Raw genomic sequence first — 57,671 nt, 5'->3', positions numbered from 1 at the left:
CCGCAGCGCGTCCCGCCCCGCCGTGCCGACGGCGAGCTCCAGCGCCCGGTCGAGCCGGTGGAAGCGGTCGGTCGCCGCGTACGTCACGGGCGTGCGGCCCAGGACCCGGGCCTCGCGCCAGCCACCGGCGGGGATGCGCACGTAGGCGCCGGTGCCGGTCTCCTCCCGCACGGTGACGGGCAGCGGCGCCACCCCGAGCCCGTCCGTGCGCACCAGGGCCAGGTCCAGCGCGGGCAGCGGCGTGACGGCGCCGGCGTCGACGACCCGGCGGCGGTCCCCTTCCCCGTGCAGGACGAGGCGGGGCAGGCCGTCGACGGCCTCGTGGCTGGTGATCAGGGTGCCGTGGTGGTCGGCCAGGAAGCCGGTGCCGCGGGGGCGGCCGGCCAGGTCGTGGATGCGGACCAGGGCGTCCCCGGGGAACGCCCTGTCGTCGTGCCCGGCCGCGCCGGGGCGCTCCCGCGCGACCCGTGAGCCTTCCTCCGCCCCCCGGGACCGGTTTCGCGACGCCATCGTCCGAGCCTCCCCGCCGTACACCCGTGCCCTCGTGTTCGACAGTAGGGGGGCGAAGATCGGCGGGACAGATCACTGTGCGAAAGCGCCCCCTTCCGCTCCCCCGGTTCACTCCGAGCGCTGGCACGGACGGGTGAACGGAGGGGGGCGGGTGGATACACCCTAGGGGTGGGGGAACCGAGGGGGGACCGTGGAGCGGCGGAGGTGGAGGTACCCCGTGGCCGCCGCTCCACGGGCGGGTGCCCCTCGGCGGGCCGTCAGCCGAAGACGGCCAGGCTCCTGGCCTTGCCGCGCTGTTCCTCGACGAGGGCGAGGAAGCGGCCCTCGGGGTCGAAGACGCCGACCGGACCGGAGCCCGCGTACTCGTCGGGCATCTCCAGCCGCACGCCGTTGGTGAGCAGCCTGGCGCGCCGGGCGTCGACGTCCCAGCGCGGGAAGGCGGCCGCGGCGGCCTCCGCCACCGGCACCACGGTCAGCTCCTGCTGGAGCTGGTCGAGCGTGCGCGCGGCGTCCAGCTTGTAGGGGCCGACGCGGGTGCGGCGCAGGGCGGTGAGGTGCCCCCCGACGCCGAGACCGGCGCCCAGGTCGCGGGCCAGGGCCCGGATGTAGGTGCCGGAGGAGCAGACGACCGAGACCACCAGGTCGAGCACGGGCGTGCCGTCCTCGGCGACGGCGTCGCGGACGTCGTACACGCCGAAGGAGGAGACCCGGACGGGCCGGGCGGGGATCTCGAACTCCTCGCCCTCCCGGGCGCGCTTGTACGACCGCACGCCGTTGATCTTGATGGCGCTGACTTTGGACGGCACCTGCATGATGTCGCCGGTCAGCTCGGCGATGCCGGCGTCGACGGCCTCGCGGGTGACCCCGGAGGCGTCGGTGGAGGAGGTGATCTCCCCCTCGGCGTCGTCGGTGAGGGTGTTCTGCCCGAGCCGGATGGTGCCCAGGTACTCCTTCTCGGTCAGCGCGAGGTGGCCGAGGAGTTTGGTGGCCTTCTCGACGCCGAGGACGAGGACGCCCGTCGCCATCGGGTCCAGGGTGCCGGCGTGCCCGACGCGGCGCGTCCGGGCGATGCCGCGCATTTTGGCGACCACGTCGTGCGAAGTGAAGCCCGACGGCTTGTCGACGATGACGAGGCCGTCGGGCGTGGTGTGCTTCTGGGTCATTCGGCGGTGTCGTCCGTCTCGTCGTCCTCGTCCGGCTTGCGGTACGGGTCGGCGTCACCGGCGTACTTCGCCCCGGCGGAGGCCTCGCGCACCTTCTCGTCGGACTGGCGCGCCTTGTCGAGGAGGTCCTCGATGTTCCGGGCGGTGTCCGGGAGGGCGTCCATGACGAAGGTCAGGGTCGGCGTGAACTTCACGCCGGCGGCCCGGCCGACCTCCGAGCGCAGGACTCCCTTGGCGCTCTCCAGGCCGGCGGCGGCCGCCGCGCGCTCCTCGTCGTCGCCGTACACCGTGTAGAAGACGGTCGCCTCCCGGAGGTCACCCGTGACGCGGGTGTCCGTGATGGTGACGTGCGAGCCGAGCCGCGGGTCCTTGATCCCGCGCTGCAGCTTCTGGGCCACCACCTCTCGGATGAGGTCCGCCAGCCTTTTAGCCCGCGCGTTGTCGGCCACTGGTCCGTCTCCCGTTCTTTCCTGTCCGGTTTCGTTCTCGGTTCGTCAGTCGTCTTCGCCGTGGAAGCGCCGCCTGACGGACAGCAACTCCACCTCGGGGTGCCCGGCCACGAGCCGTTCGCACCGGTCGAGCACGTCGCTGAGGTGCCCCGCGTCGCCGGACACCAGCGCGAGGCCGATGACGGCCCTGCGGTGGAGGTCCATGTGGTCCACCTCGGCCGCGCTCACGGCGTACTTGCGCTGGAGCTCGGCGACGATGGGGCGGACGACGGAGCGCTTCTCCTTCAGCGACCGTACGTCGCCGAGAAGCAGGTCGAAGGACAGAGTCCCCACGTACATGTGTGTCCGGATGACCCGCCGGTACGGGATCGATGGCCCTGCGCTGTCGGGACGGCAGGAACACCAGGAACGTTACCGCGAACGGGCCGGGGGCTCGATCGGGTTTTCCGGTGCGCACGCCGCCCCAACGGCCAGCCGGCCGACGCGGCGGTGCCGCGTCGGCCGGTCAGGACACCGTGGGCGTTACGCCCGCGGCTTCTCGCGCATCTCGTACGTCGCGATGACGTCGTCGACCTTGATGTCGTTGAAGTTGCCGAGGTTGATACCGCCCTCGAACCCTTCGCGGATCTCGGTGACGTCGTCCTTGAAGCGACGCAGGCCCTCGATGTTGAGGTTCTCCGCGACCACCTTGCCGTCGCGGATGAGGCGGGCCTTGGTGTTCCGCTTGACCTCGCCGGAGCGGATGAGGACACCCGCGATGTTGCCCAGCTTGGACGACTTGAAGACCTCGCGGATCTCCGCCGTACCGAGCTCGACCTCTTCGTACTCCGGCTTGAGCATGCCCTTGAGGGCCGCCTCGATCTCCTCGATCGCCTGGTAGATGACCGAGTAGTACCGGACGTCCACGCCCTCGCGCTCCGCCATCTGCTGGGCACGTCCGGCGGCGCGGACGTTGAAGCCGATGACGATGGCGTCCGAGCCCATGGCCAGGTCGATGTCGGACTCCGTGACCGCACCGACGCCGCGGTGCAGGACGCGGATGTCGACCTCTTCGCCGACGTCCAGCTGCAGCAGGGAGGACTCCAGGGCCTCGACGGACCCGGAAGCGTCACCCTTGATGATGAGGTTGAGCTGCTGGACCTCGCCGGCCTTGAGCACCTTGTCCAGGTCCTCGAGCGAGACGCGGCGCGTGCGCTTGGCGAAGGCCGCGTTGCGCTCGCGGGCGGCGCGCTTCTCCGCGATCTGACGGGCCGTACGGTCCTCGTCCACCACGATGAAGTTGTCGCCGGCACCCGGGACGTTGGTCAGACCCAGGACCTGCACCGGCGTCGAGGGACCTGCCTCGGCGACGCTGTTGCCGTTGTCGTCGTGCATCGCCCGGACGCGGCCGTACGCGTCGCCGACCACCATGGTGTCGCCGACCCGCAGGGTGCCTCGCTGGACGAGGACCGTCGACACGGCGCCACGACCGCGGTCGAGGCGGGACTCGATCGAGATGCCCTGCGCGTCCTGGTTCGGGTTGGCCCGCAGGTCGAGCGAGGCGTCCGCCGTGAGGATCACGGCCTCCAGCAGGGAGTCGATGTGCAGACCCTGCTTGGCGGAGATGTCGACGAACATGGTGTCGCCGCCGTACTCCTCGGCCACCAGCCCGTACTCGGTGAGCTGGCCGCGCACCTTGGTCGGGTCGGCACCCTCGACGTCGATCTTGTTGACCGCGACGACGATCGGGACGTCGGCCGCCTTGGCGTGGTTGAGCGCCTCGACCGTCTGCGGCATGACGCCGTCGTTGGCCGCGACGACCAGGATCGCGATGTCGGTCGACCGCGCACCACGGGCACGCATGGCGGTGAACGCCTCGTGGCCCGGGGTGTCGATGAAGGTGATCTTGCGCTCTTCGTCGTTGACCTCGGTCGCGACCTGGTAGGCACCGATGTGCTGGGTGATGCCGCCGGCCTCGCCCGCGATGACGTTCGTCTTGCGGATGGCGTCCAGCAGTCGGGTCTTACCGTGGTCGACGTGACCCATGACGGTCACCACCGGCGGACGGACCACGAGGTCTTCCTCGGTGCCCTCGTCCTCGCCGAACTCCAGGTCGAAGGACTCGAGCAGCTCGCGGTCCTCCTCCTCGGGGCTGACGATCTGAACCGTGTAGTTCATCTCGTCGGCGAGGAGCTGCAGCGTCTCGTCGGAGACGGACTGCGTCGCCGTGACCATCTCGCCGAGGTTCATCATGACCGCGACGAGCGACGCCGGGTTGGCGTTGATCTTCTCCGCGAAGTCGGTGAGCGAGGCACCGCGCGACAGGCGAATGGTCTCGCCGTTGCCGCGAGGCAGCATCACACCGCCGACCGACGGGGCCTGCATGGCCTCGTACTCCTGGCGCCTCTGCCGCTTCGACTTGCGGCCACGACGCGCCGGACCACCGGGACGGCCGAACGCACCCTGCGTGCCACCACGGCCACCGGGACCGCCGGGACGACCACCGAAGCCGGGACGGCCACCGCCGCCGGGACCGGCCGGACGGCCGGCGAAACCGCCACCGCCGCCGCCACCACCGGGACGGCCGGCGAAACCGCCGCCGCCACCGCCGGGACGACCGGCGAAGCCGCCGCCACCCGGACGACCGCCGCCGCCACCGGGACGACCGCCGCCACCGGGACCGCGGCCGCCGGGGCCACCGCCACCGGGACGCGGGCCGGCAGCCGGACGCTGCGGCATCATGCCGGGGTTGGGACGCGGGCCGCCGGGACCGCCGCCGGGACGGGGACCGCCCTGCGGACGGGGCATGCCGCCCGGGGTCGGACGCGCGCCGCCCGGGGCCTGCGGGCGGGGACCGCCCGCCGCACCCTGGGGACGGGGACCGCCCTGGCCCTGGCCCTGCGGGCGCGGAGCGCCGCCGGGGGCACCGGGGCCGCCCGGACGCGGGGCGCCGCCGGGACGGGGCGCCTGCGGGCGCGCCATGCCGGTGGAGCCGCCGGAGGTGAAGGGGTTGTTGCCCGGACGGGGACCCGCCGGACGGGCGCCGGGACGCGGGGCGCCGCCACCCGGACGCGGAGCGCCGGGACGGTCACCGCGGCCCTGGCCGCCCTGGCCGGAACCGGCCGGACGGGGAGCACCCGGACGCGGCGTCTGGCCGGCCGGACGCGGGGCGCCCGGCCGCGGGCCGGAGCCCTGGGACGGCGCGGCGGGGGCCGACGGCGGCGCGGTGAACTCGGGCGCGGCCGGAGCCGGGGACGCCGGGGCGGGCCGCGGCGCGGGCTTCGGGCCCGGGGTGGGACGGGGGCCGGGAGTGGCCGGCGCGGCGGGAGCCGCGGGCTTCTCGGCGGCGGCCGGCTTGGGGGCCGGCGGGCGCGGGGCGGCCGGACGGGCTGCCTGCGCCGGAGAGGGGGCTGCCGGCTTCGCCGGGGCAGCCTTGCGGGCGGAGGCGGCCTTGCCGCCACCGTTGCCCTGCTGGAGGGCGTCCGTCAGCTTGCGTACAACGGGCGCTTCGATGGTCGAAGACGCCGAACGGACGAATTCACCGAGTTCCTGGAGCTTGGCCATGACGACCTTGCTCTCGACACCGAACTCCTTGGCGAGTTCGTAGACCCGGACCTTAGCCACTTCGCTCCTTTGAGGTCCGGGTTGCGTCCGGACCGTCGCTAGTTCATGGGCGTACTCATCGCGTACTCATCGAGTGCTCATCGCAATCTCGACCTGCTTTCGACTCGCGAGGTACCTAGCCGCACGGGGTTCCGTACGGCACGTCTTACGGTGTTGCCTGCTCGGCAACTGTCGTCTGCTCGACGTAGTGGCGCAACGCCTTTGTGTCGAGCGCTCCCGGGGCGCGCAGTGCCCTCGTGAACGCCCGGCGGCGTACCGCCTGGTCGAGACAGACCAGTGCGGGGTGTACGTACGCACCCCGGCCGGGCAGCGTACCGCGATGATCGGGGACGCATTCACCCTCGATCGCCACGATCCGCAGCAGTTCGGCCTTGGCCGCTCGCTCCCGACACCCCACACAGGTGCGTTCAGGGCATGCGCGGGCGCGCGTCCGGCCAGACACTGCTAAGTCTACCTCCCCGTACGCTCCTCACCCCTTTGGGGCAGGATCCGAACAGTTGCCGCGCACAAACCTGTCGTGATCTGAACGGCGCGCGGTCTGGATCTATTCCCCGGAGCCCTCGCCGGCCGGCTCGGTGTCCGGACGGATGTCGATCCGCCAGCCGGTCAGCCGGGCCGCGAGGCGGGCGTTCTGGCCCTCCTTGCCGATGGCCAGGGAGAGCTGGTAGTCCGGCACGGTCACCCGGGCCGACCGGGTGGCCATGTCGACGATCTCGACCTTGGAGACCCGGGCCGGGGAAAGCGCGTTCGCCACCATCTCGGCCGGGTCCTCCGACCAGTCGACGATGTCGATCTTCTCACCGTTCAGCTCGCCCATCACGTTGCGCACCCGGCCGCCCATCGGGCCGATGCAGGCGCCCTTGGCGTTCAGTCCGGACCGGGTGGACCGGACGGCGATCTTGGTGCGGTGACCGGCCTCACGGGCGATCGCGGCGATCTCCACCGACCCGTCGGCGATCTCCGGCACCTCCAGGGCGAAGAGCTTCTTCACCAGGGCGGGGTGGGTGCGCGAGAGCGTCACGGACGGGCCGCGCACGCCCTTGGCCACCCGGACGACGTACGAGCGCAGCCGCATGCCGTGCGGGTAGGTCTCGCCCGGCACCTGCTCCTGCACCGGCAGGATGGCCTCGAGCTTGCCGATGTCGACGAGCACGTTCTTCGGGTCGCGGCCCTGCTGGACCACTCCGGTGACGATGTCGCCCTCGCGGCCGGCGTACTCGCCGAGCGTCGCGTCGTCCTCGGCGTCGCGCAGGCGCTGCAGGATGACCTGCTTGGCCGTGGTGGCGGCGATACGGCCGAAGCCGGACGGGGTGTCGTCGAACTCGCGGGGCTCCTGCCCCTCCTCGAGGTCGTCCGGGTCCTCCTTCGCCCACACGGTCACGTGGCCGGTCTCCCGGTCGAGCTGCACGCGCGCGTGGCGGCGGCTTCCCTCGGTGCGGTGGTAGGCGATGAGGAGGGCCGACTCGATCGCCTCGACCAGCAGGTCGAAGGAGATCTCCTTCTCCCGAACCAAGCCCCGCAGGGCACTCATGTCGATGTCCACGGCTACGCCTCCTCTTCCTTCTTGTCCTTGCGGCTGAACTCGACCTGCACGCGGGCCCTGACGATCTCGCCGAAGGCGAGCCTGCGCGCGGTGGGCTTGCGGCCCTTGACCCCGGGCACCTCGGTGTCGACGCCCTCGTCGTCGACCTTCAGGATCCTGGCGACCAGCTCGCCGCCCTCGGCGAGCTGGAACTTCACCAGCCGCCCGGTGGCGCGGACGTAGTGCCGGTGTTCCGAGAGGAGGCGCTCGGCGCCCGGGGTGCCGACCTCGAGGGTGTACTCGCCCTCGCCCATCGCGTCGTCCTCGTCGAGCTTCGCCGAGAGCGCGCGGCTCACATCGGCGATGCGGTCCAGGTCCGCACCCGTGTCGGAGTCGACGACGACGCGCAGCACACGCTTGCGGCCGACCGAGTCCACTTCGATCTCTTCGAGATCCAGGCCCTGGGAGGCGACGAGCGGTTCCAGTAGCTCTCGCAGCCTCTCGCTCTGGGTGGTGCTCATCCGGGTGACTCCTCGGCCGCGTGTGCTGTTGTGGGATGGGTCGCGTGTCTGGTCAAAGGGTATCCGGTCGCAGGGAGTGTTGCCGTCCACCCGGTCACGAACGGTGCCGCTGAGTGGTCGGGGGACGGGGCCCGGGTACCGTGATCACGGGCGTGCAGCCCTGGTAGCCGCTTCTGTCCCGCCACGAGCCCCCCGAGGACGTCTGACGTGCCGTTCCCCTCATCGCCGCGCGCCCGATCGGGGCCGCGCAGAAGGAGCCTGCTCGCCGCCGGTCCGGCGGCCTTCGTCCTGGCGGGGTGCACCGCCGGGGACCGGACCGGTCCCGGCGACGGCACGACGGCCGCCGAGCGCACCGCACGCGCGCGTGCGGCCCGCGACAGCGAGGAGCTGGCCGCGCACTACGACGCGGTGATCAGCGCCCGCCCGGCTCTGGCGGAGCGGTTGCGGCCGCTGCGCGAGGAGACCGTCCGGCACGCGCGGGCCTTCGGCGGGGGCCGCGGGACGGCCCCCTCCGTCTCGCCCGCCTCCCCGTCGGCCTCGCCCGCCTCCCCGTCCGCGTCACCCGCCGGCGCGAGCCCCTCCCCGGGCCGCGAGGTGCCGGGCAACGACAAGGACGCCCTGGCCTCGCTCGCGACGGCGGAGCGCGAGCTGGCGGACCGGCGGGCCGAGGCGCTGCTCGGCGTGCCGGGCGAGACGGCACGGCTGCTGGCGTCGGTGGCCGCGTCGGGCGCGGCGCACGTGTACCTGCTGACGGAGGGCAAGGCGTGAGCGAGGCGGAGGACCGGGAGCTGCGGGCGCTGCAGGCGGCGCTGGCGGCCGAGCACGCGGCGGTGTACGGCTACGGCGTGGTCGGCGCGCGGATCGGCGAGGACCTGCGCACCGAGGCACGGACCGCGTACGACGGGCACCGGGCCCGCCGGGACGCGCTGGTGCGCGAGGTGAAGGACCTGGGGGGCAAGCCGGTGGCCGCTGCGGCCGGCTACGCGCTGCCGTTCCAGGTGCCGGACGCGGCGGCGGCCGCGCGGCTCGCCGCCGAGCTGGAGGACCGGGTGGCCGCGGTCTACGCCGATCTGGTGCGCGCGGGCGACGGCGGGCGGCGGGCCCTGGCCGCCGGGGCCCTGCGTGAGGCGGCGGTGCGGGCGGTGCGCTGGCGCGGCGAGAGCGTAGCCTTCCCTGGGCTCGCCGAGCGGGCCGGACAGGCCCCGCCCTCGGCGGCGCCCACGGCGTGAGCCGCGGGGGCACGCACCGCGGACAGCAGGAAGGGAACGACTCGCGCATGGCTTTCGAACCGCCGCAGCGCCTGGTCAGAGCGCTCGGCGAGACGGCCCCCGACGGCGACGACTGGCTGGAGAAGCTGCCCGAGGCGGCTCGCCGGGCCGTCGCGCTGCGCGAGTTGACCGTGGAACGGGTACAGCTGCCGGGCGGTCGCAGCAGCCTGGTCGTGCTGGTGCGCACGGCCGACGGCACACCCGCCGTGCTCAAGCTGGCGCCCGGGCGGGCCCGGCCGGAGGCGGAGCGGGCGGCGCTGGCGCACTGGGGCGGACGGGGCGCGGTCCAGCTGCTCGAGACTCCGTCGTCGGCCGAGGGGGTGCTGCTGCTGGAGCGGCTGCACCCGGACGTGTCGGTGCGGTCGCTGCCGGAGGCGAAGGCGCTGCTGGAGGCCGCGGGGACGCTGCGGCGGCTGTGGGTGGAGGCGCCGGCGGGCTTCCCGTTCGAGACGGTGGCCGAGCGCACCGGCCGGCAGGCGGAGGCGATGCTGGCGCGGGCCCGGGTCGATCCCGACGTGGCCCCGCTGGTCGACACCGCGCTCGCGGCGCGCGAGGAGCTGCTGGCCGCGCCGCCCGAGCACCTGCTGCTGCACGGGACGTTCCGGCAGAGCAAGGTGCTGGCCGGGGAGCGGATGCCGTGGCTGGCCGTGGGCCCCGACCCGGTGGTCGGCGAAGGGGCCTTCGACCTGGCGCGGCTGGTCCGGGACCGGGTCGAGGACCTGATCGCCCAGCCGTCCGGCGCGGCCACGACCCGGCGGCGGGTGAAGCGGCTGGCGGAGTCGCTGGAGGTGGACCAGGACCGGCTGCGCGGCTGGACGCTGTTCCGGGCCGTGGAGTCGGGTGTGCGGGCGGGCCGCGTGGGCCGGCCCCGTGACGCGGAGCTGCTGCTGGAGTTCGCGGGCTGGCTGTGAGCGCCCCGGCCGCCCGGGACGCTCACGGCCTTCACGGGCCTACGCGGTGAGGCGGGCGACGGCCTCCTCGACCGTGAGTTCCTCGCGCTCGCCGGTGCGGCGGTCCTTCAGCTCGACCACGCCGTCGGCCGCGCGGCGCCCCGCCACCAGGATCTGCGGCACGCCGATCAGCTCGGAGTCGGTGAACTTCACGCCCGGGGAGACGCCCGGGCGGTCGTCGACGAGGACGCGGACACCGGCCGCGGCCAGCTTCCCGGAGATCTCCAGGGCCAGCTCGGTCTGCAGGGCCTTGCCGGCGGCGACCACGTGGACGTCGGCCGGGGCCACCTCGGCGGGCCAGCACAGGCCCTTGTCGTCGGCGGTCTGCTCGGCCAGGGCGGCCACCGCGCGGGAGACGCCGACGCCGTAGGAGCCCATGGTGACGCGGACCGGCTTGCCGTTCTGGCCGAGGACGTCGAGCTTGAGGGCGTCGGTGTACTTGCGGCCCAGCTGGAAGATGTGGCCGATCTCGATGGCGCGGTCCAGCACGAGGCCGGTGCCGCACTTGGGGCAGGGGTCGCCCTCCTGGACGACCACGACGTCGACGTACTGGTCGACCTCGAAGTCCCGTCCCGCGACGACGTTCCTGGCGTGCGTGCCGGCCTTGTTGGCGCCCGTGATCCAGGACGTGCCGGGGGCGACGCGCGGGTCGGCGATGTAGGTGACCTTGTCCAGGCCCTGGGGGCCGACGTAGCCGCGGACCAGGTCGGGGCGGGCCGCGAAGTCGGTCTCGGTGACCAGCTCGACGACGGCCGGGGCGAAGTGGGCCTCCACCTTGTCCATGTCGACCTCGCGGTCCCCGGGGACGCCGACGGCGACGATCTCGCCGTCGACCTTCACGAGGAGGTTCTTCAGCGTGGCGGAGGCCGGGACGCCGAGGTGGGCGGCGAGGGTCTCGATGGTGGGGGTGTCGGGGGTGGGGATGTCCTCGGCGGCCGGCACACCCACCGCGTCGACGGGCTTCAGCTCGTAGGTGATCGCCTCGGTGTTGGCGGCGAAGTCGCAGTTCGGGCAGTCGGCGAAGGTGTCCTCACCGGCCTCGGCGGGGGCGAGGAACTCCTCGGACTTGGAGCCGCCCATGGCTCCGGCGGTGGCGGCGCAGATGCGGTAGTCGAGGCCGAGGCGCGCGAAGATCCGCTGGTAGGCCTCGCGGTGCAGGGCGTACGACTTGGCCAGGCCCTCGTCCTCGGTGTCGAAGGAGTAGGAGTCCTTCATGAGGAACTCGCGGCCGCGCAGGATGCCGGCGCGGGGGCGGGCCTCGTCGCGGAACTTGGTCTGGATCTGGTAGAGGATCACCGGCAGGTCCTTGTAGGAGGACGCCTGGTCCTTCACCAGCAGCGTGAAGATCTCCTCGTGGGTGGGGCCGAGGAGGTAGTCGCCGCCCTTGCGGTCCTGCAGGCGGAACAGCTCGGGGCCGTACTCCTCCCAGCGGCCGGTCGCCTCGTAGGGCTCGCGGGGCAGGATGGCGGGGAGCAGGACCTCCTGGGCGCCGATGGCGTCCATCTCCTCGCGCACGATGCGCTCGACGTTGGCCAGGACGCGCTTGCCGAGCGGCAGCCAGCTCCACACGCCGGCGGCGGTGCGGCGCACGTACCCGGCGCGGACGAGCAGCTTGTGGCTGAGGACCTCGGCGTCCGCCGGGTCGTCGCGCAACGTCTTCGCCATCAACTGGGACATGCGCTGGACCGGTGCGTTCGCCATGGTTCTTCTGCTCCTGCTGACGTGGGTCCCCCCGCCCGGGCGGGCCCGTGAGCGGGAGAGGGTGATGGCAGGAGGTTAGCCGGGCGGTGCGGGGCGGTGGAAATCGGTTAGCGGCGGCGCAGCGGCAGCGGGGCGCCCATCACGGCGTACGGCTTGGGTGCGCTGGGGAACAGCACCTGGCGGGCCAGGTCCCGGTAGCCGAGGGAGCGGTACAGGGCGCGGGCGGGACTCTCGGTGTCGATCGCGGAGAGGATCGAGCGGGGTTCGGCGGCGCTGTCGGTGATCGTGGTGATCAGGGAGCGGCCCAGTCCGCGGTTCTGGTGGCGGGGGTGGACGTGCAGCTCGGTGATGACGAAGGAGTCGTCGAGCCACTCGTCGTGGCCGTTCGCCCGGAGGTAGGGCTGCACCACGGTGGACCACCAGTGGGTGCGGTCGTTGGGCATGCCGTAGACGAATCCGACGAGGGCGCCGTCGGCCGTGGCGCCCAGGGCGCGGGCGCCGGGGTAGGTCATGTGGCGCAGGACGATCTGGCGGCGGACGGCGACTTCGTCGGGGCCGAGGCCGAAGGCCACGGCTTGGACAGCCAGGGCCTCGTCCACGTGGGCGGACAGGTCGAGGGGGCCGATCACCAGGTCCATGGCGGGGAGCCTACAGGGGGGCGCCGGTCGCCGTCCGGGTGCTTGCGGCACCGGCCGGGGCGATCGGCGGGCGGGTCAGAACAGCACGCTCATGAAGGCGCCGACCTCTTCGAAGCCCACCCGCCGGTAGGTCCGGCGGGCGGCGGTGTTGAAGTCGTTGACGTAGAGGCTGACGACCGGGGCGACGTCGGCCAGGGCGTAGCGCAGGACGGCCGCCATGCCGGGGGCCGCGCGGCCGGTCCCGCGGTACTCGGGGGCCACCCACACGCCCTGGATCTGGCACGCGCGGTTCGTGGCGGCGCCGATCTCGGCCTTGAAGACGACCTTGCCGTCGGAGTCGAAGCGGGCGAAGGCCCGTCCGGAGCCGACGAGTTCGGCGACGCGGGCCTGGTAGAGGAGACCGCCGTCGCCGGCCAGCGGGGAGACGCCGACCTCCTCGGTGAACATCGCCACGCACGCCGGCATGATCGTCTCCATCTCGTCCTTGCGGACGCGGCGGACGTACGGGTCCGGGGTGACGTCGGCCGGGAGGTGGTCGGCGACCATGAGGGGCTGGTGGCGGCGGACCTCCCGGGCCGGTCCCCAGTGGGGTTCCAGCAGCCGCCAGAGGCCGGCGGTGGCGTCGGCCGGTCCGACGATGGACGAGCAGCGCCGGCCGGCCCGGCGGGCGCGGTCGGCGAAGGCGCGGACGGCCCGCGGGGTGGCGCAGATCGGCACGAGGTTGGCGCCGGCGTAGCACAGGGAGGTGAGGACGCCGTCCTCGTACCAGCCCCACATCTCGCCGCCGAGCCGCCACGGGTCGAGGCCGGCGATCTGCACCCGGGACGTCACGAAGGCGTTCGTGACCGGCTCGCGGTCGAGTACGGCGAGCGCGGCGTCCAGGTCGCTCGGTTCGAGGACCCGTGAGGTGGTCTGGGTCAACACGTGCGGGGCCTCACACACTGGGGTCGGCTGTCCCCGCACTATAGCTGCGCTGCTGGGGCGGGGCGCCTCGGAGCCGGGGGCTTGTGGTTGCCGGGCGGGCGCGGTACGTCTGTGACGTGTCGCGCCCACGCGGCGCAGCCGCATGTCGACACGGCGCCGCGCCCCTTGCGGAGCGCGGAAGGCTCCGCTCTCAGCCCGCGACCGCCACCGACGGCTCGCCCGAGGCGACGCCGTCCTTCTCCATCTGCTCGGCCAGCTTCATGGCCTCCTCGATGAGGGTCTCCACGATCTTGGACTCGGGGACGGTCTTGATGACCTCGCCCTTGACGAAGATCTGGCCCTTGCCGTTGCCGGAGGCGACGCCGAGGTCGGCCTCACGGGCCTCGCCGGGGCCGTTGACGACGCAGCCCATGACGGCGACGCGCAGCGGGACCTCCATGCCGGTCAGGCCGGCGGTGACCTCCTCGGCCAGCTTGTACACGTCCACCTGGGCGCGGCCGCAGGAGGGGCAGGAGACGATCTCCAGGCCGCGCTGGCGCAGGTTCAGCGACTCCAGGATCTGGATGCCGACCTTGACCTCCTCGGCGGGGGGCGCGCTCAGGGACACCCGGATCGTGTCGCCGATGCCCTGGGAGAGCAGGGCGCCGAAGGCGACCGCCGACTTGATGGTGCCCTGGAATGCGGGGCCGGCCTCCGTCACACCGAGGTGCAGCGGGTAGTCGCACTGCTCGGCGAGCTGCTTGTAGGCCTCGATCATGACGACCGGGTCGTTGTGCTTCACCGAGATCTTGATGTCGCGGAAGTCGTGCTCCTCGAAGAGGGACGCCTCCCACAGGGCCGACTCGACCAGGGCCTCGGGGGTGGCCTTGCCGTACTTCTGCAGCAGGCGCCGGTCGAGGGAGCCGGCGTTGACGCCGATGCGGATCGGGGTGCCGTGGTCGCGGGCCGCCTTGGCGATCTCCGCGACCTTGTCGTCGAACTGCTTGATGTTGCCGGGGTTGACGCGGACCGCCGCGCAGCCGGCCTCGATCGCGGCGAAGACGTACTTCGGCTGGAAGTGGATGTCGGCGATGACGGGGATCTGCGACTTGCGGGCGATGGTGGCCAGGGCGTCGGCGTCGTCCTGGGTGGGACAGGCGACGCGGACGATCTGGCAGCCGGAGGCGGTCAGTTCGGCGATCTGCTGGAGGGTGGCGCCGATGTCGGAGGTGCGGGTCGTGGTCATCGACTGCACGGAGACGGGGGCGTCCCCGCCGACCGCCACGGACCCGACCTGGATCTGCCGGCTCTTGCGGCGCTCGGCGAGCTTGGTCGGAACGGACGGCATGCCGAGAGAAATCGCAGTCATCTGCTGTGCAACCCCAAGTCGTGGATCAAGGTCCGGTCCCGTGAGCAGCGGGCTCCGAGCTTCGAGATTACGGCACGGGCGCGGGCGCGGGCACATTCCACCCGCGGCACCACCCGATGGGGGACGGCCCGGCCGGATTCGTACCGGGCCGCCCGCGGCGCGGTACGGCTAGGAGATCTTCACCGGGTTCACCACGTCCGCGATCAGGACGAGGATCGTGAAGCAGATGAAGATCCCGGCGACGACGTACGCGACCGGCATGAGCTTGGCCACGTCGAAGGGGCCCGGGTCGGGGCGGCGCAGCAGCCGGGCGAGGTTGCGGCGCAGCGACTCCCACAGGGCGCCGGCGATGTGGCCGCCGTCGAGCGGCAGCAACGGGAGCATGTTGAACAGGAACAGGGAGAGGTTGAAGCCGGCGACCAGCATCAGGGCCATGGCCAGCTGCTGGGTGGGCGGGATGTCGAGGGTGAAGATCTCACCGCCCACGCGGGCGGCGCCGACCACGCCCATCGGGGAGTCGGCCTCGCGTTCGGCGCCGTCGAAGGCCGCGTTCCACAGGGCCGGGATCTTGCCGGGGAGGGCGGCGAGGGAGTCGACGGCCTCGCCGATCCGGTCGCCCATCCAGGTCACGGAGTCGCCGAAGTCCTGTTTGACGACGCCCGTGGCGGCACTGAAGCCGAGGAAGCCGGCCTGGACGTACTGGCCCTCGACGATCTGGCCGCCGGAGTCCTTCTTGGCGACCTGGTTGGTGGCGATCTTCGCGTGGAGGGTGACCTCCCGGCCGTCCCGCTCGACGACGATCGGCACCTCCTTGCCGGGGTTGGCGCGGATCAGGTCGGACAGCTCGTTCCACTCGTCGGTGCGGGTGCCGGCGAAGGACACGATCTTGTCGCCCGCCTCGAGGCCCGCGGCGGCGGCGGGGGCGGCCGGGTCGCCCTTCTCGCACTTGTCGCGGTTCTCGCTCTGGGCGATGACGCACTGCGAGACGGAGCTGACGGTGGTGGTCTGCTGGGTGATGCCGAAGCCCATCAGGACGATGAGGAACAGCACCACCGCCAGGATCAGGTTCATGAAGGGCCCGGCGAACATCACGATCACGCGCTTCCACGGGGCGCGCGTGTAGAACATCCGCTTCTCGTCGCCCGGCTGCAGCTCCTCGTAGGCGGCGGAGCGGGCGTCCTCGATCATGCCGCGCCAGGGGGAGGTGGAGCGGGACTCCAGGCGGCCGTCGGGGCCGGGCGGGAACATGCCGATCATGCGGATGTAGCCGCCGAAGGGGATGGCCTTGATGCCGTACTCGGTCTCGCCCCTCCTGCGGGAGAAGAGCGTCGGGCCGAAACCGACCATGTACTGCGGCACGCGGATGCCGAAGAGCTTGGCGGTGGACAGGTGCCCCAGCTCGTGCCACGCGATCGAGAACAGCAGGCCGACCGCGAAGAGGACTATGCCGAGGATGAACATCAGGGTCGTCATGCACGGGCCTCCGCCGTCTGTGCCGCCAGTTCCCGGGCCCGGGCCCGCGCCCAGGTCTCCGCTTCGAGGACGTCCGACACGGTGAGCGAGGTTCCCGCCCGCGGGGTGCCGTGCTCCTCGACGACCCGGGTGACGGTGTCCATGATCCCGTTGAAGGGCAGTGCGCCCCGGCGGAACGCCTCCACGCACTCCTCGTTGGCCGCATTGAACACCGCCGGGGCCGTGCCCGCGAGCCCGCCGACGTGCCGGGCGAGGTTCACCGAGGGGAAGGCCTCGTCATCGAGCGGGAAGAACTCCCACGTGGAGGCCTTGCTCCAGTCGAAGGCGGGGGCGGCGTCGGGGACGCGCTCGGGCCAGCCGAGGCCGATGGCGATGGGCCCGCGCATGTCGGGCGGGGTCGCCTGGGCCAGTGTCGATCCATCCGTGAACTCGACCATCGAGTGCACATACGACTGGGGGTGCACGACGACCTCGATGCGGTCGAAGGGAATGTCGTAGAGCAGGTGCGCCTCGATGACCTCCAGGCCCTTGTTGACGAGGGTCGCGGAGTTGATCGTGATGACCGGTCCCATGGCCCAGGTGGGGTGGGCGAGGGCGTCCTCGACGGTGACGTCCGCCAGCTCGGTCTTCGTACGGCCGCGGAAGGGGCCGCCCGAGGCGGTGACGACGAGTTTGCGGACGTCGGCGCGGGTGCCGGCGGCCAGGGCCTGGAAGAGGGCGGCGTGCTCGGAGTCCACCGGGATGATCTGGCCGGGCTTGGCGAGGGCCTTGACCAGGGGGCCGCCGACGATGAGCGACTCCTTGTTGGCGAGCGCGAGGGTGCGGCCCGCCTCCAGGGCGGCGAGGGTGGGGGCCAGCCCGATGGAACCGGTGATGCCGTTCAGGACCGTGTGGCAGTCGGAGGCGGCGACCTCGGTGGCCGCGTCGGGTCCGGCGAGGATCTCCGGGAGCGGCTCGCCCGGGCCGTACTGCGCGGTGAGCGCCTCGCGCAGGGCCGGTACGACGTCCTCGCGGGCCACGGCGACGGTGCGCGCCCGCAGCCGGTGGGCCTGCTCGGCGAGGAGGGCGACCCGGCCGCCGTTGGCCGAGAGGGCGGTGACCCGGAAGCGGCCGGGGTTGCGCAGCACGAGGTCGATGGCCTGGGTGCCGATGGACCCGGTGGAGCCGAGGATCACCACGTCCTTGGGGCCGTCGCCCGCGACGGGGTCGTAGACGAGGTGCGGGTCGGCGAGAGGGGCTGGACTGTCGCTCATCCCTCCATTGTTGCCGTAAGCGCCGCGTGTGAGGACGGCGCATCCCCTCCATGGGGGCGCTCGCCGTGTCGGCGCGCGCCCCCAGGGGGGCCGGGTCGTGGTCAGCGGATCGGCCGGTGGACGTTCTCCCGCTGCGAGGGCCCCGGTGTCGCGTCCGCGATCCAGGGCCCGTCGGTGGACGGGTCGACGATGCCCTGTTCGAGCCACTCGTAGGTGCCGGACAGGACGCCCTTGACGACCTTGCGGTCGAGGTCGTCGGTGTTGGTCCACAGGCGGGTGAACAGTTCCTCGATCCGGATGCGGGCCTGGCGGCAGAAGACGTCGGCGAGCTGGTAGGCCTCGCGGCCGTGCTCGCCCCGGGCGCGCAGGTGCTCGGCGCGGACGCAGGCGGCGCTCATGGCGAACAACTCGGCGCCGATGTCGACGATCCGGCCGAGGAAGCCCTGCTTGGACTCCATGCGGCCCTGCCAGCGGGACATCGCGTAGAAGGTGGAGCGGGCCAGTTTGCGGGAGGTGCGCTCGACGTAGCGCAGGTGCCCGGAGAGGTCCACGCCGTGCTTGAACTCGGCGAAGGAGGTGGGGAGCTGGCCCGGGCCCGCGACCAGTCTCGGGAGCCACTTGGCGTAGAAGGCGCCCGCGTTCGCGCCGGCCTTCGCCTTGTCGCCCAGGGACTTCTCCGGGTCGATGAGGTCACCGGCCACGGACAGGTGGGCGTCGACGGCCTCGCGCGCGATCAGCAGGTGCATGATCTCGGTCGAGCCCTCGAAGATGCGGTTGATGCGCAGGTCGCGCAGCAGCTGCTCGGCCGGGACGCCGCGCTCGCCGCGGGCCCGGAGGGATTCGGCCGTCTCGAAGCCGCGGCCGCCGCGGATCTGGACGAGTTCGTCGGCCATCGTCCAGGCCATCTCGGAGGCGTACAGCTTGGCGAGGGCGCCTTCGATGCGGATGTCGTTGCGGTCCTCGTCGGCCATCTGCGAGGCCAGGTCCGTCACGGCCTCCAGGGCGAAGGTGGTGGCCGCGATGAAGGAGATCTTGGAGCCGACCGCCTCGTGGTGCGCGACGGGTTTGCCCCACTGCTCGCGGGCCGCCGACCACTCACGGGCGATCTTCAGGCACCACTTGCCGGCCGCGACGCAGGACGCGGGCAGCGACAGCCGCCCGGTGTTGAGGGTGGTCAGGGCGATCTTCAGGCCCTGGCCCTCCTCGCCGACGCGGTTGGCGGCGGGGACGCGCACCCGGTGGAAGCGGGTGACGCCGTTCTCGATGCCGCGCAGGCCCATGAAGGCGTTGCGGTTCTCGACCGTGACGCCCGGCGAGTTGGTCTCCACGACGAAGGCGGTGATGCCGCCGCGGTGGCCCTCGGACTTCGGCACCCGGGCCATGACGACCAGCAGGTCGGCGACGACGCCGTTGGTGGTCCACAGCTTCACGCCGTCGAGGACGTAACCGTCGCCGTCGGGCACGGCCGTGGTGGCCAGGCGGGCCGGGTCGGAGCCGACGTCGGGCTCGGTCAGCAGGAAGGCGCTGATGTCGGTGCGGGCACAGCGCGGCAGGAAGCGCTCGCGCTGCTCCTCGGTGCCGAACAGTTTCAGCGGCTGGGGCACGCCGATCGACTGGTGCGCGGAGAGCAGCACGCCGATCGCGGGGCTGGCGGAGCCCACGAGGGCGAGGGCCTTGTTGTAGTAGACCTGCCCGAGGCCGAGCCCGCCGTACCTGGTGCCGATCTTCATGCCGAAGGCGCCGAGCTCCTTGAGGCCGTCGATCACCTCGTCGGGGATGCGGGCCTCGCGCTCGATGAGTGCGCCGTCGACCTTGGTCTCGACGAAGTCGCGGAGCTTGGCGAGGAACTGCTCGCCGCGCTGGACCGCCTCCTCCTTGGGAACGGGGTGGGGGTGGATGAGGTCGAGACGGAAGCGGCCGAGGAACAGCTCCTTGGCGAAGCTGGGCTTGCGCCAGTGCTGTTCCCGGGCGGCCTCCGCCACCGCGCGGGCCTCCCGCTCGGTGACGGCGGGACGGGAGGAGGGGGTGGTGGAAGCGGACATGAGGGGCACCTCGCCGCATCTAGGTGGAGGAAGGACCGTTTCGTTACCGACCAGTGCTACGGGATCGTTCGTACCCGAAAGCGGACGCTCCCACCAGTCCTCGCGCGTCCGTTCGGCCGAAGGGGACCGGGCGGGCGCGGCCCTTGCCGGACGTGCGCCCCCGGTGTTGCATCGGCGGGGACGGACGGGGCCCGGGAACCGCCCCCCGGAGACCCGGTATCGAAGCGCTTCGACAGACTATGGACACCCGCCGTGGCTGGGGCTACTGTCGAACCACCCCCACCCTCCCGTATCGGCACCGCGCATTGTCGAAGCGCTTCACAACCCTGGAGAGCCGGATGGTCACCCTCGCCGAGGTCGCCCAGCACGCCGGAGTCTCGGCCAGCACGGTGAGCTATGTCCTCAGCGGCAAGCGGTCCATCTCCGCGACCACCCGGCAGCGGGTCGAGCGGAGCATCCGCGAGCTCGGGTACCACCCCAACGCCGGCGCCCGCGCCCTGGCCAGCAGCAGGTCGAACATCATCGCGTTGATGATCCCGCTGCGCACCGATCTGTACGTGCCCGTGATGATGGAGATCGCCATCGCCGTGGCGACCTGCGCCCGCACCCACGGCTACGACGTGCTGCTGCTGACCGGCGAGGAGGGTCCGGACGCGGTGCGCCGGGTCGCCGGGAGCGGGCTCGCCGACGGGATGATCCTCATGGACGTCGAACTCGACGACGAGCGGCTGCCGCTGCTGCGGGCGACGGACCAGCCGTCCGTGCTGATCGGGCTGCCCGCCGAGACGGCCGGGCTGACCTGTGTCGATCTGGACTTCCGGGCGACGGGCGCGCTGTGCGTGGAGCACCTGGCCGGGCAGGGGCACCGCGACATCGCTGTCATCGGGGAGGCCCCTGCCGTCTACGAACGGCACACGGGCTTCGCCGAGCGCACGCGGGAGGGTCTGCGCTCGCGCGCCAGGGAACTGGACGTCCGGCTGCTGCACCGGCCCTGCCAGGGCGGGTACGACGCGGTGGCCGTGACGCTCTCCCGGATCCTCGACGAACGCCCGGGCACCTCGGGGCTCGTCGTGCAGAACGAGTCCGCGGTCGAACCGCTGCTCGCCCTGCTGCGGCAGCAGGGCCGGGCCGTGCCCGAGGACATGTCGGTCGTCGCGATCTGCCCCGACGAGGTGGCCACGCGGTCCTCGGTTCGGCTGACGTCGGTCGCCGTCCCCGCGCAGGAGATGGGGCGGCGCGCGGTCGAGCACCTGGTCGCCAAGCTGGAGGGGCGCGGCACCGACGAGGTCGTGCTGCTCGCGCCCGAACTGACGGTCCGCGCGAGCACGGGACCGGCGCCGGTCCGCCCGTAGCCCGCCGGTCCCCCGCCCCCTTCTTCGTCCCTCGCCTCTCCCGGGGCACCTCCCTGTCCGCACTCCTCCAGGAGCACAGGAGCACGCGTGAACCAGCCTGCTGAAACCCAGCCCCAGGTGAGCCTGGCGCAGTCCTCCCCCACCGTCGGCGTCTTCCGTGAGCGGGACGGCGCGCTGGAGTGGAGCGGCCGTCAGGAGACCGTGCGGATCGAACCGTGGGGCCCGGACGCCGTACGGGTGCGGGCCCGGCTGGGCGGCCCGGTCCTCGACGGGCTGCCGGGCGCGCTGCTCGACGAGGCTCCGGCGACGCCGTCCACGGTGAAGATCGAGGACGGCACCGGGCGGCTGACCGTCGGCTCGCTCACCGCCGAGGTGAACGGCGAGGGCCTGATCCGCTTCCTGCGGACCGAGGACCGTACCGAACTGCTCGCCGAGGAGCGCGCCCACTTCTGGTGGCCCGGCCCGCGCCTGTACACCGCCGTCGGCAACGGCCACCACCGCCTGGAGCAGCGGTTCGGGGCATACGACGACGAGAAGCTGTACGGCCTCGGCCAGCACCAGCACGGGCGGCTGGACCACAAGGGGCTGGTGCTGGACCTCCTCCAGCGCAACGCCGAGGTCAGCATCCCGGTGCTGACCTCCAGCCGGGGCTACACCCTGCTGTGGAACAACCCGGCGATCGGCCGCGTGGAGCTGGCGCACAACGGCACCCGGTGGGTCGCCGACTCGGCCCGGCAGATCGACTACTGGATCACCGCCGGCGACCCGGCCGACGGCCAGCGCCGCTACAGCGCGGTGACCGGCAGGTCCCCGATGCTGCCCGAGTGGGCGGCGGGCTTCTGGCAGTGCAAGCTGCGCTACCGCACCCAGGACGAACTGCTGGCGGTGGCACGGGAGTACAAGCGGCGCGGGCTGCCCCTGTCGGCGATCGTGTGCGACTTCTTCCACTGGACGCACCTCGGCGACTGGAAGTTCGACCCGAAGGAGTGGCCGGACCCGGCGGCGATGGTGCGCGAGTTGGCGGAGCTCGGCGTCAAGCTGGTGGTGAGCGTCTGGCCGTCGGTGTCGCCGCTGAGCGAGAACCACCCGGTGCTGGAGCAGCGCGGCTGGTTCATCGGCACCCAGTACGGCCCGGTGGCGCACGCCGACTGGCCCGACAAGGAGGTCGCCTCCACGGTCCAGGTGGCCTTCTACGACGCCACCCACCCGGAGGCCCGGGAGTTCGTGTGGTCCAGGATCAAGGAGAACTACCTGGACCCCTACGGCATCACGGCGTTCTGGCTGGACGCCTGCGAGCCGGAGCTGAAGCCGGGCTTCCAGGAGAACCTGCGCTACTGGGCCGGTCCCGGTCTGGAGGTCGGCAACCTCTACCCGCTGGAGAACGCCCGCACCTTCCACGAGGGCCTGGCCGCCACCGGCGAGGAGGAGATCGTCACCCTCAACCGCTCGGCTTGGGCGGGCAGTCAGCGCTACGGGGCCGCCCTGTGGTCGGGTGACATCGGCACCGACTTCCCGACCCTGCGCCGGCAGGTCGCGGCCGGGCTGAACACCGCCCTGTCCGGCATCCCGTGGTGGAACACCGACATCGGCGGCTTCCACGGCGGCGACCCGGACGACCCCGCGTACCGGGAGGTGATGGTCCGCTGGTTCCAGTTCGGGACGCTGTCCCCGCTGATGCGCCTGCACGGCTTCCGCGACCCGGGCATGCCGCTGGGCCCGGACATGACCGGCGGCCCCAACGAGGTGTGGTCGTACGGCGAGGAGGCCGGGGCCGTGATGGAGAAGTACCTGCGGCTGCGCGAGCGGCTGAAGCCGTACGTCATGGAGGTCATGCGCGCGGCGCACGAGGAGGGGCTGCCGGTGATGCGGCCGCTGTTCCTGGAGTTCCCCGGTGACCAGGCGGCCTGGTCGGTCGACGACTCCTACCTGTTCGGCCCGGACCTGCTGGTGGCCCCGGTGCTGACGGCCGGTGCCACGGCCCGCACGGCGTATCTGCCGGCCGGGGCCCGCTGGACGGACGCCTGGACCGGGGAGGAGTACGGGGGCGGCCGGGCCGTGACGGTCGACGCCCCGCTGGACCGGATCCCGCTGTTCCTGCGGGACGGGGCGCGGCTGCCGGTGGCGGAGTAGCGGGGACGACGGCAGGGGCGGCCGGACCGTGCGGTCCGGCCGCCCCTGCCGTGCTGCGCGCACGGTCAGCCGCTGCTGACGGTGAGGTGGTTGGTGGTGAAGTCCAGTCCGCCGGAGGACGAGGTGATCTCGAAGCCGAACTGCACGTCACCGATGGTCTCGTTGCCCATCCACTTCTTGGTGTCCTTGATCCACTTCAGGATCGGCAGGATGTTCACGCTGCCGGAGCTGGAGTCGGACGTGCGCAGGAACGAGAAGACCTCGTTGGCCCCGTTGCTGCCCTTGTGGACGTTCCAGGTGTGGCCGCCGAGGGTGACGCTGCCCTGGGGGGTGCCGAGGGGTCCGACGGCGCCGTTGTGGTTGACCCACAGCATGATCTCGTAGTCGTGGTCGGTGTCCCAGATGTCGTACGACGTGTTGTACGCGCCGGACGACGGGACCGTGACGTTGTAGCTGCTGGTGAGCGAGGACAGGGAGGTGATCGTCTTGTTGATCACCTTCTTGGAGTTGGGGTAGGACTTGATGCCGCCGGTGTTCGGGTGGTCGGCCCAGACGCCCCAGTTGGTGCCGGAGTTGGCCCAGACGCACTGGCGGCCGGCGCCGGAGCCCCAGATGTTGTTGTAGAGCGTGTAGCCGTTCAGGCTCGTGTTGCCCCACTGGTCGCAGGAGTTCCAGACGGCCGCGGAGGCGGGGGCGGAGGCGAGGCCGACGGTGACGCCGAGCGCGAGGGCCGGGGCCAGGAGGGCCTTGGTGATCCTGCTCGGGGTGCGTGATGCCATGGTGTCCCTTCCATGGGTGGGGGGATCGACGGGAGGGGGATCACCGCGCTCTCAGGGTGAGGACGCGGTCTTCCCCGGCGACGAGGTCGAGCGGCTCGGCGCCGGAGGAAGTCCTGAGTTCGACGCGGACGCTGCGGCCGGGCCGGAGCACGGCGGTGGCCTCGCCGTCCGGGTTCCAGACGAGGTCGAGACCGGCCCCGAACCGGGTGCGCACGCCGCGCAGCGCACCGGCCGTGAGACGCGCCGGCAGCGCGGGGAACAGCACCAGCCGGCCGGGGGTGGACTGCACGAGCGCCTCGATCAGCACGGCGGGCAGGGTGTGCGCGGCGTCGGCGTTGTAGACGTCCCGGCCGGGGTAGTGCGCGCTCATGAGGGAGGCGTGGAAGAAGTCGCCCTCCAGGACCCGGCCGAGGGCGTGGGCGACGCGGTCCGCGTCCCGCAGCCGGGCCGCGACGAGGGCGTGGTGCAGATGGCCGTGCGCGGAGTCGTTCTCGGCGCCCCGCAGTTCCAGCGCGCGGTGGGCCGCGGCCGCCAGTGCGGGGGTGTCGTAGGGGGTGATCTCCTCCAGCGGCCAGACGCCGTAGAGGTGACTGAGGTGGCGGTGGTCGTAGGTGTCCTCGAGGCCGGGCCAGGCCCATTCGGCCAGGGCCCCGTCCGCGTTGATCCGGTGCGGGGGGAGCCGGTCGGCGAGGGCCGTCCAGCGGCCCGCCTCCGCGGTGCCGGGATGGCGGGCGGCGGCGGTGCGCAGGGCGTGGCGGGCCGCCGAGAGGTCCATGGCGGCGTTCAGCGCGCCCCAGCTCCCGCCCGCGGGCCGGTTCTCCGGTGAGTACGACGGGACGACGACGAGATGGCCGTCGCCGTCGGTGCGGGTGAGGAAGTCCTCGTAGAACAGGGCGACTTCGGCCAGCGCGGCGGTGGTGCGCGGGTCGCGGGTGCCGTGGGTCTCGTCGTGGTCGACCAGCGGCTTGAGCAGCCAGTCGGCACCGGCGGTCCACAGGTGCAGGGGGTACTCGCGGCTGAAGTGGTACGCGTGCCCGCACTCCCCGTCGCTGTGGGCGGGGGCCACCACGCCCCGGGTGCCGAAGATCGCGCGGGCGTTGTCGCCCCAGTCGGGCAACTGGCCGTGCACCAGGCGGGCGTGGGCCTCGGTGACCTCGGGCAGGGCGGCGGCCGCCGCCGAGGCGGTCTGGAGGTTGAGGTTGGCGTCGTGCGTGAACGCGCCCGACCAGGCGGTGTTCCAGTCGCCGGTCCACAGTCCGGTGAGCCGCGGCGGGAACAGGCCGCTCGCGCTGAGCAGGTGGTAGCGGCCGGCGGCGAACAGCCGCTCCAGCAGGGCGGCGCTGCGGGGCCGCTTCAGCAACTCCGAGCCGGGCAGGGCCCGTTCGGCGGGGTCGGCGGCGAGGTCGAGGCTGACCCGTGTGTAGGCGGCGCGGTGCCGGGCGAGATGGCGGTCGAGGAGTTCGTCCGGGTCGGCGGGCAGGTCGCGCAGGGCCCGTCCCTCGGCGACCACGTCGAGCTCTCCGGTGTGCCGGTGCACCCGGGTCAGGAGCAGCACCGAGCGGGCGCCTTCGATGCGCACGCCCGGGGGCACGAGGGTGGTCCTCCCGCCGGTGACGGCGATGCGGGTGACGCCCGTGCAGGCCAGGTCGCTGCCGGGATGGCGCAGGTGCAGGCTCAGCAGGGCGCCGTCGGGGGCGAGGACGGTTCCGTGCCCGACGGCCGGCGCGGCCGGGGCGCCGGGCAGCCGGTGGTCCAGGTCGATGCCGAGGGCGGGGCCCGGTCCGGTGACGTGCTGGACGATCACGTCGTCGGCGCGCGAGACGAAGACCCGGCTGGTCCAGCCGTCGCAGGACGTCCGGACGGTGCCGGTGGCGAAGTCCACCTCCCGGTGGTAGCCGGTCCCGGCGCCGGCCGGCCGGTCCAGCCGGACCCGGAACGCGGGGTGGAAGGCCCGCACCCACCGGAGGGGACGTCCGTCGGTGAAACTCTCGGCCGCGGTGGTGTCGCCGGACAGCAGCCGGTCCTGGAGGGCCGACAGGTCCCCCGCCAGCTCGGGCGGCCGGGTGTCACCGTCGCCCGGCCGGACCAGGGTGTGGTGGGTGACCACGACCCGCTCGGTGTCCGGTTCGCCGAACACGAGGGCGCCGTGACGGCCGTTGCCGCTCAGGAAGCCGTCCTCCCAGCGTGTGGCGGGCTGCGGTTCCCAGGTGCCGTGGACGGGGGCGGAGTGGGTCATGGCCGCAGCACCGCCGCCCCGTAGCGGCCGAGGGTGACCCGGCCGGTGACGTCCGTGCCGGTCAGCAGGTCGTGGTGGGTGCCCGGCACGTCGACGGTCACCGGCTCGCGGCCGTGGTTCAGCACGAACAGCAGCTCGCCGCGGCGCACGGCCTCCACCTGTTCGGGCAGCCCGTCCAGCACCGGCCGCACGCCCGCGTCGCGCGCGACGGACGCCAGCAGGTCCCGCAGCGGGCCGGGTTCCGGGAGCGTTGAGACGTACCAGGCCCGGCCCTTGCGCAGCACCGCGGGCAGCCCGTCCAGCTCACCGCCGCGGTAGGGCACGGTCGCGTCGGCCGTGCCGTCGCCCTCCAGCTCCTCCGACCACAGGGTGCCCCGGAAGCCCTCGCAGTCCACGGTCTCCCCCGCCTCCAGCGGCCACCACTCGTGCAGGGTCCGGATGCCGAACAGCTCCCGCAGCCGGGCGTCCATCCCGCCGGGCCGCACCCGGTCGTCCTGGTCGGCGACGCCGGTGAGGAACCCGCAGACCAGGGTTCCGCCCTGCCCCACGAACGCGAGGAGGTTGCCCACGGCCGCGTCGGTGAGCGCGTACAGCTGGGGCACGGCGACCAGCGCGTACGGCGTCAGGTCGTGCTCGGGGTGGGCGAAGTCGGCCGTGAGGTGGGCCTGCCACAGGGCCCGGTGCCAGGCGCTCAGCACCTCCGGGTGGTTCACCCGGCGGGACGGGCGGCCGTCCTGGTCGCCGGCCCACCAGGCGTGCCAGTCGTGCAGGACGGCCACCCGCGCGGGGACGGGCCGCCCGGTCACGGCGGGCGCGATCCGCTCCAGGTCGGCGCCGAGCCGCTTGACCTCCTGGAAGGTGCGCCCCTCCTCCCCGGCGTGGGAGACCATCCCGGAGTGGAACTTCTCGGCGCCCTGCCGGGACTGCCGCCACTGGAAGTAGCAGACCGCGTCGGCGCCCCGGGCCACCGCCTGCAGCGACCACAGCCGGTTCAGGCCGCGCGGCTTGGGGTGGTTCACACCGCGCCAGTTCACCGGGCCCGCGGCCTGCTCCATCAGCATCCAGGGCCCGCGTGCCTGGGAGCGGGTCATGTCCTGGACCAGGGCTCCGTGCTGGGCGCCGAGCGGGTCGCGCGGGTCGGGGTACAGGTCCACGGAGACCACGTCCTCTTCCTCGGCCCAGCGCCAGGCGTCCACCCCGGACCACAGCGGCATGAAGTTGGTGGTGACCGGCACGTGCGGCGAGTGCCGCCGGACGATGTCCCGCTCCGCGGTGTAACACTCCAGGAGCATGTCGGAGGTGAAGCGGCGGAAGTCCAGCACCTGGGCGGGGTTGCGCAGGTAGTGCGGCAGCCGGGGCGGCAGGATGCCGTCCCAGGTGTCGTAACCCTGGCCCCAGAAGGCGGTGCCCCAGGCCTCGTCGAGGGCGTCGAGGGTGCCGTACCGGGCGCGCAGCCACCGCCGGAAGGCGGCGGCCGCCTGGTCGCCGTGGTCGACCGTGCAGTACTCGTTGTTGATGTGCCACATGGTGAGGGCCGGGTGGCCGCCGTAGCGGGCGGCCAGGTCCTCGGTGATGGCGGCGGCGAAACGCCGGTAGGTGGGGCTGGAGTGCGAGAAGTGCTGCCGTCCGCCCCACCACTCGGTGCGGCCGTCCTCGGTGACGGGCAGGGTGTCGGGGTGCAGCCGGCCCAGCCACGGCGGGGGCGAGGAGGTCGGGGTGGCGAGGACGACGCCGACGCCGTGCTCGTGCATCAGGTCCATCAGCGTGTCCAGCCAGCCGAACTCGCGGGCGCCCGGCTCGGGTTCGAGCTTCGACCAGGAGAAGGCGCCGAGGGTGACCGAGTTGACGCGGGCGGCCTTCATCAGCCGGACGTCCTCGTGCCAGGTCTCCTCGGGCCACTGCTCCGGGTTGTAGTCCCCGCCGAACAGCAGGCGGCCCCGGGTCGCGTCCCCCAGTCCGGGCATCAGACGGGCTCCCCGTACTGCACGCCCCGCCCGTTGGTGGCGACGTAGACCCGGCCGTACACGCGCGGGTCGCCGGTGACGGTGGCGCCGATCCAGCCCCACTGGTGCCGGTCGTCGTTGACGCGCACCCAGGTCCTCGCCTCGTCGTCCGAGCGGTACACGGCGGTGATCGCCTCGGTGGCGCCGACGAGGTAGAGCGCCGGGTAGGAGGAGCCCTCGGCGGCCTTGCCGAAGCCGAGGGTGTAGGAAGCCCAGCAGCTGTCCACCTTGGTGAAGGCGGCCCCGCCGTCGGTCGAGCGGTACAACCCGTTCCACTTCAGGCTCAGCCACAGGTCGCCGGAGCGGCCCGGGGCGGCCGCCAGCTGGAACTCGCTGTCGCCCGCGCTCAGTCCGGACGCCCGGGCGGTGAAGGTCAGGCCGCCGTCGGTGCTGGCGTGCAGGGTTCCGGTGGTGGTGTCGAAGGCGTAGAAGCGGGCCGGGTCGACCGGGTCGGCGACCGGTGCGGCACCCCGGGGGAAGGTGGGGACCTCGGACCAGGTGCCGCCGTTGTCCGCCGAGCGGTGACCGGGGTGGCCGGTCCCGAAGGACCACAGCAGCACGCTGCCGTCGGCGTTGGTGGCGATCGGGCCCGGCGCGGTCCTGGCCTCGTCCGGCTGGGAGGCGAAGGGTGCCCACGTCTTCCCGCCGTCGTGCGAGAAGGCGCCGTTGCCGTGGTCGCCCCACCCGGCCCGCACCACGTACGACGGTCTCGCCGGGGCCAGGGCGAGCCCGGTCGACGTGCCGAACACCGGGTTGGAGGCCATGCCGCGGGACGGTGAGGCGGTGAGCCGCTCGTGGTACATCACGCCGATGTCCCCGCAGCCGCTGAGCAGGTGGGCCGTGCCGGTGGGCGGGGAGACGAGCTGCCGGACGGACGCCTCCTCCACGCCGCGGATCTGCGGGGCCCAGTGCCTGAGGTCGCGGGTGCCGTAGAGGGTCGCTCCGGTGCCGTGGACGACGTGCCCGGAGTCGAACGGGTCGAGGCCGACGGCCTGGATCCACCAGCCGAACTTGGGCTCGTCGGCGCCCCACTTGAGATACGGCGTCTCGGAGACGTCGAGGACGGCCCGGTCCTTCAGGGACGTCCAGGTGCGGCCGCCGTCGGTGGTCCGGAAGACGGTGTCGACGAGCGCCCAGCGGTTGTTGGTGGAGACGACGGCGGTGCCGGGGCGGCGGGCGTCGACGGCGACACCGCCGTAACCGAAGGTGTCCCTGCCCCCGTCGCCGGTGGCACCGCCGGGCCGCACCGGCGTCACCTCGGTCCACTTCCCGTCCGTCGTGCGCAGTTTGTGCACGCTGCCGTCGGTCTGGCCGTTCGGGCCGGGGGCGTCGGCGTAGGTCACGTACAGCTCGCGGGTGTGCCGGTCGTACGCGGCCCGGACCGGCACCCGGGCGGCCGGGCCGGTGGGCTGCCCGGGGACGGCCTCCCAGGTCGTGCCGTCGGACGTGCGGTACAGGGCGGGCCGTCCGGCCGTCGCGTCGGAGTCCCCCCAGCCCGCGTAGACCGTGCGGCCGGCGGCGACGAGGAGGGTGATGCCCTGGCCGGTGGGGCCGGGGGCGGCCGGGAAACCCGCGCTCCGCCAGCTCGCGCCCCGGTCGGTCGAGATGAGCAGCCCGTCGTGCCGGGTGCCGAGCCAGAGGGTGTCGCTGTCACGCGGGTCGACGAGCAGCCGCTCCCCGCAGCCGCGCCCGTCCTCGTTCGCGCCGAGCTTGACGGTCAGGTCGGTGCGCCGCCAGGTGGCGCCCCGGTCCTCGGAGCGCAGCACGGCCCCGTTGCCCGCCCAGGACTGCGTGTAGGTGCCGAGTGCGAGGTACAGCCGGTCCGGGTGGGCCGGGTCGACGGCCATGGCCTCCACCCCGAGCAGGTTCCAGTCGTCCCAGCCGATGTGGTCGGTCAGCGGGGTCCACCGGCCGGACCGGTCGTCCCACCGGTAGGCGCCGCCGATGTCGGTGCGCAGATAGGCCAGTCCGCGCACGGAGGGGTGGAACAGCACCCCCGTGACGAACCCGGTGCCGCCCTGGACGACGTTGCGCCAGCGGTATCCGCCGGGGGTGGCGGGAGCGGCGGCGTGCGCCCGCCCCTGCGCAGACGCCAGGGAGGCGGCAGCGGCGGCGGCCGCGGTCCCGGCGAGGACGGAACGCCTGCTCAGACCGAACGTGCTCATGACATACCTCGGTTCCTGCAGCGGGTACGGGTGGACGCCCCTGCGGGGCGCGGGGGACTGCGCGACGGGCCGCGGAGCGGCCGCGGGCGCCGGATCGGCGCGGGGACCTGCACGCCGGACCCGGGTGCCGGACCGGCGTACGGACCTACGTGTCGGACCTGCGTGTGGGACGTACGTGTCGGACGTACTGGGCCTGCGTGCGGAGCCTGGGCGTCAGCCCTTCACCGCGCCCGTGAGCATGCCCTTCTTGAAGTGTTTCTGGACGAACGGCGAGATCACGGCGACCGGCAGCAACGCCATCACCATCACGGCCATCTGGATCGCCAGCCCGGAGATCTGCCCCGTCTTGATCGCCTGGCTGACACCCACCGGCGCCTCCTGCTTCTGCACCAGCTGGATCATGACGTTCTGCAGCGGCATCATGTCCTGGTCGCTGAGGTAGATCGACGCGTTGAACCAGGCACTCCAGTAGCCCACCGCGTAGAAGAGCGTGATCACCGCGATGACGGCCCGGGAGAGCGGGATGACGATCCGCCACAGGATCCGCCAGTCCCCCGCGCCGTCGATCCGCGCGCTGTCGAGGAGCTCCGGCGAGATCCCCATGAAGAACGCCCGCAGCACCAGGATGTTGAAGACGCTGACCGCGCTCGGCAGGACCAGCGCGAGATAGGTGTCGGTCAGTCCCAGCGACTGCACGAGCAGATACGTGGGGATGAGCCCGGCCCCGAAGAACATCGTCGCGAGCAGGGTCATCAGCAGCCAGCGGTGTCCGAGCGAACCGCTCCGGGACAGCCCGTACGCGGCGAGCACCGACACCGCCGTCGAGAACAGCGTGCCGGCCAGCGTGACGCACACGCTGACGATCGCCGCCCGGGTCACCTGTCCGCCGCTCAGCAGCTCCTGGTAGGCGACGAAGGTGAGGTCCTTGGGTATCACCACCAGCCCGCCGGCCTCGTTGATGGTCTGCCTCGTGGACACGCTGGTGACGACGACGATCCACAGCGGGAACAGCACGGCGAGGCAGGCACCGGCCAGCACGACGCCCTTGCCCGCGGTCCCCGCCCGGCCCGGCCTCTCCTCCCAGGCGGGCCGGGGCGGGGCCTGCCACCAGCGCGGTGGGCGGGCCGCCCGCTCCAGGGCGGGCCTGTCGACGACGGCGCTCACTTCTTGTACACCCCCTGCTCGCCCATGAAATGGGCCACCTTGTTCGCGGCGAGGACGAGGGCCACGCTCACCAGGCCCTTGACCAGACCGGCCGCCGCCGCGTAGCTGAAGTCCTGGTTGCGCACGCCGTTCCACCAGACGTAGGTGTCGAGGACCTCCGCCGCCCCCGGCCCGACGGCGTCCCGCTGCAGCAGGATCTGCTCGAAGCCGACGGTGAGGGCGTCGCCCACCCGCAGCACCAGCAGCAGGGCGATCACGGGCCGCAGGGCGGGGAGGGTGACGTGCCACAGGCGCCGCCACCGTCCCGCCCCGTCCATGGCGGCCGCCTCGTACAGGTCGGGGCTCACGGAGGCGAGCGCGGCGAGGAAGACGATGACGCCCCAGCCGGCGTCCTTCCAGACGCCCTCGGCCGTCACCAGGAACATGAAGATCCCGGGGTCGGTCATGAGGTCGAAGCCCTCGTGGCCGTGCCGGCGCAGCGTCTGCGCGATGATGCCGGCCCCGCCGAAGATCTGCTGGAAGACGGTGATGACCAGCACCCAGGAGAAGAAGTGCGGCAGGTACAGGATCGCCTGGGCCACCGCCCTGACCCGGGGCCTGACCACGCTGTTGATGAGCAGCGCGAGCAGGATCGGCACGGGGAAGAACAGCACCAGCTGGAGGCCGAACAGCACCAGCGTGTTGCGCACGGCGTCCCGGAACGCCGGGTCCGCGAAGATCCGCTCGAACTGCTCAAGGCCCACCCACGGGCTGTGGAGCATGGCGGCGAGGCCGTTGTCGCTGACGTACGGGTCGTACTCCTGGAAGGCGACGACGTTGCCCAGGATCGGGACGTAGTTGAAGACCAGGACCAGCACCACGGCCGGCAGGGTCATCAGGATGAGGGTGCGGTCGCGGCGGAACCTCAGCCGCAGGCCGAGCCCGCCGGGGGGTTTCCGCCCCTGCCGCTCGCCCGCGGGGGAGCCCGCCGCGCGGGCAGCCGCCCCGGTCGTCTTCGCCTCGGCCCTGCTGCGGGGCACCGTGCTGTGGGACACGGCCTTCTCCTTGCCTCAGCGCCGGGTCACTGCGCCGAACCGTTGTCGTCGTGCAGCTTGCGGTACCAGTCGCGCAGCTTGTCGCCGCCCTGCTTGCGCCAGTCGGAGACGGCCTGCTGCACGTCGCCGATCTTCCTGCGGCCGCGGACGACGTCGTCCTCCAACTGCTCGAAGTCGTCGGAGAGGTTGGTGTAGCGGGCCGGTTCGGTGATCTGCATGCCCCAGAAGGCCGACTTCTTGGTGAAGGCGCCCATCCGCTGCTGCCACCTCACCTGCTCCTCGGCGATGTCCGGCAGGTCCGGATGAGCGATCGTCGGGGCCGGACCGGCCAGCATCACATAGGCGTTGACGACTTCCTGATTGCCCTTGTCGTTCTTGGTGGGCACCCCGTCCCGGACCGTGTAGTGCGTGCCCTCCACCCCGTAGTTGGTGAGCATGTACTCCTTGGTGCCGTACGGGGCGGCGGTGACGTTGGCGGCGGCCAGGACGTCCTCGACCACGGCCTTGGACGCCTTCTTGTTGACGAAGGCGAAGATGCCGGCGGGGGATCCGGCCCACAGGGTGGGGTCGCCGCCGTCGGCGCCGAAGATGTCCATCCCCGCGATGCGCAGCCCGGACTCCTGGCCGGCCTGCTCGGCCATCTTGCCCCACCAGTCGGAGATGTTGTTGTTGTAGATCAGCACCTGGCCGGCGGTGAACCGGTCGCCCGCCGTGCCCCGGACGGCCTTCGCGTCGGGGTGGACCACACCGGCCGCGTACAGCTTGCGCGTCCACTCCAGGGCTTCGAGGTACTCCTCCGTCTCGACCCGGTAGACCATCCTGCCGTCCGCCAGGTTCCAGCCGAGCGGCTTCTCGCCACCGGAGAGGACCCCGAAGACGTTGAACGCGGTCCACTTCATGTCGTCGCAGGCCCACACCTTGGCCCGGGGCCGGGTGATCTCCTTGGCCAGGGCGAGGAACTCCCCGGCGGTGGAGGGGAGTTCGTACCCCTCCTTGTCGAAGACGTCCTTGCGGTAGAAGGGCACGATGCCGGTGACGGAGGGGGCGGGCTGGGGCAGGCCGCGCAGCTTCCCGCCGAAGATGGAGTACTGCCAGGCGCCGCTCGGCACGGCCGCGAGGTTGGGATACCTCTTCACGCCGTCCCCGGACAGGTACGGCCCCAGGTCGGCGAACTTGCCGATGATGGCGCTGGGTATCTTGCCGCCCATGTTCCAGCTCGGGATGACCACGACGTCCGGCAGGTCGCTGGAGGCGAGCACCGCGCCCAGCTTCTCGTCGTAGGTGTTGCCGTCCTGGTTCTGCCAGGTGATGTCCACGCCGATCAGGTCGTTCATCGCCCGGTAGTAGGGGTTGTCGCCCTTGGGCGGCGTCCCCCAGAACGGCGACATGATCCGGATCGAGCCGCCCCTGCCGAGCTTCCTCGGCACCGAGGTCTTCAGACCGGCGAGGTCGAGCTTGCCGGTGAAGCCCATCGCCGAGCCGTTCCTGGCCGGGACGTCCGGTGTGACCACGTTGCTCGCCACGTAGGCCGGCAGCAGTTTGCGCGCGCTCCTGCCGGAGGTGGTGCCGTCCTTCGAGCCGTTGCCCGTGCCGCCGCAGGCGGTGAGCAGGGGCATCCCGCCGGCCACGGCCGCGGTGGCGAGGCCCGTGGAGGCGAGGAAACTTCTCCGGCTCGGTCCCGAGGAGGCGGAGGCGGCGTTCGGCGTCATTGCGTCAACCTTTCGTGGCGCACCAGGACACCCGGCGGAAGGCCGTCGGCTGCGGTGTCTCGAGTGGAACTGGCTGAGCGGAAGCGAGCTGTCGAACCACCCGGCGGCCGTGGGCGGACGGACTGTCAGGGGCGTCCGTGGTCGGACCCACCGGGGACCATGCGTAGTCGAAGCGCTTCGATGTTGCTGCGAGGTTAAGTGAACACCCCAAGGCGCACAAGGGCCGTCACCGAACTTCCTCGGCAACGCGGCAAGGGCGTTCGGTCGTGCCCCACTTGAACAATCACCGTCGCTCCCTTGACACCCGGCCGGGGCGGCACACAGCATCGAAGCGCTTCGAAAGTGCCTCCGCCGATCCAGCGCAAGGGGATCCCCACGTGACCGCACACACGCCGCCCGCCCCACCCTTCCGTGATCCGGGGCTGCCCCTCGCGAAGCGCGTCGACGACCTGCTGGGACGGCTCACCCTCGACGAGAAGATCGCTTTCCTGCACCAGTTCGCCCCCGCCGTCGAGCGGCTCGGCGTCGCCGCGTTCCGCACCGGCCAGGAGGCCCTGCACGGGGTGGCGTGGATGGGCCCGGCCACGGTGTTCCCGCAGGCGGTCGGTCTCGGCGCCACCTGGAACCCGGAGCTGGTGCGGCGGGTCGGCGACGCGGTGTCCAGGGAGGCCCGGGCGATGCGCGCCCGGGACGACCGGGTCGGCCTCAACGTCTGGGCCCCGACGGTCAATCTGCTGCGCCACCCCCTGTGGGGCCGCAACGAGGAGGGCTACTCGGAGGACCCGCGGCTCACCTCGACCCTTGCCACCGCCTACACCCGCGGCCTGCGCGGCGACCACCCCGTGCACTGGCGCACCGCGCCCGTGCTGAAGCACTGGCTCGCCCACAACAACGAGACGGACCGCTCCACCACGTCGAGTTCGGTGCGTCCGCGCGTGCTGCACGAGTACGACCTGAAGGCGTTCCGCGCGACCGTCGAGGCGGGCGCGGTCGCCGGGGTGATGCCCGCGTACAACCTGGTCAACGGCCGTCCCAACCACGTCTCCCCGTACCTGGCGGAGCACCTGCGGACCTGGAGCGCACAGGACCTGCTGGTCTGCTCGGACGCGGGCGCGCCGAGCAACCTCGTCGACGCCGAGCACTACTTCGCCACCCACGAGGAGGCCACGGCCGCCTCCCTGCGCGCGGGCGTCGACAGCTTCACCGACCACGGCACCGACCCCTCGCGGATCACCGCACGGCTGCGCGGCGCCCTGGCGCAGGGCCTGCTGACGGAGGCCGACCTCGACACCGCGGTGCGCCGCCAGCTCTCCGTCCGCTTCCGGCTCGGCGAGTTCGACCCCGGACACGAACAGCAGGGCGAGGCGGCCGGGTTCGACACCCCGGCGCACCGGGAGCTCGCCCGGGAGGCCGCCGAGCAGGCGGTCGTGCTGCTGAGGAACGACGGCGTCCTGCCGCTGGCCTCCGGAACCCGGATCGCGGTGGTGGGGCTGCTCGCCGACGAGTGCAAGCTCGACTGGTACAGCGGCACGCTCCTGCACCGCTCCACCCCGCTGGAGGGCCTGTACGAACGGTTCGGGGCGGAGCGGGTCACCTTCGCCGAGGGCGTGGACCGGGTCCGGCTGAGGACCTCCCGGGGCGCGTTCCTGAGCGTGCCGGCGGCCGGGGACACCGCCGGCCGGGGGCCGGACGCCGAGGGCGCGCTCGACCCGGCGCTGCTCGCGGGCCGCACCGACCTGCCCGCGCTGACCACCGACGCGACCGGCACCGAGCTGGCCCTGATCGACTGGGGCGGGGGCGTGCTCACGCTGCGCGCCCCCGACGGCCGCTACCTCTCGGTCGCCGGGGACGGCTACGTCCGCGCTTCCGCCGACCAGCCGGGCGGCTGGGTCGTGCAGGAGACGTTCCGTCTGGAGCCGCACGGGGACGGGCACCTCCTCGAGCACCTGGGCACGGGCCGCCATGTGTGTGTCTCCGCCGACGGCGTGAAGGTTGCCGACGAGGATCCCGAGGTGTTCGGGCTGGTCGTCGCCGAGCGCGGCGAGCAGGCGGTGGCGCGGGCCGCCGCAGCGGCCGACGTGGTCGTGGTCGTGGCGGGCAACGACCCCCACATCAACGGCCGCGAGACCGAGGACCGTACGACGCTGCGCCTGCCCGGGCACCAGGAGCGGCTGCTGCGGGCCGCCCGCGCCGCCAATCCGGCCACCGTCCTGGCCCTGGTGTCGGCCTACCCGTACGCGGTCGACCCGGAGGAGCTGCCCGCCGTGCTGTGGAGCGCGCACGGCGGGCAGGCGGCCGGCACCGCGCTGGCCCGCGTCCTGGCCGGCGACGTCTCCCCCGCCGGGCGGCTGCCGCAGACCTGGTACGCCGGCGACGCCGACCTGCCGGACCTGCTCGACTACGACGTGATCGGCAGCCGCCAGACCTACCTCTACTTCGAGGGCACGCCCCTGTTCCCCTTCGGGCACGGCCTGTCCTACGCGTCGTTCTCCTACGACGGCCTGGCCGCAGCGGTGGGGGACGAGGAGGTCAGGGTCTCCTTCTCGGTCACCAACACCGGGGCGGTCACGGCCGACGAGGTCGCCCAGCTCTACGCCCGGGCCGTCGGCCCGTCCCGGCCCCGTCCGCGCCGGGAGCTGCTGGGCCACCGGCGCATCACGCTCGCCCCGGGCGAGACGGCGGAGCTGGGCTTCGGCGTCCCGCTGTCCGCCTTCGCGTTCTGGGACGTCGCCCGGGACCGGTGGCGACTCGAGCCGGGAGCGTACGAACTGCTGGCCGGCGCCTCCAGCGAGGACGTGCGGTTGCGGACCACGCTCACACTGGACGGCGAGCCCGCCCCGCCGCGCGCGGTCGCCGCGCGAGGGCTGGCCGGGGCGTCCTTCGACGAGCAGCGCGGCGTGGAGATCGTCGACCGCGCGAAGACGGCGGGCGACGCGGTGACGCCGGCGGGCGGACGGACGGGTGAACTGGTCTACCGCGACTGCGACTTCGGGCCGGGGGTGACCGCGGTGACGGTGGAGGTGTCGGGCGCGGGCTCGGTCGAGGTGTGCCTGGACGGCGGCCCGGTGATCGCGGTGCTGTCGACGCCGGAGCCGACCGCGGGCCCGTACGACTACGTCCGCCTCGGCGCGCCCGTCGCCGCCGAGGGCGTGCACGACGTGCACCTGAGGCTGCGCGGCCCGCTGCGGCTGGCGCACGTCGGCTTCTCCGGTCCAGGGTCCGGGGCGGGCCGGCGCACGGAAGAGGCCCGGCACCGGAAGGCATCGGTGCCGGACCTCTGTGCAGAGCCTATATGAAAACGGTTCCCATCAGCCAGAGGGCAGCCGACGTATCCCGGGAAGGGCCGGGGAAGGCCGGGGAAGGCCGCAGCGGGCTAGAGGCTGAGGCCGGTGAGGACCATCACGCGCTCGTAGGTGTAGTCCTCCATGGCGAAGCGCACGCCCTCGCGGCCCACGCCGGACTGCTTGACGCCGCCGTAGGGCATCTGGTCGGCGCGGTAGGAGGGGACGTCGCCGACGACCACGCCGCCGACCTCCAGGGCCCGGTGGGCGCGGAAGGCGGTCTGCAGGTCGTGGGTGAACACGCCGGCCTGCAGGCCGTACTTGGAGTCGTTGACGGCGGCGAAGGCCGCGGCCTCGCCGTCCACCTTCTGCACGGTGAGGACCGGCCCGAAGACCTCCTCGCAGGAGATCGTCACCCCGGCCGGGACCTCGGCCAGGACGGTCGGCGCGTAGGTGGCGCCGTCCCGCTCGCCGCCGGTGAGCAGCTGCGCCCCGGCGTCGACGGCCTCCCGGACCCAGGTCTCGACGCGCTTCGCGGCGTCCTCGCTGACCAGCGGGCCGACGTCCGTCTTGTCGTCGCTCGGGTCGCCGGTGACCTGGGCCTCGACGGCGGCGACGATGCGCGGCAGCAGCCGGTCGTACACCGAGGCGTCGGCGATGACGCGCTGCACGGAGATGCAGGACTGGCCGCCCTGGTAGTTGGAGAAGGTGGCGATGCGGTTCGCCGCCCAGTCCAGGTCCTCGTCGCTCGCCCAGTCGGCGAGGACGACGGCCGCGCCGTTGCCGCCCAGCTCCAGGGTGCAGTGCTTGCGCGGCACCGAGTCCATGATCGCGTAGCCGACCTTCTCGGAGCCGGTGAAGGAGATCACGGGCAGGCGCTCGTCCTGCACCAGGGCGGGCATCTTGTCGTTGGCGACCGGCAGGATGCTCCAGGAGCCGGCGGGCAGCTCGGTCTCGGCCAGCAGGTCGCCGATGATCAGGCCGGACAGCGGGGTCGCGGGAGCCGGCTTGAGGATGATCGGGGCGCCGGCGGCGATGGCCGGGGCGACCTTGTGCGCGCAGAGGTTCAGCGGGAAGTTGAAGGGCGCGATGCCCAGCACGACGCCCTTGGGGAAGCGGCGCGTGAGGGCGAGCCGACCCTGGCCGCCGAGGTCGGTGTCGAGGCGCTGGGCCTCGCCGCCGTTGAACCGCCGGGCCTCCTCGGCCGCGAAGCGGAACACCGACACGGCACGGCCGACCTCGCCGCGCGCCCACTTCACGGGCTTGCCGTTCTCGGCGGAGATCAGCAGCGCGATCTCCTCGGTGCGCTCGGCGAGGCGCTTGCTGACGTGGTCGAGGGCGGCGGCCCGCACGTGCGCCGGGGTGGCGGCGAACTCGTCCCGCACGGCGTACGCGGCGGCGACGGCCTCCTCGACCTGCGCGTCCGTCGGCACGCTCACCTTGCCGACGAGCCGCCCGTCCCACGGGGAGCTGACGTCGAAGGTGTCCTCGCCGGTGGCCTGGCGGCCGGCGAGCCAGAAGGCGTGGGTGGAGGTCATGTGGGTTCCGGCCCTTCGGCGTCGGGGGTGGTCCTGTGACGGATCAACGGTAGGCGCGTGGCGGCCGAAGGGTGTTTGTCCGGCGCGTAGCAGTAGCAGGCCGGGACACTACGGATTGGCTATTCCGTGGAGGTCGCCTTGAGGGCCAGCCACAGTTCCATCCGGGCGTCCGGGTCGTCCAGGGAGCGGCCGAGGATCTCCTCGACGCGGCGCATGCGGTAGCGCAGGGTGTGCCGGTGGACGCCGAGGTCGGCCGCGGCCGCGTCCCACTGGCCGTGCTTGGACAGCCAGGCGCGCAGGGAGGCGACCAGGTCGCCGCGGCCCGTGGCGTCGTGCTCGTACAGCGGGCGCAGCATGCCGTCGGCGAACGCCCGTACGGCGTCGTCGGCGAGCAGCGGCAGCACGGACCCGGCCGCCATCTGCTCGTGCTCCACGAGCACCCGCCCGCGGCGCCGTGCCACCGACAGGGCCTGCTCGGCCTGTTTGTAGGCGGCGGACGCGGCGATCGGCCCGGCCGGGGCCGACAGCCCGACGACCAGGTCGTCCTCCTCGCCGCCCGGCACCTTCTCGCGGACGCCCGAGCGGGCCGTCTCCAGGGCGGCCGCGTACTGCGCGCAGGCCGCCGCGGCGGCGCCGCCGTCCGCGGCCAGCACCACCAGCCGCTCCCCCTCCGGCACGACCAGCACGGCCTCACCGGCCCGGGCGGCCGCGGACTCGACGACGTCGGCGAGCACCGCGAGCGGGTCGCCGCCGGTGTCGGCCGCGGCGAGCGCGGCGGCCGACGGCCGCTCGGCGGCGGGGGCCGCCGCCCGGGCCTCGGCCCGGGCCAGCGCGGCCGAGGCCGACACCGGCACCCGCTCGGCGACCAGCATCCGGAACGGCGCGTCCAGCAGTCCGCCGTACAGGTCCCCGGCGACGGCGCGGGCGTGGTCCGGCTCCCCGGCCAGCAGCATGCGCAGCACCGCGGCGCCGACCCGCTGCTCGGCGGCCTGCAGGGAGCGGGAGCGTTCGGTGGTCAGGGTCAGCAGGGCGATGGCCGAGTGCACGGCGTACCGCTCGGCGGTGCCGGGGGCGGCGGCGGTGCCCACCGCGAGGGCCGCGCGGGGACGCCGGCCGGTGCCGATGGTGTGCAGCTCGACCCGGTCCTCGTTCTCCGGGCCGCCGACCACGGACGAGGCGGGCGCGGGCCGGTCCCGCAGCCGCTGCACGTCGCCGGTGAGCCGCGCGGCGCGCCTGCCCGCCCACTCCGGTGCGGTGGCGACGACGGCGCCGGAGGCGTCGTACAGCGCCGCCCAGCCGTCGACCTGCGCGGCCAGCGCGGCCAGCAGGCCCTCCGGGCCCCCGGTCTGGGCCTGCCGGGTCAGCTCCCGCTGGGCGGCGAACCCGGCCGTGACGGCCCGGTACTGGTCGGCGGCGATCGCGGCGGACACGGCCTTGCTGATGGCGAGGAACGGCGTCCGGCGCGGCACCTCCAGCAGCGGCAGGCCCTCCTCCTGCGCGGCGTCGACGAGCGCCTGGGGGATCTCCTCGTAGTTCACGCCCACGGCGAAACCCAGCCCGACCACTCCGGCCCCGGCCAGCCGCCGCACGTAGCGCCGCATCGCCTCCGGGTCCTCGGCGTCCAGTTTGAGGGCGGTGATCAGCAGCAGCTCCCCGCCCTCCATGTAGGGGACGGGGTCGGCGAGCTCGCTGACGTGGGCCCAGCGCACCGGCACGTCGAGGCGGTCCTCGCCGGCCCGCACGGTCAGCTTCAGCGCGGAGTGGTGGACGAGCGAGGCGAGCGTCGGGGGCATGGTGCCTTCTGCGTCGGGGCGGTGTGATCACTGTGGTCATTTGGCCGCCGCGTATGAACGACCTGTGACGATTCTGCCTCACCGTATGGTCCCGGCGTACCGGAACGGGTGGCTGGAGGCCGCCCCGACGAGGAGACGGGCACGACCGCCCGTGTCCCTGGTCCTCCTAGCTGCGCAGATCCACCAGCAGCGGTGGGGCGTGCTCGCCCTGCACGGTGGTCAGGGACAGCACCGCGTGCCCGGCCGGCACCCCGTGCGCCAGCTCGGACGCGGACCACCGCTCACGCTCCACCTGCCGCACCGTCACCGCCCGCGCGGTCGGGGCCTTGCCGGTGATCACCCGGCGCACCGCGTGCAGGGCCTTGCCCGCCGGGGTCTCGGCGATGATCTGACGGTCGGTGACGTCCCGCGCCTCCGTCCACTCCTTGCCCCACACCTCGGCGAAGTCCTGGCCGTCCCAGGGCGTGACCCCCGACAGCGCCATCCGGCACCCGGTCGCCCCGAGCAGTGGTCCGCGCAGCGGCCGGGCCACGTCGTCGAGGGTCCGCAGCGTCAGTACGACACCGGCGTTGCCGGACCTCAGCCGCTGGATGCCGCGGACGGCCTCGGGCGTCACCACCCCGGTCGCGTCGTCGAACACCAGGCAGGCGAACAGCGACCGGTCCTCGCGGACGGCGACGCTGGCCGTGAACTGGGCGAGCACCAACCGCGCGAGCATCCGGGAGGCGTCGGCGTGCCCGCGCTGGGGCAGGTCGATGCGCACGCGCACGGGGTGGTCGAGCGCCTCCAGGGTGAACGGCCGCGACTGCCCCGAGGTGTCGAAGAACCCGGCGAAGGCGGGCCGGTCCAGCAGCGCGACCCGGTCCGCGAGGACCCCGCCGACGTCTCCGGGCTGGCCCATCTGCCGCTCCCGGGCTTCGAGTTCGCGCAGCAGCGACTCCTGCCCGGCCTCCTGCAGCCCTCGACGCAGCGCCGCGAAGGGCCCGGGCGAGCCGTCGAGGAGCTGCCGCAGCTCCGGTACGGAGGGGAAACGCCCGTGCACGGTCCGGAACGGCCCGAGCAGCTGGGCCAGGACGGTGGTCGAGCGCCGGGTGTCGCTTCCCGGGTGCGGATCGGCGAGGTCCCCGACCAGCGCCTCGGCGAGCACGGCCGCGGCCTCGTCCGGGTCGGCGGTCCCGCCGTACAGGTCCAGGTCGTACTCGGAGTCCTGGTTCCCGATGCGTACGACGACGTCGTAGGCGCCGGCCGGCCCGAGCCCCGCCCCGGCCGCCCCGACGACGACCACGGCGGCCCGCCCGGCGAGGGCGTGCAGGCACAGGGACTCGGCGAGCGGCCGGACGATCATGCCGGTCTTGCCGGAGCCGGCGGGGCCCACGACCACGAGCGAGGTGCCGAGCAGGTCGGGGCCGAGGGCCAGCCCGGCCCCGCGGTAGGCGTAGGGGTTGCGGGCGTCGTCCACGGTCGTGCCGAGCCGCACCTGCCCGGTGAGCAGGTCGTGCCGGGCCAGACGGGCGGGCAGGTCCCGGGCGCCCGAGGGGTGCAGGCAGGCGGCGGCGCCGTCCTTGAGCACGGCGCCGCTGAAGGTGGCCAGGCTGTGGCGACCGGTGCGCACGCCCTGCCAGGCGCGCAGGATCCGGGCGTGGTCCACGTCCCGCATCAGCCCGGAGTGCGCCTCGGCCGCGAGCCGCTCGGCGGCGTCGACGGCCCCGGCGGCGCGCACCTCGTTCCACTGCGCCGGGTCGTCCTCGGGGGCCCGCTGGGCGGCCGGGGACTGCGGACGCCGGTAGAGGGGGGTGACGAAGCGGCGCCACACCTCGCCCCAGCGGCCGAGCCGGGCCACCGCGACCATGATGGCGAGGGCGACCAGCAGTTCGTACCCGCGGTAGACGACGAACGTCCCGGTCTCGCCGAGGTCGCTGTCCCCGCCGCGCCAGGCGTCCGGGACGATGAGGTCGAACGGGATCCACCACCAGTTGCCCAGGTAGCCGTTCTGCAGCAGGGACCAGACCAGCCACCCCACCAGGAAGGCGATGAGCGCGCCGCTGAGCAGCTGCCGGGTGGGCACGGCATCGGGTTCCTCCGCGGGCCGCGGCCGGTGCCCGAACCGCCACACGCCCGGTGCGGCCTCCGGACGCGGCGCGCGCAGCCAGGTGAGGAAGGACGACCCGTCGGGCAGCGGCGGCACCGGTGCCCGGGGCGGCCGGGGTGGCATCGCCGGTGTCTCCGGTGGTCCCGCCGGGCGCGGCACAGGATTCGCATGCGTGCCCCGCGCGTCCCGCATCCCGTCGCTGTCCATCGCCCCTGCCCCCTGACCAGCCGCTCCGTCCACCATCAGCGAGTCAATCTAACGCCCTCCCCCGGGGAGTTCACCGCTTACGCGGCCGGGTCGTGGGCACCGGCCCGGGAGACTGCCATGTCCACCCCGGACAAGCGGCGCCGCCGACAACGCCCACATGGAGCATGCCCACCCTCCTCCGCCCGCCCTAGCCTGCGAGAAAAGAAGTCAACGGTCTGTACAAGTCCCTCCGCACCACCCCCAGGAGCCCCGCATGAGCGCACTGCCGCAGGAGCGTCGCGTCGTCACCGCCATCCCCGGCCCGAAGTCGCAGGAGCTGCAGGCCCGCCGCACCGCCGCGGTCGCGCAGGGCGTGGGCTCCGTGCTGCCCGTGTTCACGGCGCGCGCCGGCGGCGGGATCATCGAGGACGTCGACGGCAACCGCCTGATCGACTTCGGCTCGGGCATCGCCGTGACCTCCGTCGGCGCCTCCGCCGAGGCCGTCGTCCGCCGGGCGTCGGCGCAGCTCGCCGACTTCACCCACACCTGTTTCATGGTCACGCCGTACGAGGGCTACGTCGAGGTCGCCGAGGCGCTCGCCGAGCTGACCCCGGGCGACCACGCCAAGAAGAGCGCGCTGTTCAACTCGGGCGCCGAGGCCGTCGAGAACGCGGTGAAGATCGCCCGCGCCTACACCAAGCGCCAGGCCGTCGTCGTGTTCGACCACGGGTACCACGGGCGCACCAACCTGACGATGGCGCTCACCGCCAAGAACATGCCGTACAAGCACGGCTTCGGGCCGTTCGCGCCCGAGGTGTACCGCGTGCCGGTGGCCTACGGCTACCGCTGGCCGACCGGTGCCGAGAACGCCGGTCCGGAAGCCGCCGCGCAGGCGATCGACCAGATCAGCAAGCAGGTCGGCGCGGAGAACGTGGCCGCCATCATCATCGAGCCGGTGCTCGGCGAGGGCGGCTTCATCGAGCCGGCCAAGGGCTTCCTGCCCGCGATCCGCCGGTTCGCCGCCGACCACGGCATCGTCTTCGTCGCCGACGAGATCCAGTCCGGCTTCTGCCGCACCGGCCAGTGGTTCGCCTGCGAGGACGAGGGCATCGTCCCGGACCTCATCACCACGGCCAAGGGCATCGCCGGTGGTCTGCCGCTGGCCGCCGTCACCGGCCGCGCCGAGATCATGGACGCCGCGCACGCCGGCGGCCTGGGCGGCACCTACGGCGGCAACCCGGTCGCCTGCGCCGGCGCGCTCGGCTCCATCGAGACGATGAAGGAGCTGGACCTCAACGCCAAGGCCAAGAACATCGAGGCGATCATGAAGGCCCGCCTCGGCGCCATGGCGGAGAAGTTCGAGATCATCGGCGACGTCCGCGGCCGCGGCGCGATGATCGCCATCGAGCTGGTCAAGGACCGCGCCACCAAGGAGCCCAACCCGGAGGCGACCGGTGCGCTCGCCAAGGCCTGCCACGCCGAGGGCCTGCTGGTCCTGACCTGTGGCACCTACGGCAACGTCCTCCGCTTCCTGCCGCCGCTGGTGATCGGCGAGGACCTGCTGAACGAGGGCCTCGACATCATCGAGCAGGCCTTCTCCCGCATCTGAGCCGACCGGGCGCGCGCCCCGCTCCCGCCGGGCGGGGCGCGCGCCGCGATTCCGCTCCGGATCCGCCGGTCGCAGAGCGTGTGAAGAAGGTGTGCGAGGTGGATGACAGCGGGCCCCGCGGCCTGTCCTCCGCCCGGCCTCTGCCGTAGGTTCTACCCGGATGAGAGACACCCCGCCCGCAGGGGACTGCGGGTGACACCAGGCCGCGGCCTCCCCAGCTTCGACCTGGGCGTGCCCTCGCGCACACCACCCGGGGCCCCAGGGCTCCGGATCTCCTCACCGATCGGACGGTCGCCCGCCCCAAACCCCCCGGGGCGCGCGACGTTCCGGTCCGGTCGGCCGCCCCGGAACCACCCCCCCCTGTTCCGGGGCGGCCGACCTCCCTCCGTGCCCCCCGCCCGTGTGAGGACTCCACGGGACCGAGGGGCGTCCGTGCCCGTGGCAGGCTGTGGTCCATGCCGATCCCCGCGCACCAGCAACGCGCCGAGCCCGCCGCCCGGAGCGGGCGGGCGGGCCCGGGCCTGCCCGCACTGCTGCTCAGCCTGCCCGCCGCGCTCTTCGCCCTGATCACCTGGCAGGTCGTCAGCGGCGGTCCGCTCGTCGGGCTCGACGAGGACGTCAGCCGTGCGCTCGTCCACCCGGACCGGCTCTCCGAGGTGCTGGCCGACCTGGGCAACGTCCAGGTCGCCCTCCCGGTCCTCGCCGCCGCCCTCGGCTGCGTCGCACTGCGCACGCGCGGCGGGCGACGGTGGCTGCCGGTGGCCGCCGCGACCCTGCTCATGGCCCTGGTCCCGGCGCTGATCGTCCCGCTCAAGGAGCTCACCGACCGCCCGGGCACCCCGGCCGTCCCGCCCGGCACCGGCTACTACCCCTCGGGCCACACCGCCACGGCCGCCGTCGCCTACGGTTCGGCGGCCCTGCTGCTCCTCCCCCGCCTCGTCTCCCCGCTCGCGCGCCGCGCCCTCACCGGGATCTGCGCCGCCCTGGTGCTCGGGGCGAGCTACGGCCTGGTCCGCCGCGGCTACCACTGGCCCCTGGACGTGGTGGCCAGCTGGTGCCTGTGCGCGGTGCTGCTGTCGTCGCTGTGGCTGTACCTGAGGAGCACGACCGGCACGGCGCCCGACCGGTCGCGGGCCTAGTCACCGCTCTCCGTCGCCAGGCCCGCGGCCGCCTCGTGCATCGCCAGCTCCAGCAGGGCGGGGTCCGTCAGCAGGCCCGTACCGTCCGGCGGGACCAGCCAGCGCACCCCGCCCGGTGAGGCACGGCCCGGGTACGGCACGACGATCCAGGTGCCGGCGCCCGCCGTGCGGATGCCCGTGCCGAGCCAGCGGGCCGCGGTGCCCGGCGGCACGAAGAAGCCCATGCGCGCGTCGCCGAAGTCCACCAGCACGGGACCGGGCTGGTCCAGGAAGCGGCTGAGCACGTCCAGCGTGGCGTACCCGAGGTCGCCGGGCAGGATCAGCACGTCCCAGGCGCTGCCGGCCGGGAGCAGAGCGACACCCAGCGGGTTGCGCTCCCACTCCCAGCGGCAGGCGTCGGGGTCCGGTGCCACGGACGCGAGCCATTCGACCGCCGTCTTCGCCCCTGTCATGGAAGAAGTCCCCCTTCTCTCTCGTGCGCCTCGCGGACGCACGGCACGTCACGAGGGAGAAGGGGGACTCCCGGGGGTCATTACGCGGGTTCCGGCACCTCGTTGGAGTGAACCGGCTCACACCCGCCCGTCAGCTGTCGAAGCCGAGGCCCAGCCGGTCCATCGTCCGCAGCCACAGGTTGCGCCGCCCGCCCCGCGCGTCCGCCCGGGCCAGGGACCACTTGGTGAGGGCGATGCCGGTCCAGGCGAACGGCTCGGGCGGGAACGGCAGCGGCTTCCTGCGGACCATCTCCAGCTCGGTCCGCTCGGTGCGCTGCCCGGCCAGCAGGTCCAGCATCACCTCGGCGCCGAACCGGGTGGCGCCGACCCCCAGCCCGGTGTACCCGGCCGCGTAGGCCACCTTGCCGTGGTGGGCGGTGCCGAAGAACGCCGAGAAGCGGGAACAGGTGTCGATCGCGCCGCCCCAGGCATGGGAGAAGCGCACCCCCTCCAGCTGCGGGAAGCACGTGAAGAAATGCCCGGCGAGCTTGGCGTAGGTCTCGGGCCGGTCGTCGTACTCGGCGCGGACCCGGCCGCCGTAGGGGTAGATCGCGTCGTAGCCGCCCCACAGGATCCGGTTGTCGGCGGACAGGCGGAAGTAGTGGAACTGGTTGGCGCTGTCGCCGAGGCCCTGGCGGTTCTTCCAGCCGATCGAGGCCAGTTGGCCGGCGGTCAGCGGCTCGGTCATCAGTGCGTAGTCATAGACCGGGACGGTGTAGGAACGGACGCGTCTGACCAGGTTCGGGAAGATGTTGGTGCCGAGGGCGACCCGGCGGGCGCGGACGCGGCCGTAGGGGGTGCGCACGGCCATACCCGCGCCGAAGGGCTTGAGATCGAGCGCGGGCGTGTTCTCGTACACGCGCACGCCCAGTTGCCGGCACGCCCGCTTCAGGCCCCAGGCGAGCTTCGCGGGGTTCAGCATGGCCACGCCCCGGCGGTCCCACAGTCCGGCCCGGAAGGTGGGTGAGTCCACCTGCTCCCGCACGGCGTCGGCGTCCAGGAACTCGACGCCCTCGGCCAGCCCGAGGCGGGTCGTCTCCTCGTGCCACTCGCGCAGTTCCCGGGCCTGGTACGGCTCGGTGGCCACGTCGATCTCGCCGGTGCGCTCGAAGTCGCAGTCGATGCCGTGCCGGGCGAGTGCCGCCTCGATCTCGTCGAGGTTGCGCTCGCCCAGCTCCTGGAGCCGGTGGATCTCGCCGGGCCAGCGCGTCAGGCCGTTGGGCAGGCCGTGTGTGAGGGAGGCGGCGCAGAACCCGCCGTTGCGGCCGGAGGCGGCCCAGCCCACCTCGCGGCCCTCCACCAGCACCACGTCGCGCTGCGGGTCGCGTTCCTTGGCGATCAGCGCGGTCCACAGTCCGCTGTACCCGCCGCCGACGACCAGCAGGTCGCAGGTCTCGGAGGTGGTGAGGGCGGGTTCGGGACGGGGCCGGCCGGGGTCGTCCAGCCAGTACGGGACCGGCTGGGCGTCGGACAGCGAGCGGGTGAACCGGTTCATGGCTCCAGCGGCCATGATGTCAACTCCCTACGGTTGTGCCTTCTGCCTGTTGCGACGGTTCCCGACCACCATGGAGACCAGGACGAACAGGACGGCGACGACGAACATCGTCGTGCCGATGACGTTGATCTGAACGGGCGTGCCGCGCTGGGCCGATCCCCACACGAACATGGGGAAGGTGACGGTCGAGCCGGCGTTGAAGTTCGTGATGATGAAGTCGTCGAAGGACAGGGCGAAGGCGAGCAGCGCGCCCGCCGCGATGCCCGGCGCCGCGATCGGCAGGGTGACCCGCACGAAGGTCTGGAACGGGCCCGCGTACAGGTCCCGCGCGGCCTCCTCCAGCTTCGGGTCCATCGACATCACCCGCGCCTTGACGGCCGTGACCACGAAGCTCAGGCAGAACATGATGTGCGCGATGAGGATCGTCCAGAAGCCAAGCTGTGCGCCCATGTTGAGGAAAAGGGTGAGCAGCGAGGCGGCCATGACCACCTCGGGCATCGCCATCGGCAGGAAGATCAGCGAGTTCACCGCCCCGCGGGCGCGGAAACGGTAGCGGACCAGGGCGAAGGCGATCAGGGTGCCCAGAAGGGTGGCCCCCAGCGTCGCCCAGAGGGCGATCTGCAGGCTCAGCGACAGCGAGCCGCACAGCCCGGAGACGCCGCACGGGTCCTTCCAGGCGTCCAGGGAGAACTGCTGCCACTCGTAGTTGAAGCGCCCCTTGGGTTTGTTGAAGGAGAAGACGGTGACGACGACGTTCGGCAGGAGCAGATAACCGAGGGTCACAAGTCCCGCGATGACGACGAGGTTTCTCTTGAGCCAGTTGACGAGGGGCATTCAGACCAGATCCTCCGTCCCGGACCTGCGGATGTAGAGGGTGACCATGAGGAGGATGGCCGCCATGAGGATGAAGGACAGCGCCGCCGCCGTGGGGTAGTCGAGCACTCTGAGGAACTGCGTCTGGATGACGTTGCCGACCATCCGGGTGTCGGTCGAGCCGAGCAGGTCGGCGTTGACGTAGTCGCCGGCCGCCGGGATGAAGGTCAGCAGCGTGCCGGAGACGACGCCCGGCATCGACAGCGGGAAGGTGACCTTGCGGAAGGTCGTCCAGGGCCGGGCGTACAGGTCCCCGGCGGCCTCGTGCAGCCGCCCGTCGATGCGCTCCAGGGAGGTGTAGAGCGGCAGGATCATGAACGGCAGGAAGTTGTACGTCAGGCCGCACACCACCGCCAGCGGCGTGGCCAGGACGCGGTCGCCCGCGGTCATGCCGAGCCAGGTGGTGACGTCCAGGACGTGCAGGGTGTTGAGCGCGCCGACGACCGGGCCGCCGTCGGCGAGGATCGTCTTCCAGGCCAGGGTGCGGATCAGGAAGCTGGTGAAGAACGGCGCGATCACCAGGATCATGATCAGGTTCTTCCAGCGGCCCGCGCGGAAGGCGATCAGATAGGCCAGCGGGTAGCCGAGCAGCAGGCACAGGATCGTCGCCGTGCCCGCGTAGAGCACCGAGCGGACGAACTGCGGCCAGTACGCGGACAGGGCGTCCCAGTAGGCCGCGAAGTGCCAGGTGACCTTGTAGCCCTCCTCCAGGGAGCCCGTCTGCACGGACGTGGATGCCTGGTAGACCATCGGCAGCGCGAAGAAGACGACCAGCCACAGGATGCCCGGCAGCAGCAGCCAGTACGGCGTCCAGCGGCCCCGGCGCTTGCGCGGCTCGGGTTCGGGCGCCTCGGGTGCGAGTGGTGGTGGCGCCTCGGTGAGTGTGCTCATCAGGCCGCCTCTTCCACTCCGGCGTCGGCGTCCTGGGCGGCGTCCAGGCCGAAGGTGTGGGCCGGGTTCCAGTGCAGGACGACCTCGGTGCCGGGGACCAGGCGGGGGTCGCGGTCGATGTTCTGGGCGTAGACCTCGAAGTCGGAGCAGACGGGGCTGTCGACGACGTACTGCGTCGAGACGCCGATGAAGCTGGAGTCGGCGATCCGGCCGGTGATGCGGTTGCGCCCCTCGGGGATCTCGCCGGCGTCGTCCGCGTGGGTGAGGGAGATCTTCTCGGGGCGGACGCCGACCAGCACCTTGCCGCCGGTGCCGGCGGAAGCCGAACACCGGCTCCCGGGCAGCACGAGCTTGCCGCCGCCCGCCCGCAGCACGATCTCGTCCCCGCTCCTGGAGTCGACCTCGGCCTCGATGAAGTTGGAGGTGCCGAGGAAGTTGGCGACGAAGGTGGTGCGCGGGTTCTCGTACAGCTCGGCCGGGGAGCCGAGTTGCTCGACGCGGCCCCCGTTCATCACGGCGACGGTGTCGGCCATGGTCATGGCCTCCTCCTGGTCGTGCGTGACGTGGACGAAGGTGATGCCGACCTCGGTCTGGATGCGCTTGAGCTCCAGTTGCATCTGGCGGCGCAGCTTGAGGTCGAGGGCGCCGAGCGGCTCGTCGAGGAGCAGCACCTGCGGGTGGTTGATGAGCGCGCGGGCGACGGCGACGCGCTGCTGCTGGCCGCCGGAGAGCTGGTGCGGCTTCTTGCGGGCCTGCTCGCCGAGCTGGACCAGCTCCAGCATCTCGTCGACCTGCTTCTTCACCGACTTCAGGCCGCGCCGGCGCAGTCCGAAGGCCACGTTCTCGAAGATGTCGAGGTGCGGGAAGAGCGCGTAGGACTGGAAGACCGTGTTGACCGGGCGCTTGTAGGGCGGCAGCTCGGTGACGTCCTGGTCGCCCAGGTACACCGTGCCGGCGGAGGGTTCCTCCAGGCCCGCGATCATGCGCAGGGTGGTGGTCTTGCCGCAGCCGGAGGCACCGAGCAGGGCGAAGAACGAGCCCTGGGGCACGGTCAGGTCGAGCGGGTGGACGGCCGTGAAGGAGCCGTAGTTCTTGGCGATGCCGGTGAGGCGGACGTCGCCGCTGGGGTCTTTCCTGTTCGTCATGGTGGTCACGCCCCCGTCAGCTTCGCGAACTTCGCTTCGAACTCGGTCTCTTCCTTCGAGCTCAGCGAGCGGAAGGCATGGGACTTGGCGGCCATGGCCCTGTCGGGAATGATCAGCGGGTTGTTCGCCGCGTCCTCGTCGATCCCGGCCAGTTCGGTCTTCACGCCGTCGACCGGGCACACGTAGTTGATGTACGCGGCCAGTTCGGCGGCCGCCTTCGGCTCGTAGTAGAAGTCGATGAGCCGTTCGGCGTTCGTCTTGTGGCGGGCTTTGTTGGGGATGAGCAGGTTGTCGGTGGACGTCATGTAGCCGCTGTCGGGGATGAGGAAGTCGATGTCGGGGCTGTCCGCCTTGAGCTGGACGACGTCCCCGGCCCAGGCGACGCAGGCGGCGAAGTCGCCGCTGGTCAGGTCCGAGGTGTAGTCGTTGCCGGTGAAGCGGCGGATCTGGCCCTTGTCGACGGCCCTCTGCAGCCGGGCGATGGCCGCGTCGTAGTCGTCGGCGGTGAACTTCGCCGGGTCCTTGCCCATGTCGAGCAGCGTCATGCCGACGCTGTCGCGCATCTCCGACAGGAAGCCGACGCGCCCCTTGAGCCTGGGGTTGTCGATCAGGTCGGACAGGGACTTCACCTCCACCCCGTCGAGGGCCTTCCTGTTGTACGCGATGACGGTCGAGATGCCCTGCCAGACGTACGAGTAGGCGCGGCCCGGGTCCCAGTCGGGGTTGCGGAACTGGGCGGAGAGGTTGGCGTAGGCGTGCGGCAGGTTGCTCGCGTCGAGCTTCTGCACCCAGCCCAGGCGGATGAGGCGGGCGGCCAGCCAGTCGGTGAGGACGATCAGGTCGCGGCCGGTGTCCTGGCCCGCGGCGAGCTGCGGCTTGATCTTGCCGAAGAACTCGTTGTTGTCGTTGATGTCCTCGCTGTACTTGACCTTGATGCCGGTGCGCTCGGCGAAGCGGTCCAGGGTCGGGTGGCGCTTGCCGCTGTCGTCGACGTCCATGTACTCGGTCCAGTTGGAGAAGCTCACCGTCTTCTCCTCGGCCGAGTGGTCCTCGGCGGAGACGCCGCCCCGCGACTGACCCGCCGCCGGGATCCCGCAGGCGCTCAGCGTCCCCAGTCCGCCGATCGCCAGCGCGCCGCCCGTGGAGGCGCGCAGCAGTGACCGCCGGGTGAGGGCGGCCCTGCCGTTGGTGAGACTGCGCCGCACAGCGGCCACTTGGGCCGCGGACAGGCGGTCGGGCTCGTACTGCTCCATGCGCGTGGTGCCCTTTCGGAGGGTGGGCGGCCGTTGGTCGGGCGGCCTGGGTGTGCGGCTATCGGTCCCCGAAGACGGTGCGGTGCCAGTCCTTCGCGGCCACCGCGGTGTTGTCGAACATGACGTGCTTGATCTGGGTGTACTCCTCGAAGGAGTACGCGGACATGTCCTTGCCGTAGCCGGAGGACTTGTAGCCGCCGTGCGGCATCTCGCTGATGATCGGGATGTGGTCGTTGACCCAGACGCAGCCGGCCTTGATCTCGCGCGTGGCCCGGTTCGCCCGGTACACGTCCCGGCTCCACGCGGAGGCGGCGAGGCCGTAGGGGGTGTCGTTGGCGAGGGCGATGCCCTCGTCGTCGGTGTCGAACGGCAGCACGACCAGGACCGGGCCGAAGATCTCCGACTGGACGACCTCGCTGTCCTGGGCGGCGTCGGCGATCAGGGTGGGCCGGTAGTAGGCGCCCTTGGCCAGCTCGCCCCCGGGTGCCTCGCCGCCGGTGACCACCCGCGCGTAGGCCCGTGCCCGGTCGACGAAGCCCGCGACCCGGTCGCGCTGCGCGTGCGAGATCAGCGGGCCCAGGTCGGTGCCGGCGGCGAAGGGGTCGCCGAGCCGGACCGTCTCCATGAGCGCGGCCGTCCGTGCCACGAAGGCCTCGTACAGCGGCCGCTGCACGTACGCGCGCGTGGCGGCCGTGCAGTCCTGCCCGGTGTTGATGAGCGCGCCCGCGACCGCGCCGTGGGCGGCGGCCTCCGGGTCGGCGTCGTCGAAGACCACGAAGGGCGCCTTGCCGCCCAGCTCCAGGTGGAGGCGCTTGACCGTGGCGGTGGCGACCTCGGCGACGCGCCTGCCGACGGCGGTGGAGCCGGTGAAGGAGGTCATCGCCACGTCGGGGTGGCCGACGAGGTGCTCACCGGCCTCCTTTCCGGTGCCGGTGACGACGTTGACCACGCCGTCGGGGATCCCGGCGTCGGTGGCCGCCTGCGCGAAGAGCAGGGAGGTCAGCGGGGTGAGCTCGGCCGGCTTGAGCACGATGGTGTTGCCCGCGGCGATCGCCGGGAGGATCTTCCAGGCGGCCATCTGCAGCGGGTAGTTCCACGGGGCGATCGACCCGACGACGCCGATGGGCTCCCGCCGGACGTAGGAGGTGTGGTCCCCGGAGTACTCGCCGGCGGACTGCCCCTGCAGGTGCCGTGCGGCCCCGGCGAAGAAGGCCGTGTTGTCGACGGTGCCCGGGACGTCGAACTCGCGGGTGAGCTTCAGCGGCTTGCCGCACTGGAGCGACTCCGCGCGGGCGAAGTCCTCGGCCCGGTCGGCCAGGACCGCGGCGAAGCGGTGCAGCGCGTCGGACCGCTCGCCCGGGGTGGCTCCCGCCCAGCCCGGGAAGGCGGCCTTGGCGGCGGCGACCGCCCGGTCGACGTCGGCCGTCCCGGCCAGCTCGTAGGTGAGGACCTCCTCACCCGACGCCGGGTCGACGACGGCGTGCGTACGGCCGGAGGTGCCCGGGGTCAGGCGTCCCGCGATGAACTGCGCGCCCTGCGCGAAGCGCTCCTCGGCCGGAAATCGGTCCGGGGTGGCAGTGCCCGGATTGTGCATGTCGCTCTCCTCCGTGTCCCCGCGAAGGGGCCGGCGTGGCTCAGGCTCGATTTGAGTGCCGATCCTGACAGAGGGATGGCACGCCAACAAGTGATTCCGTTGTTGATTTTTGGTTACGCGACGGAATCTGTCGACCAGGTGTCGAGTCGGCCGGGAAAAGGCAGGACGCTGTGTCCGTGGTGCGTGCCAGACTCGCGTGCATGAAGCAGAGCACGGGGGCGCTCGACTCGCAGGAGGCGCTGATCAGGGCGGTCGACGCGGGGACCAAGGTGAAGTACCTGCTCTTCTGGGGGCACCGCCCGCGTCCGGACGGCCGGATCGGGCCCGGCTGCCTGAGCCAGTGGTGGCCGTCGCCCTTCACGGTGGACGGCGTGCGGTACGCGACGGCCGAGCACTGGATGATGGCGGCCAAGGCCCGGCTCTTCGGGGACGAGGAGGCGGAGCGCGCCGCGCTGGGCGCCGGGCACCCCTCCGAGGCGAAGAAGGCCGGGCGGCTGGTGCGCGGGTTCGACGAGGCCGTGTGGGCGCGCGAGCGGTTCCGGATCGTCGTGGAGGGCAGCGTCCACAAGTTCGCGGCCCATCCCGAGCTGCGGGGGTTCCTGCTGGGCACGGGTGACCGGGTGCTGGTGGAGGCCAGTCCCGTGGACCGGGTGTGGGGCATCGGCCTGGCCGCGGACGACGACGGGGCGCTGGATCCGCGGCGGTGGCGGGGACCGAACCTGCTGGGCTTCGCGCTGATGCGGGCGCGGGAGCGGCTGCGCTCCGCCGGGGCATGAGCGAGGGGCCGGCCGGCGGGGCCGGCCCCTCACTCGACGGGGGTGTCCCTCAGGAGGCGGCGCCGATCCCGCCCATGATGCTCGCGAAGAGCAGGAAGCCCAGCAGCGGCAGGATCACCGTGGCGATGATGCCGCAGACCAGGCCGGCGGTCGCCGCGCCCTTGTTGGTGGCCTCGCCGCGGGTGGCCTTCCCGCGGCCGACGGCACCGAAGATGATCGCCAGGATGCCGAGGATCACGCCGAAGAACCACAGCAGGAAGGTCACGCTGCACACCACGCCGATGATGCCCAGCACCAGACCCGTGGTTCCCATGCCGTTGCTCGGCTGCGCGGGCATCGCGTAGCCGGGCGCCTGCGGGTAACCCGCGGGCGGGGCGGCCGGGTAGCCGGGGCCGCCCTGCGGGTAGCCGTAGCCCGGGCCGGCCTGCTGCGGGAAGCCGTAGCCGGGGGCCGGCTGCTGCGGGGGCTGGGACGGCGGGCCGAAGCCACCGGGGGCGGGATGGGTGTTGGACATGGACGATCTCCCCTCCGTTGTCAGACCAGGGAATCGTAGTGGCGAAGTCCCCGCCGGACGCGGGTGTTTCAGCCTTGGAAGGGCGCGGTGGCCGCGGGCGTCCCGGCGCCGTAGTACGGGTCGTCGTACGGCTCGTCGCTGTTGATCGCGGCCGTGATGCCGACGGCGATCAGCACGATCACGGCGATGCCGAGGATGATCCCGATGATGCCCATGATCAGCCCGGCCTGGGCCTGCCCGTGGTTGGTGGCCACGCCGGCCTCGGCGCGCCGGCGGCCCTTGATGCCGAAGACGATCGCGAGGACGCCGGTGACCAGGGAGACCACGCCGTACAGGCAGAACAGCGTGCAGGAGACGATGCCGAGCACCATCGCGGCGACGCCCATGCCGTTCTGCGGGGCCGGCGGCATGCCGGGCCAGCCGTAGCCGGACTGGCCGTAGCCGGCCTGGCCGTACGCCGACTGGCCGTAGTCGGGGTAGCCGTAACCCCCGGCGGTGCCCGGGCCGGTGGGGGCGACGGGCGGCGGCGGGACGGCGCCCGCGCCGGTGGTGTCGTACTGGGGCGTGCCGGCGGGCGGGGTGAAGCCGGGCATCGAGGTGACCGTGGCCTGGTCGTGCACGGAGCCGGGCCCCTGGGCGGGCGGCTGGGCGGGCGGCTGGTTCTTGTCGAGGGACGGCCTGTTCTCCGGGGGCGCCCACGGGTCGTGGCCGCCGCCTCCGCCGGGCTGCGTCGGGTCCGTCATCTGTGCATCCCCCCTGGGTCGATCGTCCCGCCATGCTACGGGCCGCCCGGCGCGGGCCACAGTGCGGGTCCGCACCGGTCCGCCGCCGGTTCGGCACGCCCTCGGGGGCGCGGTGCCACCGCCTAGGATGACTGCCGAGTCATCGATCAGCCGATCACCCGCGCCCGCCCGCGTCACGCGCCGGCAGGGACGCCGTTCCGGGAGGAACCCTTGACCGAGCATCTCGTCGATCCCCAGGCCCCGCGCGACCTCACGGCCTTCGTCGCCGGACTGCCCAAGGCCGAACTGCACGTGCACCACGTCGGCTCCGCCTCCCCCCGGATCGTGTCCGAACTGGCCGCCCGGCACCCCGACTCGAAGGTTCCGGTCGACCCCGAGGCCCTGGCCGAGTACTTCACCTTCACCGACTTCTCCCACTTCATCGAGGTGTACCTGTCGGTCGTCGACCTGATCCGCACCCCGGAGGACGTGCGGCTGCTGACCTTCGAGGTGGCGCGGGACCTGGCCCGGCAGCAGGTGCGGTACGCGGAGCTGACCATCACCCCGTTCTCCTCCACGCGTCGCGGGATCGACGAACGGGCCTTCATGGAGGCGATCGAGGACGCCCGCAAGGCGGCCGAGGCGGAGTTCGGGACCGTGCTGCGCTGGTGCTTCGACATCCCCGGCGAGGCGGGGCTGGAGTCCGCCGAGGAGACGACCCGGCTGGCGACCGACGACCGGCTGCGGCCGGAGGGCCTGGTCTCGTTCGGTCTGGGCGGACCCGAGGTCGGGGTGCCCCGGCCGCAGTTCAAGCCCTACTTCGACCGGGCCATCGCGGCCGGTCTGCACTCGGTGCCGCACGCGGGCGAGACCACCGGTCCGGAGACGGTGTGGGACGCGCTGACGCACCTGCGCGCCGAGCGCATCGGCCACGGCACCAGTTCGGCCCGGGACCCGAAGCTGCTCGCCCACCTCGCCGAGCACCGCATTCCGCTGGAGGTGTGCCCGACCTCGAACATCGCCACCCGCGCCGTCGCCACCCTCGACGAGCACCCGATCAAGGAGTTCGTGCGGGCGGGCGTCGTCGTCACCGTCAACTCCGACGATCCGCCGATGTTCGGCACCGACCTCGACAACGAGTACGCGGTCGCCGCCCGGCTCCTCGACCTCGACGAGCGGGGCCTGGCCGACCTCGCGAAGAACGCCGTCGAGGCGTCCTTCCTGGACGCGGCGGGCAAGGCCCGCATCACCGGCGAGATCGACGCGTACACCGCGCAGTGGCTCGCCCGGTGACGCCCGTCCCGGTCGCCGTGGCCCACCGGGGCGATCCGTACCGGTTCCGCGAGAACACCGTCGCCTCCCTGCGCTCCGCGCTGGACCGGGGCGCCGACGCCGTGGAGATCGACGTACGGCTGACCCGGGACGGTGTGCCGGTGCTGCTGCACGACGCGACGCTGAAGCGGCTGTGGGAGCACGAGCGGCCGCTGCACGCGCTGTCCGCCGACGAGGTGCGCGGACTGACCGGGGGCGGGGTGCCGGCCCTGGCCGAGGCACTGGCCGCCACTGGCGGGCACCGGGTGCTGATCGACCTGCCCGGATCCCCCGACGTGCGGGCGGTGCGCCGGGTCATGGACGTCGTACGGGAGTCGGGGGCGGCGGACCGGGTCTACTACTGCGCGGGCGCCGACGCGATGCTCGCCGTGCGCGCGGCGGACCCGGCCGCCGAGATCGCCCTGACGTGGACGACCCTGGCCCCGCCGCGCCCCGTCCTGCTGGACGCGATCCGCCCGCGCTGGCTCAACTACCGGTTCCCGCTGGTGGACCGGTTGCTCGCGGAGCGCGTGCACGCCGGCGGGCACCTGCTGTCCGTCTGGACCCCCGACACCCGCCGCTCCATGCGGAGGGTGCTGGAGGCGGGCGTGGACTCGATCACGACGAACCGCGTCGACGTCCTACGCGCCGTACGCGACGGCACGATGACACCGGGAACCGGGCGCTGACTCCCCGGGGTCGGTCGGCTGATCCCCGGGGCCGGGCGGCCGAGGCCTCGGGGCTGGGCGGCTGCCCCCCCGGGTCCTCCCCCGAGGCCGGGCGGCCGAGGCCTCGGGGCTGGGCGGCTGCCCCCCGGGGCCGGACGGCTGAGGCCGCGAGACCAGGCGGCTGAAGCCGCGGGCCCGGACCGCCGAGGCCGCGGAACCGGACCGCTGACACCGCAGAGCCAGACCGCTGACCCCCGGACCGAACCGCCGAGACCGCGGAACCAGACCACTGACACCGCAGAGCCAGACCGCTGACCCCCGGACCGAACCGCCGAGACCGCGGAACCAGACCACTGACACCGCAGA

The 57,671-nt window shown here is 72.8% G+C and carries 45 protein-coding genes (1 of these 45 running past the window's edge); 11 read left to right on the top strand and 34 right to left on the bottom strand.

What is annotated here, in order from left to right:
- From Q5694_RS30450 to rimP, 8 genes are all read right to left on the bottom strand, one after another.
- Nucleotides 1-510: the 5' portion of a trypsin-like peptidase domain-containing protein gene (locus tag Q5694_RS30450; RefSeq protein WP_333936707.1), read on the bottom strand. It extends 2,913 nt beyond the left edge of the window; the window shows 510 of its 3,423 coding nt (coding positions 1-510); the start codon lies at nt 508-510; its stop codon lies off the left edge, out of view.
- A 257-nt stretch (nt 511-767) separates the two neighbouring features.
- Nucleotides 768-1,673: a tRNA pseudouridine(55) synthase TruB gene (gene truB / locus Q5694_RS30445; RefSeq protein WP_333936705.1), complete on the bottom strand. Its 906-nt coding sequence runs from the start codon at nt 1,671-1,673 to the stop codon at nt 768-770.
- Nucleotides 1,670-2,122: a 30S ribosome-binding factor RbfA gene (gene rbfA, locus Q5694_RS30440; protein ID WP_333936704.1), complete on the bottom strand. Its 453-nt coding sequence runs from the start codon at nt 2,120-2,122 to the stop codon at nt 1,670-1,672. Before rbfA ends, truB begins: the two co-directional genes overlap by 4 nt.
- Nucleotides 2,123-2,167: 45 nt before the next feature.
- Nucleotides 2,168-2,461: a DUF503 domain-containing protein gene (locus Q5694_RS30435; RefSeq protein ID WP_333936703.1), complete on the bottom strand. Its 294-nt coding sequence runs from the start codon at nt 2,459-2,461 to the stop codon at nt 2,168-2,170.
- 183 nt (nt 2,462-2,644) lie between these two features.
- A complete protein-coding gene (gene infB, locus Q5694_RS30430) occupies nt 2,645-5,725 on the bottom strand; it encodes a translation initiation factor IF-2 (RefSeq protein ID WP_333936702.1) in 3,081 nt (1,026 codons plus the stop codon).
- Between the two features lie 145 nt (nt 5,726-5,870).
- A complete protein-coding gene (locus tag Q5694_RS30425) occupies nt 5,871-6,167 on the bottom strand; it encodes a YlxR family protein (RefSeq protein ID WP_333936701.1) in 297 nt (98 codons plus the stop codon).
- A 102-nt stretch (nt 6,168-6,269) separates the two neighbouring features.
- A complete protein-coding gene (nusA, locus tag Q5694_RS30420) occupies nt 6,270-7,268 on the bottom strand; it encodes a transcription termination factor NusA (protein ID WP_333936700.1) in 999 nt (332 codons plus the stop codon).
- Nucleotides 7,269-7,270: 2 nt separating this feature from the next.
- Nucleotides 7,271-7,768 carry a ribosome maturation factor RimP gene (gene rimP / locus Q5694_RS30415; protein WP_333936698.1) on the bottom strand — a complete coding sequence of 166 codons (498 nt, stop codon included), beginning with the start codon at nt 7,766-7,768 and terminating at the stop codon, nt 7,271-7,273.
- A gap of 207 nt (nt 7,769-7,975) precedes the next feature.
- On the opposite strand from rimP, the gene Q5694_RS30410 reads away from it, so the two are divergent.
- From Q5694_RS30410 to Q5694_RS30400, 3 genes are read left to right on the top strand one after another with little or no spacing between them, the layout of a single operon-like run.
- Nucleotides 7,976-8,536 (top strand): hypothetical protein, encoded by a 561-nt coding sequence (locus Q5694_RS30410; RefSeq protein ID WP_333936697.1) that lies wholly within the window; start codon nt 7,976-7,978, stop codon nt 8,534-8,536.
- Nucleotides 8,533-8,997 (top strand): ferritin-like domain-containing protein, encoded by a 465-nt coding sequence (locus Q5694_RS30405; protein WP_333936696.1) that lies wholly within the window; start codon nt 8,533-8,535, stop codon nt 8,995-8,997. The genes Q5694_RS30410 and Q5694_RS30405 overlap by 4 nt, the downstream gene beginning before the upstream one ends.
- Nucleotides 8,998-9,044: 47 nt before the next feature.
- On the top strand, nt 9,045-9,947 hold the full coding sequence (locus Q5694_RS30400) for an aminoglycoside phosphotransferase family protein (protein ID WP_333936695.1): 903 nt from the start codon (nt 9,045-9,047) through the stop codon (nt 9,945-9,947).
- A gap of 39 nt (nt 9,948-9,986) precedes the next feature.
- On the opposite strand, the gene Q5694_RS30395 is transcribed toward Q5694_RS30400, so the two are convergent.
- The 7 genes from Q5694_RS30395 to Q5694_RS30365 form a co-directional block, all read right to left on the bottom strand.
- Nucleotides 9,987-11,687: a proline--tRNA ligase gene (locus tag Q5694_RS30395; RefSeq protein WP_333936694.1), complete on the bottom strand. Its 1,701-nt coding sequence runs from the start codon at nt 11,685-11,687 to the stop codon at nt 9,987-9,989.
- A gap of 107 nt (nt 11,688-11,794) precedes the next feature.
- Complete coding sequence (locus tag Q5694_RS30390; RefSeq protein ID WP_333936693.1) at nt 11,795-12,325, bottom strand: GNAT family N-acetyltransferase; 531 nt, start codon at nt 12,323-12,325, stop codon at nt 11,795-11,797.
- Nucleotides 12,326-12,400: 75 nt separating this feature from the next.
- Nucleotides 12,401-13,249 carry a GNAT family N-acetyltransferase gene (locus Q5694_RS30385; RefSeq protein ID WP_333936691.1) on the bottom strand — a complete coding sequence of 283 codons (849 nt, stop codon included), beginning with the start codon at nt 13,247-13,249 and terminating at the stop codon, nt 12,401-12,403.
- Between the two features lie 190 nt (nt 13,250-13,439).
- The gene (gene ispG, locus Q5694_RS30380; protein WP_333936689.1) at nt 13,440-14,597 is read right to left on the bottom strand and encodes a flavodoxin-dependent (E)-4-hydroxy-3-methylbut-2-enyl-diphosphate synthase; all 1,158 of its coding nucleotides are present in this window, start codon (nt 14,595-14,597) and stop codon (nt 13,440-13,442) included.
- A 168-nt stretch (nt 14,598-14,765) separates the two neighbouring features.
- Nucleotides 14,766-16,058 (bottom strand): M50 family metallopeptidase, encoded by a 1,293-nt coding sequence (locus tag Q5694_RS30375; RefSeq protein ID WP_333936740.1) that lies wholly within the window; start codon nt 16,056-16,058, stop codon nt 14,766-14,768.
- An 8-nt stretch (nt 16,059-16,066) separates the two neighbouring features.
- On the bottom strand, nt 16,067-17,323 hold the full coding sequence (gene dxr, locus Q5694_RS30370) for a 1-deoxy-D-xylulose-5-phosphate reductoisomerase (protein ID WP_333936688.1): 1,257 nt from the start codon (nt 17,321-17,323) through the stop codon (nt 16,067-16,069).
- A gap of 101 nt (nt 17,324-17,424) precedes the next feature.
- Nucleotides 17,425-19,365 carry an acyl-CoA dehydrogenase family protein gene (locus tag Q5694_RS30365; protein WP_333936687.1) on the bottom strand — a complete coding sequence of 647 codons (1,941 nt, stop codon included), beginning with the start codon at nt 19,363-19,365 and terminating at the stop codon, nt 17,425-17,427.
- 338 nt (nt 19,366-19,703) lie between these two features.
- Between Q5694_RS30365 and Q5694_RS30360 the strand changes: the two genes are divergently transcribed.
- Entirely contained in the window at nt 19,704-20,717 is a 1,014-nt protein-coding gene (locus Q5694_RS30360; protein ID WP_333936686.1) for a LacI family DNA-binding transcriptional regulator, read from the top strand.
- Nucleotides 20,718-20,804: 87 nt separating this feature from the next.
- Nucleotides 20,805-22,847 (top strand): glycoside hydrolase family 31 protein, encoded by a 2,043-nt coding sequence (locus tag Q5694_RS30355; protein ID WP_333936685.1) that lies wholly within the window; start codon nt 20,805-20,807, stop codon nt 22,845-22,847.
- A 65-nt stretch (nt 22,848-22,912) separates the two neighbouring features.
- On the opposite strand, the gene Q5694_RS30350 is transcribed toward Q5694_RS30355, so the two are convergent.
- The 7 genes from Q5694_RS30350 to Q5694_RS30320 all read right to left on the bottom strand — a co-directional run bounded on the left by Q5694_RS30350 (nt 22,913) and on the right by Q5694_RS30320 (nt 33,937).
- Nucleotides 22,913-23,626 (bottom strand): glycoside hydrolase family 12 protein, encoded by a 714-nt coding sequence (locus Q5694_RS30350; RefSeq protein ID WP_333936684.1) that lies wholly within the window; start codon nt 23,624-23,626, stop codon nt 22,913-22,915.
- Between the two features lie 40 nt (nt 23,627-23,666).
- Nucleotides 23,667-25,862, bottom strand: coding sequence for a glycosyl hydrolase family 95 catalytic domain-containing protein (locus tag Q5694_RS30345; RefSeq protein WP_333936683.1), 2,196 nt, complete (start codon nt 25,860-25,862; stop codon nt 23,667-23,669).
- The gene (locus tag Q5694_RS30340; protein ID WP_333936681.1) at nt 25,859-27,826 is read right to left on the bottom strand and encodes a beta-galactosidase; all 1,968 of its coding nucleotides are present in this window, start codon (nt 27,824-27,826) and stop codon (nt 25,859-25,861) included. The genes Q5694_RS30345 and Q5694_RS30340 overlap by 4 nt, the downstream gene beginning before the upstream one ends.
- Nucleotides 27,826-30,030: a 1,4-beta-glucanase gene (locus tag Q5694_RS30335; RefSeq protein ID WP_333936680.1), complete on the bottom strand. Its 2,205-nt coding sequence runs from the start codon at nt 30,028-30,030 to the stop codon at nt 27,826-27,828. The genes Q5694_RS30340 and Q5694_RS30335 overlap by 1 nt, the downstream gene beginning before the upstream one ends.
- 213 nt (nt 30,031-30,243) lie before the next feature.
- Nucleotides 30,244-31,194, bottom strand: coding sequence for a carbohydrate ABC transporter permease (locus Q5694_RS30330; protein ID WP_333936679.1), 951 nt, complete (start codon nt 31,192-31,194; stop codon nt 30,244-30,246).
- Nucleotides 31,191-32,228 (bottom strand): ABC transporter permease, encoded by a 1,038-nt coding sequence (locus Q5694_RS30325; protein ID WP_333936678.1) that lies wholly within the window; start codon nt 32,226-32,228, stop codon nt 31,191-31,193. The genes Q5694_RS30330 and Q5694_RS30325 overlap by 4 nt, the downstream gene beginning before the upstream one ends.
- Nucleotides 32,229-32,254: 26 nt before the next feature.
- On the bottom strand, nt 32,255-33,937 hold the full coding sequence (locus Q5694_RS30320; protein WP_333936677.1) for an extracellular solute-binding protein: 1,683 nt from the start codon (nt 33,935-33,937) through the stop codon (nt 32,255-32,257).
- 377 nt (nt 33,938-34,314) lie between these two features.
- On the opposite strand from Q5694_RS30320, the gene Q5694_RS30315 reads away from it, so the two are divergent.
- Nucleotides 34,315-37,233: a glycoside hydrolase family 3 C-terminal domain-containing protein gene (locus Q5694_RS30315; RefSeq protein WP_333936676.1), complete on the top strand. Its 2,919-nt coding sequence runs from the start codon at nt 34,315-34,317 to the stop codon at nt 37,231-37,233.
- Nucleotides 37,234-37,310: 77 nt separating this feature from the next.
- On the opposite strand, the gene Q5694_RS30310 is transcribed toward Q5694_RS30315, so the two are convergent.
- The 3 genes from Q5694_RS30310 to Q5694_RS30300 all read right to left on the bottom strand — a co-directional run bounded on the left by Q5694_RS30310 (nt 37,311) and on the right by Q5694_RS30300 (nt 42,845).
- A complete protein-coding gene (locus Q5694_RS30310) occupies nt 37,311-38,756 on the bottom strand; it encodes an aldehyde dehydrogenase family protein (RefSeq protein WP_333936675.1) in 1,446 nt (481 codons plus the stop codon).
- 119 nt (nt 38,757-38,875) lie between these two features.
- On the bottom strand, nt 38,876-40,549 hold the full coding sequence (locus tag Q5694_RS30305) for a PucR family transcriptional regulator (protein WP_333936674.1): 1,674 nt from the start codon (nt 40,547-40,549) through the stop codon (nt 38,876-38,878).
- A gap of 166 nt (nt 40,550-40,715) precedes the next feature.
- Nucleotides 40,716-42,845, bottom strand: a complete 2,130-nt coding sequence (locus Q5694_RS30300) for an ATP-binding protein (protein ID WP_333936673.1) — start codon at nt 42,843-42,845, stop codon at nt 40,716-40,718.
- Nucleotides 42,846-43,098: 253 nt separating this feature from the next.
- Here Q5694_RS30300 and gabT point away from each other — a divergent pair, with 253 nt between their 5' ends.
- Entirely contained in the window at nt 43,099-44,433 is a 1,335-nt protein-coding gene (gabT, locus tag Q5694_RS30295; RefSeq protein ID WP_333936672.1) for a 4-aminobutyrate--2-oxoglutarate transaminase, read from the top strand.
- Nucleotides 44,434-44,888: 455 nt separating this feature from the next.
- Nucleotides 44,889-45,572: a phosphatase PAP2 family protein gene (locus Q5694_RS30290; RefSeq protein WP_333936671.1), complete on the top strand. Its 684-nt coding sequence runs from the start codon at nt 44,889-44,891 to the stop codon at nt 45,570-45,572.
- Here Q5694_RS30290 and Q5694_RS30285 read toward each other — a convergent pair.
- From Q5694_RS30285 to Q5694_RS30255, 7 genes are all read right to left on the bottom strand, one after another.
- Entirely contained in the window at nt 45,569-46,024 is a 456-nt protein-coding gene (locus Q5694_RS30285) for a hypothetical protein (RefSeq protein WP_333936670.1), read from the bottom strand. The two genes, Q5694_RS30290 and Q5694_RS30285, sit on opposite strands and share 4 nt — an antisense overlap.
- A 130-nt stretch (nt 46,025-46,154) precedes the next feature.
- The gene (locus Q5694_RS30280) at nt 46,155-47,573 is read right to left on the bottom strand and encodes an NAD(P)/FAD-dependent oxidoreductase (RefSeq protein WP_333936669.1); all 1,419 of its coding nucleotides are present in this window, start codon (nt 47,571-47,573) and stop codon (nt 46,155-46,157) included.
- 12 nt (nt 47,574-47,585) lie between these two features.
- Nucleotides 47,586-48,392 carry an ABC transporter permease gene (locus Q5694_RS30275; protein WP_333936668.1) on the bottom strand — a complete coding sequence of 269 codons (807 nt, stop codon included), beginning with the start codon at nt 48,390-48,392 and terminating at the stop codon, nt 47,586-47,588.
- Entirely contained in the window at nt 48,393-49,322 is a 930-nt protein-coding gene (locus tag Q5694_RS30270) for an ABC transporter permease (RefSeq protein WP_333936667.1), read from the bottom strand. It lies immediately after the preceding gene.
- Nucleotides 49,322-50,467, bottom strand: coding sequence for an ABC transporter ATP-binding protein (locus tag Q5694_RS30265; protein WP_333936666.1), 1,146 nt, complete (start codon nt 50,465-50,467; stop codon nt 49,322-49,324). The genes Q5694_RS30270 and Q5694_RS30265 overlap by 1 nt, the downstream gene beginning before the upstream one ends.
- Before the next feature lie 5 nt (nt 50,468-50,472).
- The gene (locus Q5694_RS30260; RefSeq protein ID WP_333936665.1) at nt 50,473-51,720 is read right to left on the bottom strand and encodes a polyamine ABC transporter substrate-binding protein; all 1,248 of its coding nucleotides are present in this window, start codon (nt 51,718-51,720) and stop codon (nt 50,473-50,475) included.
- A 58-nt stretch (nt 51,721-51,778) separates the two neighbouring features.
- On the bottom strand, nt 51,779-53,314 hold the full coding sequence (locus tag Q5694_RS30255) for a gamma-aminobutyraldehyde dehydrogenase (protein WP_333936664.1): 1,536 nt from the start codon (nt 53,312-53,314) through the stop codon (nt 51,779-51,781).
- Nucleotides 53,315-53,490: 176 nt separating this feature from the next.
- Here Q5694_RS30255 and Q5694_RS30250 point away from each other — a divergent pair, with 176 nt between their 5' ends.
- Nucleotides 53,491-54,090 carry an NADAR family protein gene (locus tag Q5694_RS30250; protein WP_443040972.1) on the top strand — a complete coding sequence of 200 codons (600 nt, stop codon included), beginning with the start codon at nt 53,491-53,493 and terminating at the stop codon, nt 54,088-54,090.
- A gap of 49 nt (nt 54,091-54,139) precedes the next feature.
- Here Q5694_RS30250 and Q5694_RS30245 read toward each other — a convergent pair whose 3' ends face one another.
- On the bottom strand, nt 54,140-54,604 hold the full coding sequence (locus tag Q5694_RS30245) for a DUF4190 domain-containing protein (RefSeq protein ID WP_333936662.1): 465 nt from the start codon (nt 54,602-54,604) through the stop codon (nt 54,140-54,142).
- Nucleotides 54,605-54,672: 68 nt separating this feature from the next.
- On the bottom strand, nt 54,673-55,347 hold the full coding sequence (locus Q5694_RS30240; RefSeq protein WP_333936661.1) for a DUF4190 domain-containing protein: 675 nt from the start codon (nt 55,345-55,347) through the stop codon (nt 54,673-54,675).
- Between the two features lie 153 nt (nt 55,348-55,500).
- Between Q5694_RS30240 and Q5694_RS30235 the strand changes: the two genes are divergently transcribed.
- Entirely contained in the window at nt 55,501-56,619 is a 1,119-nt protein-coding gene (locus tag Q5694_RS30235) for an adenosine deaminase (protein ID WP_443040974.1), read from the top strand.
- Nucleotides 56,616-57,326: a glycerophosphodiester phosphodiesterase gene (locus tag Q5694_RS30230; protein ID WP_333936660.1), complete on the top strand. Its 711-nt coding sequence runs from the start codon at nt 56,616-56,618 to the stop codon at nt 57,324-57,326. Before Q5694_RS30235 ends, Q5694_RS30230 begins: the two co-directional genes overlap by 4 nt.
- Nucleotides 57,327-57,671: the final 345 nt, after the last annotated feature.

It is taken from the genome of Streptomyces sp. AHA2, assembly GCF_036857595.1.
In the GTDB taxonomy this organism is placed as follows: domain Bacteria; phylum Actinomycetota; class Actinomycetes; order Streptomycetales; family Streptomycetaceae; genus Streptomyces.
This window is presented reverse-complemented; position numbering and strand designations above follow the sequence as displayed.

Coding starts and splice junctions, on each gene's coding strand:
- Q5694_RS30340 (WP_333936681.1), bottom strand. CDS start 27,826: ATGCCCGGACTGGGGGACGCGACCCGGGGCCGCCTGCTGTTCGGCGGG.
- Q5694_RS30285 (WP_333936670.1), bottom strand. CDS start 46,024: ATGACAGGGGCGAAGACGGCGGTCGAATGGCTCGCGTCCGTGGCACCG.
- Q5694_RS30350 (WP_333936684.1), bottom strand. CDS start 23,626: ATGGCATCACGCACCCCGAGCAGGATCACCAAGGCCCTCCTGGCCCCG.
- Q5694_RS30345 (WP_333936683.1), bottom strand. CDS start 25,862: ATGACCCACTCCGCCCCCGTCCACGGCACCTGGGAACCGCAGCCCGCC.
- Q5694_RS30240 (WP_333936661.1), bottom strand. CDS start 55,347: ATGACGGACCCGACGCAGCCCGGCGGAGGCGGCGGCCACGACCCGTGG.
- Q5694_RS30265 (WP_333936666.1), bottom strand. CDS start 50,467: ATGACGAACAGGAAAGACCCCAGCGGCGACGTCCGCCTCACCGGCATC.
- Q5694_RS30260 (WP_333936665.1), bottom strand. CDS start 51,720: ATGGAGCAGTACGAGCCCGACCGCCTGTCCGCGGCCCAAGTGGCCGCT.
- truB (WP_333936705.1), bottom strand. CDS start 1,673: ATGACCCAGAAGCACACCACGCCCGACGGCCTCGTCATCGTCGACAAG.
- Q5694_RS30390 (WP_333936693.1), bottom strand. CDS start 12,325: ATGGACCTGGTGATCGGCCCCCTCGACCTGTCCGCCCACGTGGACGAG.
- Q5694_RS30305 (WP_333936674.1), bottom strand. CDS start 40,549: ATGCCCCCGACGCTCGCCTCGCTCGTCCACCACTCCGCGCTGAAGCTG.
- Q5694_RS30245 (WP_333936662.1), bottom strand. CDS start 54,604: ATGTCCAACACCCATCCCGCCCCCGGTGGCTTCGGCCCGCCGTCCCAG.
- dxr (WP_333936688.1), bottom strand. CDS start 17,323: ATGAGCGACAGTCCAGCCCCTCTCGCCGACCCGCACCTCGTCTACGAC.
- Q5694_RS30360 (WP_333936686.1), top strand. CDS start 19,704: ATGGTCACCCTCGCCGAGGTCGCCCAGCACGCCGGAGTCTCGGCCAGC.
- Q5694_RS30290 (WP_333936671.1), top strand. CDS start 44,889: ATGCCGATCCCCGCGCACCAGCAACGCGCCGAGCCCGCCGCCCGGAGC.
- Q5694_RS30255 (WP_333936664.1), bottom strand. CDS start 53,314: ATGCACAATCCGGGCACTGCCACCCCGGACCGATTTCCGGCCGAGGAG.
- Q5694_RS30375 (WP_333936740.1), bottom strand. CDS start 16,058: ATGTTCATCCTCGGCATAGTCCTCTTCGCGGTCGGCCTGCTGTTCTCG.
- Q5694_RS30395 (WP_333936694.1), bottom strand. CDS start 11,687: ATGGCGAACGCACCGGTCCAGCGCATGTCCCAGTTGATGGCGAAGACG.
- Q5694_RS30435 (WP_333936703.1), bottom strand. CDS start 2,461: ATGTACGTGGGGACTCTGTCCTTCGACCTGCTTCTCGGCGACGTACGG.
- Q5694_RS30365 (WP_333936687.1), bottom strand. CDS start 19,365: ATGTCCGCTTCCACCACCCCCTCCTCCCGTCCCGCCGTCACCGAGCGG.
- Q5694_RS30270 (WP_333936667.1), bottom strand. CDS start 49,322: ATGAGCACACTCACCGAGGCGCCACCACCACTCGCACCCGAGGCGCCC.
- Q5694_RS30310 (WP_333936675.1), bottom strand. CDS start 38,756: ATGACCTCCACCCACGCCTTCTGGCTCGCCGGCCGCCAGGCCACCGGC.
- rimP (WP_333936698.1), bottom strand. CDS start 7,768: ATGAGCACCACCCAGAGCGAGAGGCTGCGAGAGCTACTGGAACCGCTC.
- ispG (WP_333936689.1), bottom strand. CDS start 14,597: ATGACTGCGATTTCTCTCGGCATGCCGTCCGTTCCGACCAAGCTCGCC.
- Q5694_RS30275 (WP_333936668.1), bottom strand. CDS start 48,392: ATGCCCCTCGTCAACTGGCTCAAGAGAAACCTCGTCGTCATCGCGGGA.
- Q5694_RS30300 (WP_333936673.1), bottom strand. CDS start 42,845: ATGGACAGCGACGGGATGCGGGACGCGCGGGGCACGCATGCGAATCCT.
- Q5694_RS30335 (WP_333936680.1), bottom strand. CDS start 30,030: ATGAGCACGTTCGGTCTGAGCAGGCGTTCCGTCCTCGCCGGGACCGCG.
- Q5694_RS30400 (WP_333936695.1), top strand. CDS start 9,045: ATGGCTTTCGAACCGCCGCAGCGCCTGGTCAGAGCGCTCGGCGAGACG.
- Q5694_RS30280 (WP_333936669.1), bottom strand. CDS start 47,573: ATGGCCGCTGGAGCCATGAACCGGTTCACCCGCTCGCTGTCCGACGCC.
- gabT (WP_333936672.1), top strand. CDS start 43,099: ATGAGCGCACTGCCGCAGGAGCGTCGCGTCGTCACCGCCATCCCCGGC.
- Q5694_RS30320 (WP_333936677.1), bottom strand. CDS start 33,937: ATGACGCCGAACGCCGCCTCCGCCTCCTCGGGACCGAGCCGGAGAAGT.